Annotated in this window: 37 protein-coding genes, 1 tRNA gene and 1 pseudogene; 14 read left to right on the top strand and 25 right to left on the bottom strand. The window is 49.6% G+C overall.

The genetic code is table 11. The annotated features are described in order from the left end of the window. The 14 genes and pseudogenes from Q0628_RS01395 to Q0628_RS01330 form a co-directional block, all read right to left on the bottom strand. A pseudogene (locus Q0628_RS01395) lies at window positions 1-725 on the bottom strand (type VI secretion system ATPase TssH); the annotation flags it as partial. Window positions 726-1,067: 342 nt separating this feature from the next. Then, on the bottom strand, window positions 1,068-2,450 hold the full coding sequence (locus tag Q0628_RS01390) for a TldD/PmbA family protein (protein ID WP_298767794.1): 1,383 nt from the start codon (window positions 2,448-2,450) through the stop codon (window positions 1,068-1,070). Window positions 2,451-2,486: 36 nt separating this feature from the next. Then, a complete protein-coding gene (gene hisF, locus Q0628_RS01385) occupies window positions 2,487-3,263 on the bottom strand; it encodes an imidazole glycerol phosphate synthase subunit HisF (RefSeq protein ID WP_298767793.1) in 777 nt (258 codons plus the stop codon). A gap of 4 nt (window positions 3,264-3,267) precedes the next feature. Then, window positions 3,268-3,591, bottom strand: a complete 324-nt coding sequence (trxA, locus tag Q0628_RS01380) for a thioredoxin (RefSeq protein ID WP_298767792.1) — start codon at window positions 3,589-3,591, stop codon at window positions 3,268-3,270. A gap of 38 nt (window positions 3,592-3,629) precedes the next feature. Continuing rightward, entirely contained in the window at window positions 3,630-4,271 is a 642-nt protein-coding gene (locus Q0628_RS01375; RefSeq protein WP_298767791.1) for a hypothetical protein, read from the bottom strand. A gap of 53 nt (window positions 4,272-4,324) precedes the next feature. Further along, the gene (locus tag Q0628_RS01370) at window positions 4,325-5,992 is read right to left on the bottom strand and encodes a PCMD domain-containing protein (RefSeq protein ID WP_298767790.1); all 1,668 of its coding nucleotides are present in this window, start codon (window positions 5,990-5,992) and stop codon (window positions 4,325-4,327) included. Window positions 5,993-6,002: 10 nt separating this feature from the next. Beyond that, the gene (locus Q0628_RS01365; protein ID WP_298767789.1) at window positions 6,003-7,295 is read right to left on the bottom strand and encodes a PCMD domain-containing protein; all 1,293 of its coding nucleotides are present in this window, start codon (window positions 7,293-7,295) and stop codon (window positions 6,003-6,005) included. Between the two features lie 12 nt (window positions 7,296-7,307). Next, window positions 7,308-8,072 carry a DUF3575 domain-containing protein gene (locus Q0628_RS01360; protein ID WP_298767788.1) on the bottom strand — a complete coding sequence of 255 codons (765 nt, stop codon included), beginning with the start codon at window positions 8,070-8,072 and terminating at the stop codon, window positions 7,308-7,310. 69 nt (window positions 8,073-8,141) lie between these two features. After that, window positions 8,142-8,735: a DUF1007 family protein gene (locus Q0628_RS01355; RefSeq protein ID WP_298767787.1), complete on the bottom strand. Its 594-nt coding sequence runs from the start codon at window positions 8,733-8,735 to the stop codon at window positions 8,142-8,144. Between the two features lie 21 nt (window positions 8,736-8,756). Further along, window positions 8,757-10,310 carry a hypothetical protein gene (locus Q0628_RS01350; protein ID WP_298767786.1) on the bottom strand — a complete coding sequence of 518 codons (1,554 nt, stop codon included), beginning with the start codon at window positions 10,308-10,310 and terminating at the stop codon, window positions 8,757-8,759. A 45-nt stretch (window positions 10,311-10,355) separates the two neighbouring features. Beyond that, window positions 10,356-11,120, bottom strand: a complete 765-nt coding sequence (locus Q0628_RS01345; RefSeq protein ID WP_298767785.1) for an RNA methyltransferase — start codon at window positions 11,118-11,120, stop codon at window positions 10,356-10,358. 91 nt (window positions 11,121-11,211) lie between these two features. Further along, a tRNA-Gln gene (locus Q0628_RS01340) sits at window positions 11,212-11,282 on the bottom strand. Window positions 11,283-11,326: 44 nt separating this feature from the next. Further along, window positions 11,327-12,724, bottom strand: coding sequence for a carboxypeptidase regulatory-like domain-containing protein (locus Q0628_RS01335; protein ID WP_298767784.1), 1,398 nt, complete (start codon window positions 12,722-12,724; stop codon window positions 11,327-11,329). A gap of 2 nt (window positions 12,725-12,726) precedes the next feature. After that, window positions 12,727-13,578, bottom strand: coding sequence for a TIGR02147 family protein (locus Q0628_RS01330; protein WP_298767783.1), 852 nt, complete (start codon window positions 13,576-13,578; stop codon window positions 12,727-12,729). 225 nt (window positions 13,579-13,803) lie between these two features. Here Q0628_RS01330 and Q0628_RS01325 point away from each other — a divergent pair, with 225 nt between their 5' ends. The 3 genes from Q0628_RS01325 (at window position 13,804) to Q0628_RS01315 (ending at window position 15,933) form a co-directional block, all read left to right on the top strand. Continuing rightward, a complete protein-coding gene (locus Q0628_RS01325; protein WP_298767782.1) occupies window positions 13,804-14,592 on the top strand; it encodes an alpha/beta hydrolase in 789 nt (262 codons plus the stop codon). A 126-nt stretch (window positions 14,593-14,718) separates the two neighbouring features. Further along, complete coding sequence (locus tag Q0628_RS01320; RefSeq protein WP_298767781.1) at window positions 14,719-15,468, top strand: hypothetical protein; 750 nt, start codon at window positions 14,719-14,721, stop codon at window positions 15,466-15,468. Between the two features lie 15 nt (window positions 15,469-15,483). Beyond that, window positions 15,484-15,933 (top strand): hypothetical protein, encoded by a 450-nt coding sequence (locus Q0628_RS01315; RefSeq protein ID WP_298767780.1) that lies wholly within the window; start codon window positions 15,484-15,486, stop codon window positions 15,931-15,933. Window positions 15,934-15,935: 2 nt separating this feature from the next. On the opposite strand, the gene Q0628_RS01310 is transcribed toward Q0628_RS01315, so the two are convergent. Next, a complete protein-coding gene (locus Q0628_RS01310; RefSeq protein ID WP_298767779.1) occupies window positions 15,936-16,658 on the bottom strand; it encodes a UDP-2,3-diacylglucosamine diphosphatase in 723 nt (240 codons plus the stop codon). Window positions 16,659-16,698: 40 nt separating this feature from the next. Between Q0628_RS01310 and Q0628_RS01305 the strand changes: the two genes are divergently transcribed. From Q0628_RS01305 to lnt, 3 genes are read left to right on the top strand one after another with little or no spacing between them, the layout of a single operon-like run. Next, a complete protein-coding gene (locus Q0628_RS01305) occupies window positions 16,699-17,262 on the top strand; it encodes a hypothetical protein (protein WP_298767778.1) in 564 nt (187 codons plus the stop codon). A 39-nt stretch (window positions 17,263-17,301) separates the two neighbouring features. Continuing rightward, window positions 17,302-17,985: a 16S rRNA (cytidine(1402)-2'-O)-methyltransferase gene (rsmI, locus tag Q0628_RS01300; protein ID WP_298767777.1), complete on the top strand. Its 684-nt coding sequence runs from the start codon at window positions 17,302-17,304 to the stop codon at window positions 17,983-17,985. Window positions 17,986-18,018: 33 nt separating this feature from the next. Continuing rightward, window positions 18,019-19,953 carry an apolipoprotein N-acyltransferase gene (lnt, locus tag Q0628_RS01295; RefSeq protein WP_298767776.1) on the top strand — a complete coding sequence of 645 codons (1,935 nt, stop codon included), beginning with the start codon at window positions 18,019-18,021 and terminating at the stop codon, window positions 19,951-19,953. On the opposite strand, the gene Q0628_RS01290 is transcribed toward lnt, so the two are convergent. Next, complete coding sequence (locus Q0628_RS01290) at window positions 19,950-20,591, bottom strand: alpha/beta fold hydrolase (RefSeq protein ID WP_298767775.1); 642 nt, start codon at window positions 20,589-20,591, stop codon at window positions 19,950-19,952. The genes lnt and Q0628_RS01290 overlap by 4 nt on opposite strands. Window positions 20,592-20,723: 132 nt before the next feature. Here Q0628_RS01290 and Q0628_RS01285 point away from each other — a divergent pair, with 132 nt between their 5' ends. The 5 genes from Q0628_RS01285 (at window position 20,724) to Q0628_RS01265 (ending at window position 24,693) form a co-directional block, all read left to right on the top strand. Further along, window positions 20,724-21,680 carry a hypothetical protein gene (locus Q0628_RS01285; protein WP_298767774.1) on the top strand — a complete coding sequence of 319 codons (957 nt, stop codon included), beginning with the start codon at window positions 20,724-20,726 and terminating at the stop codon, window positions 21,678-21,680. Window position 21,681: 1 nt separating this feature from the next. Beyond that, window positions 21,682-22,905 (top strand): hypothetical protein, encoded by a 1,224-nt coding sequence (locus Q0628_RS01280; RefSeq protein WP_298767773.1) that lies wholly within the window; start codon window positions 21,682-21,684, stop codon window positions 22,903-22,905. A 68-nt stretch (window positions 22,906-22,973) separates the two neighbouring features. After that, a complete protein-coding gene (locus Q0628_RS01275) occupies window positions 22,974-23,738 on the top strand; it encodes a YgcG family protein (protein WP_298767772.1) in 765 nt (254 codons plus the stop codon). Continuing rightward, the gene (locus Q0628_RS01270; RefSeq protein WP_298767771.1) at window positions 23,735-24,424 is read left to right on the top strand and encodes a hypothetical protein; all 690 of its coding nucleotides are present in this window, start codon (window positions 23,735-23,737) and stop codon (window positions 24,422-24,424) included. Before Q0628_RS01275 ends, Q0628_RS01270 begins: the two co-directional genes overlap by 4 nt. Beyond that, window positions 24,424-24,693, top strand: coding sequence for a hypothetical protein (locus Q0628_RS01265; RefSeq protein WP_298767770.1), 270 nt, complete (start codon window positions 24,424-24,426; stop codon window positions 24,691-24,693). The genes Q0628_RS01270 and Q0628_RS01265 overlap by 1 nt, the downstream gene beginning before the upstream one ends. A gap of 52 nt (window positions 24,694-24,745) precedes the next feature. Here Q0628_RS01265 and Q0628_RS01260 read toward each other — a convergent pair whose 3' ends face one another. The 9 genes from Q0628_RS01260 to mnmE all read right to left on the bottom strand — a co-directional run bounded on the left by Q0628_RS01260 (window position 24,746) and on the right by mnmE (window position 35,223). Further along, window positions 24,746-25,555 carry a PDZ domain-containing protein gene (locus tag Q0628_RS01260; protein WP_298767769.1) on the bottom strand — a complete coding sequence of 270 codons (810 nt, stop codon included), beginning with the start codon at window positions 25,553-25,555 and terminating at the stop codon, window positions 24,746-24,748. Between the two features lie 213 nt (window positions 25,556-25,768). Next, window positions 25,769-26,854, bottom strand: coding sequence for a hypothetical protein (locus tag Q0628_RS01255; protein ID WP_298767768.1), 1,086 nt, complete (start codon window positions 26,852-26,854; stop codon window positions 25,769-25,771). Window positions 26,855-26,910: 56 nt separating this feature from the next. Then, window positions 26,911-27,879 (bottom strand): fibrobacter succinogenes major paralogous domain-containing protein, encoded by a 969-nt coding sequence (locus Q0628_RS01250; protein ID WP_298767767.1) that lies wholly within the window; start codon window positions 27,877-27,879, stop codon window positions 26,911-26,913. After that, entirely contained in the window at window positions 27,876-28,550 is a 675-nt protein-coding gene (locus Q0628_RS01245) for a pyrimidine 5'-nucleotidase (RefSeq protein WP_298767766.1), read from the bottom strand. The genes Q0628_RS01250 and Q0628_RS01245 overlap by 4 nt, the downstream gene beginning before the upstream one ends. Before the next feature lie 6 nt (window positions 28,551-28,556). Further along, on the bottom strand, window positions 28,557-29,864 hold the full coding sequence (locus tag Q0628_RS01240) for a deoxyguanosinetriphosphate triphosphohydrolase (RefSeq protein ID WP_298767765.1): 1,308 nt from the start codon (window positions 29,862-29,864) through the stop codon (window positions 28,557-28,559). 17 nt (window positions 29,865-29,881) lie between these two features. Then, window positions 29,882-31,957, bottom strand: coding sequence for a cytochrome c biogenesis protein CcsA (gene ccsA, locus Q0628_RS01235; RefSeq protein WP_298767764.1), 2,076 nt, complete (start codon window positions 31,955-31,957; stop codon window positions 29,882-29,884). Beyond that, window positions 31,933-32,934, bottom strand: coding sequence for a metallophosphoesterase (locus tag Q0628_RS01230; protein ID WP_298767762.1), 1,002 nt, complete (start codon window positions 32,932-32,934; stop codon window positions 31,933-31,935). The genes ccsA and Q0628_RS01230 overlap by 25 nt, the downstream gene beginning before the upstream one ends. 62 nt (window positions 32,935-32,996) lie before the next feature. Continuing rightward, window positions 32,997-33,869, bottom strand: coding sequence for a GRP family sugar transporter (locus tag Q0628_RS01225; protein ID WP_298767761.1), 873 nt, complete (start codon window positions 33,867-33,869; stop codon window positions 32,997-32,999). Further along, complete coding sequence (gene mnmE, locus Q0628_RS01220; protein WP_298767760.1) at window positions 33,859-35,223, bottom strand: tRNA uridine-5-carboxymethylaminomethyl(34) synthesis GTPase MnmE; 1,365 nt, start codon at window positions 35,221-35,223, stop codon at window positions 33,859-33,861. The genes Q0628_RS01225 and mnmE overlap by 11 nt, the downstream gene beginning before the upstream one ends. A gap of 79 nt (window positions 35,224-35,302) precedes the next feature. Here mnmE and Q0628_RS01215 point away from each other — a divergent pair, with 79 nt between their 5' ends. From Q0628_RS01215 to Q0628_RS01205, 3 genes are all read left to right on the top strand, one after another. Further along, window positions 35,303-36,328: an aldose 1-epimerase gene (locus Q0628_RS01215; protein ID WP_298767759.1), complete on the top strand. Its 1,026-nt coding sequence runs from the start codon at window positions 35,303-35,305 to the stop codon at window positions 36,326-36,328. Window positions 36,329-36,497: 169 nt separating this feature from the next. After that, on the top strand, window positions 36,498-38,354 hold the full coding sequence (locus tag Q0628_RS01210) for a glycosyl hydrolase (protein ID WP_298767758.1): 1,857 nt from the start codon (window positions 36,498-36,500) through the stop codon (window positions 38,352-38,354). 160 nt (window positions 38,355-38,514) lie between these two features. Next, the gene (locus Q0628_RS01205) at window positions 38,515-40,371 is read left to right on the top strand and encodes a glycosyl hydrolase (protein ID WP_298767757.1); all 1,857 of its coding nucleotides are present in this window, start codon (window positions 38,515-38,517) and stop codon (window positions 40,369-40,371) included. The last annotated feature ends 241 nt before the right edge of the window (window positions 40,372-40,612 follow it).

The raw sequence follows: 40,612 nt of genomic DNA, 5'->3' as shown, positions 1-40,612 counted from the left end.
CCCGCCATTAAAGCCGACAAATCCAACGCAAACAACTTCTTGCCTTTCAAAGCGTCAGGCACGTCGCCGCGATAGATTCGCTCGGCGAGGCCTTCCACAATGGCGGTCTTACCCACGCCGGGTTCACCGACCAGGCACGGGTTGTTTTTCGTCTTACGGCTCAGAATCAAGATGACACGGCGGATTTCCTCTTCACGGCCAATCACCGGCGAAAGCTTTCCGTCAGCGGCCATTTCCACAAGCTCACGTCCGTAGAGTTTCAGCGGAGACTGTTCCTCGGCATTGGCAGCACCCGCAAACGGATCCGAAAGCCAGGTTTCCACCACTTCCACGCTGCCCAGCGCATCTTCGAACACCTTCGCAAGGCCACGGTCGCCCGAGAATTTCATCAAGGCCACGAGCATATCGCCCGGGGTCACCATACGGTTCACCTGACGCGCCGCCTGCACCGAGGCACGCAAAATGCGGTTCAAGTCGTTATCGGGTTCCACGTCGGGGTTCACGCCCTCCATGCGCGGGATCTTCTGCACGAACGGCTCCAGCTTGCCGCGGAGCTCATTCGTCTTCGCGCCCTTCGACTTGTAGAGTTTCTTCAGGGTGGCATCAGGGCCTTCGACAAGCCCCACCGCCAAATGCGCCGCACCCAGGTAGGAATGCGAGCAACGGTCGCGCAGGCTCTGCGCCTTCGCCAACACCTTTTCTGCATCGTTATTGAAATCGGACATAAATGAACCTTCTTTTTATTTTTTCCGCTTCCTAAATGCAAAACCCGTGCCAATTTCCCAAAAAACGAAAAAAATGCATTTTTCGGCAATTTGCCCCAAAAAGAGCCCGCTATTCTCACCGGTCCAAAACAATGTTTAATAAGAAAATGGCGTTTTTTCAAAAAAAAACGCAATCTCGCCTCATTTTGAGACAAAAAGCGTTGTAAAACCGAACAACGCTTTGTTTCCACAAACCCTTTCTCTAGCCCATTTTCAGATTTAAATTATAGACATCTACCATAGATAACCAACATCCCCAAACACCAAAGACTGCATTCCCTTGGGGGGAATGCAGTCATTTTTTTACCTTCCGCCGACCAGGATCTGATCGACCTTAATTGTCGGCTGACCAACGGTCACAGGAACATGGCCAGAACTCGCTCCACACACACCGGCCGCCAATTCCCAATCGCTGCCGACCATGCTGATGCGGGGCATAATCTCGTGCCCCTTGCCAATGAGGGTCGCGCCGCGCACCGGCTCGCAAATCTTACCGTTACGGATAACGTAACCTTCATCGACGGCGAAGTTGAACTCGCCTGTCGCGGGGTTTACGGAACCGCCTGCCATGCGGGCGGCATAAAGCCCGTTATCGACACTCGCGATCATGGAATCGAGCGTATCTTTACCGGGGGCGATAAACGTGTTACGCATGCGGCTCACCGGCGCGTATTTGTAGCTTTCGCGACGAGCCGAACCCGTGCGGGCAACCCCCACTTCGACAGCCCCCACACGGTCACTCATATAGGTCTTCAATACGCCGTTTTCTATCAGCGTCGTACGCTGCGTAGGTGTCCCTTCGTCATCAAACTTAAGACTACCCCACACACCATCCATGGTTCCATCATCAATGGCCGTTAAACAGGATTGACCAATCGCTTCACCGATCTTTCCGCAGAACGGGCTCGCCTTGCGGCGTACAGCCTCCGTCTCGAGCGGATGCCCACAGGCCTCGTGGAAAATCACTCCGCCAAAGCCGTTACCCATCACGACAGGCATCTGACCGCCAGCGATGTACCCCGCATCAAGCATGCGCAGCACGCGCTCCGTCGCCGTAGTCGCCAATTCTTCGGGAGAATAATTCGCAAGCAGTTCATAACCGCCCAAGGCGCCGGGAGCTTCGTGAGTCGTCAAGCGTTCCGTTCCATCTGAAACCGTTACCGTCACATTTACCCGTAAACGCGCACGGTTCATCGTCAGGTTCAACCCCTCGCTATTCATGAGGCTTATCGTTGAACAGGAATCCGTAACTGACGCTCCGACCTGTACGACCTTATTCGAAACCGCACGGGCAGTCTTGTCGGCACGAAACAAAAAATCCTGCTTAACCGCTTGCCCCAGCAAGCGAGGGTCCTTGAAAGCCGCTTCGTTGTAATCGGAAATTCTTTTTTGCGGAGCAAATTCTATCGGCCTAGAGGATTTTCCTGCAATACGTCCAAAGGCAAGAGTCTGCACTAGCTTGACAAGGGAGTCTTCACTTTCGTCGCTGGTAAAACCGTAAAGGACCTCTGTCCCGTATATCAGTCGAATTCCGATTCCATACTCAGTCCCCGCCGTTGCAGTCTCTATCAGACTCGACTTAAGCCCAAGTGACGAACTACGAGTCTCTTCCTCATAAATCTCGACAAAATCCGCGCCGGCACTGCGGCCCGCTTCAAAAATCTTGACAGCAACAGACGGATTCATACAACCTCTCTAGCAGCCAAAGTTTTGGCCGCGAATCTACTTGTTGCGAACCGGCACACCCGCACGCCGCATGGCATCCTTGATGCCCGGCACCGTGTAGTCGCCAAAGTGGACCATTGATGCAACCAGGGCGGCATCGGCAGATGTCTTTGCGAACAAATCCACAATGTGGTCCGGAGTCCCCGCACCACCACTAGCGATAACCGGGACCTGTACCGCACGCGAAACCTGATCCGTAATGTTCAGTTCATAACCATTTCGAACTCCATCCGTATCGATGGCGTTCAAGCATATTTCTCCTACGCCAAGTTCTTCGGCACGGCGCGCCCATTGCACAGCGTCGAGTCCCATAGGCGTACGACCGCCACGGATATACACCTCGTAACCGCTTGGGAACTTTTCAGACACTCCCACAAACTTCGCATCCATACCAAGCACGATACATTGGCGTCCAAAGGCTTTGGCGCCTTCAGCAATAATGTCCGGATGCAGCACAGCAAGACTGTTCACGCTCACCTTTTCCGCTCCCGCAAGGAGAGCCTGGTGCATGTCATCCAAGTTGCGGATTCCACCACCGACTGCGAACGGGATAAAAACGCGTTTCGCAATCTGACGGATCATTTCCATATCGCAAGGCCGATTCTCGGCACTTGCCGTAATATCATAAAAAACAAGTTCATCGACACCGTCATCGCTATACCGCGCACCCATTTCTACGGGATCGCCAATGTCGACATTACCCTTAAACTTGACACCTTTCGTAACCTTGCGGTCACGGACATCAAGACACACTATCAAACGTTTAGTCAGCATGAAATTACAGGTTACGGTCGATAACTGCCTTGACGGTCGCCTTGGGCACAGCCCCAACGACATTACCGACTTCAACGCCATTCTTGAACAGCTTCATGTTGGGAATGTTCGTGATACCGAAACGTCCGCAAATGTCTCCCACGCCCTCGGCGTCCACGTCGATCTTCGCAATGATGGCACGGCCATCATATTCATCGGCGAGTTCGTCAATAATGGGGCCCATCATCATGCAAGGACGGCACCAGGTAGCCCAGAAGTCTACAAAGACCAGCTGCCCCGAAGAGATCACTTTGTCAAAATTTTCTGCAGTAAGGTGAATTGCAGGCATAAATGCTCCGTTTTTTTTATAAAATAGAAAAAGTTACACTAGAAGGCAAAGCCTATCGTGTAATTGAAATCCCAACCAACACCCACAGTAGCAACATCCTCTATATCGTCCTTTTCGTCCTTTGAAGCGGAGTACTTTATGTAATTGAGACCGACATCAAACGACGAGGTAAAGTGGCCCGAGCGGATCTTGTGTCCCAAATACAGTCCACCGCCGAAACCATTCGCATGAGAGGATACGTCCTTTGACGCATTATTTTTATACTCGTAATCCAGTCCGGCACGCTGGTAAATAAAATGAGCTGCAACGAACAAGCCGCGATGGCCATCGGCAAAGTAAAACCGCAAGCCCTCCGAGATGCCAAAAATGAATATATCCAATTCTTGATCGCTACTCGAAAAATCTTTCCAGATAATATTCGGGCGAGTAATCACGGACATGTTACTCCCCAAATTTCCTTCAATAGTCAAATAGATTGACGGAATATCGAAAAGAGAAAGGATTAACATTGAAACCGGGTGAACCGACACAGCAAAAAGAGGTTCGTCATTTTCGACATGATTGATGTTGACAACAGGGGTCTCCGGTTCACTCGCTCCAGAAGTATATAGAGTCGGATCGGCTATTTCTGCCATTGCAAAACTACAGCCCAACACCAGCACGGTCAATATTTTCTTCATTGAACGATTCTCCTTAACTATACGCTAAAGATAGAAAAGATTCACAAAACACTTCAGAACGGTTCATAAATAAGGCGCATTTCGTCGGCCCAGAGGGTCGCCCCCACCGTTCCCAAATAGAGATTCCCCTGCGCACTGGACGCCATGACCACACGGATATGCGTCACGTCAAAATCATCCGGCGAGTCCGTCTTTTCGACATGGTTGTCAATTCCCGCCGTATTCTTGAGCCCTGTCGTAAAGAGACTCGAATTGTAGATTGGCGAAGCCTCGTCCGGGATACCATACTTGAATGCCAGGCGAATGGTCTTGAAACCTTCGCGACCCGCGTCCACAATGGATACGACATCGGGGTCATCTTCGCTATCGACCGTCGTCGCTCGGTACCAGGCACTTGCAACTAGCGTATTTTTGTCATTCGACGTTCTATACTGATTCCGGCCCTCGTAAGTCGTTCGGCTGCGATTTTCAAGAATGACATACAAATCACAGGAATCACCCTTGCCCTCGTACTTCACGTCAAATTCCACATACTTTGGCCGGCCATAAAACGGACGGCCGAAATCAATGAGTTCGTTTCCGTCGTCATACCCCGTCAATTTTAGCGTACCCACCGACTTAGGATTAAAATAAGCCACCAACATGTTACCGCTCGCAAAACGACCGAAGCTTAGAATCGTCGCATTTTTCGACTCCATTTTAACAACCTGCTCATCTTCATTGACAGTCAGAGTCTTTGTCGCCGAAATAGCATCGTTATTACCATTGTCCCAGCCATCAACATCGTTCTTATTCCCAAAATCATCCTCGATCCAGGAATTGAAATCACTTCCAGGGTACTGGTACCCCGCCTGCATCTTGTAAACACGCTCTTTTCCATCTACGATCACGCGAACATCCCTGGGTCTCGAGAAATCGTATGCTTCACCTACGGCAATATCGGCGGAAGCCCCCTCGCTTAGCCTTATCGACTTTACGCCAAGGCTTCGCAAATCCAGGTCCTTTCTGTAATCCATATCGAAAAATACCGTTGCGGATTCTTCGTCAATCATTCCTGCCACTTCGCCCTCGCCAACGACTATTTCTAGCAGTTTAGGAGAATCTCCCGAATCGGAAACATCATCCCTAGACGACGAATTAGTCGAAGATCCATTCTCTGCAGAAGAGCCTTTTGATGACGAAGACTTATCGGTCGAACCTCTTGTAGACGAAGAGGATTCCTCCGTTTTCTTTGCGCTACTGGAAGACTTCGGTTTATCCTGAATATCGAATTGGACCTGCCAAATAGAAGTCTTGCCGCTTTCGGAAACGACCATCAGATAAACGACGCGGCTCTGTGGAATGCGGATTTTGTCTCCTTCGCCCAAGCTCGACTTGACATAGGACACCTTCTTCGCAAGCGAATCAAGAGTCGCGGAGTCCGAAGGAAATTCCTTGAACTTTCCATCAACCAAATGTAATGTCGCTAACGAGCTCATGTCGAGACTCCCAATCGTCACGGAATCCCATTCCGAGCCCTCCGATGCAGGCAGAGAGACCTTGATTACATGTTCCGACGCATAAATTGCACATCCCCCATCCTGTTCTTCAAATATGATTTCGGACAGGGTCCTGTAATCCGATTCATCAAATGTATCATAATCGGCGGTACAGCCGACAAGGCTTACGACTAATATGGCCAGGAGCCTCGCTAGGGAAAGATTCCTTTTCATCATTTTCATTTTCTTTCTCCTAGTAAATCAATTTAAGCTGGTCCAGCGTGAGAGACGATCCTTCCCCGCCACGGTATTTATCAGAAGAGCCCAGAACACCTCCGGCAACAATATGCGCATATGCCGAAGACGCAAACATCACTATAATTTCGGCAACATCTTCCCCACCCGTTCCCAGGACCAAATCATCGGCAACGGGATAATCCCCACTCAAAATCCCAAAGGGGTCCCTTCCATATTCCAGCGTTACGGTCCTGGTTGTCATGGCAACACTCGCACTATCTAGAATGGCCCCTATAGCGACCACCTTATGTTCCTTGCTCACTAGCATCACATAAGCAAGGCCTCTCTGCGGGTAATCCTTGGAATTTCCTTCGACATGGTTGTAAGCATAAGTCAGCTCAAAAGCGATGGGACGCGCCGTAAAAGGCTGTCCAAATTTCATATCTTTCGTAATGTCGGATTCATCCGTCGAAGGGGTTCCACTCGCGTATCCCTGCTCATAAATATCAAGGGCTGTCATTCCTTCATAATCCCCTGTAAAATAGTAGCCCCCCGCCATTTTCCAGCTACCGTCAACAAGCAGGGATCCCGCCACCTCACGAGTCATTATGGTAATGCATTCACCATCTTCCACAAGATTCGCTTCCGAGGAAATTTTTATCATTGAGGCCGTTTTCTCCGTTGCCATCGCATCGCTCGTCGTTGCCCAAAATTTATTTCGGAGCGAGAAATCGGCTCCCGGCAACTGAGGTTCTTCCTGGCTAGAGCTAGATTCTTCACTACTCGAAGAAACTCCGATACTAGAGCTTGATGTAACACTATCCGAAGACACTACGGCGCTCGAACTCAATTTTTCCTTGCTACTGGAAGACACAGCAGCACTGCTCGAGGATTTCGCCTTGGAGGAGCTTGACTGAGCCTCGCTACTCTTCCTAGACGGATTTTCAATCTTCCAAACGGCCACAATACGGCTAGATCCATCCAGTACAACAAGATTCGCCCCCGATTCACCAATAGCAACGGCAGAGCCCGATTTTACCGGAGAATTCCAGTCAATTTCCGGATCAATTGGGTCATCATCCAACGCCAAATAAACTTTTTTCCCTTCAAGAACATCCAAGTCTTCTAGCTTGAGGCTATCAACCCACTTGTTCAAGATAATAGTCCGCTTATCGTAGTCAATATCGGCCTTTTCCGCCCCATCAAACAGCGAAAGGACGTCTTGCCTGGGAGCTACAGCCGAAGATTTTTCATCGGAACACGCCTGCAGGATTACTAGGAAAACAAGAACCATCCCGAATTTAAACATATGTCCCCGCTCCTAGAAAAAATACACCAGAGAAAAATCCAGAGCCAACAGGTTTATAGTAAAATTCACGATATTGTAGACAACCCTGCTATGCCTTTCACCGTTCTCTTCCACTTCCACGACATTGGAACTAAGTCCCAACAGACCAACGGACGTTTCAAAGGCAAAGCGGTTCAGCACCATAATGCAAACACCTGGATTGATACCCGCCTTAATGGTCCATCCCGTACTTCGCGTCTTATCCATATCCTCGCCGTCATCGACCTGCGATATGCCATAAGAATATTCAACCGAAACCGAAGTTTCGTTAAAGAAATAGATATTGCGTGAATCAAAAATTTTAAGATAGTTCTTCAAGAATGGTTGCACAAAAAAGCCGTTGTTTACATACTTCCGGTGTTGCTGAATATCAGCAATGTCCTCAAGAATCGAGAAATCTATGTCAAACCAGGTGCGCGAATACCCCACATGAGTACCGACCGCCATTGCATTCCTTATAAAATATCCACCGAAGAGTTCGGCTGTAAACATGTAGCCTTCTCCCTCATAGACATCTCCTATCAGGACATTAAGGACATCATCATCCGTATTTCCCTGAATTAGCGAAAGCGTCGCTCCCCCCAGAATACGTCCCTTAGCAATGGCCTCATCAGGTGAAACTGGGTAAAGGGCATCCAGCAGTCCCCTTTTTTTTTCTTCGGAAATCGTAGAAGAAGCCTGGGAAACAGAATCAGTTGCAGGGGCAGTCTGAGAAAGAACCACTTGGAAGCAGCTCAAAATTAATATAGCGAGTAGCTTCATCCTCATATTCCCAATAATAGGAATATTTCAAAAAAAGATGACTGCTCATTTTTTCTTGTACCTTAAATAAAGCCCCTCTATATCGGATCTAAACGCCTTGAAAAGCGTTAACCCCTGCAAGGCGTCATTAAAAAATTCTATTTCCAGCGATTCCGGGCCAGAAACATCCGCCTTTTCCATATCCGTCGTAATTTGAATATAATTCGTTGGATCAGCAACTGTCATGACAAGCATCGTATAATCCGATGTCGCCGGCCCCGAAAACACCGCTTCAAAGTTCAAAACGAGTCTGTTATTCCTAAAGGTCGCCTTGAAATTTCTGATATCGCGAACTCTTAAAAAATCCGAGCCCATTTGTACATAATTGTAATAATTGGATTCACGTAACGGTCCGAGAATAGCCTTGCAGAACCACTCATTTTCTTTTTGCGAAATATTTCCATCGCCATCGGCATCCCCAGTAGACATCATGGCGACGCTGTAAAGTTCGTCATAGACCCACTGGTTCCGCACCCCCGCAAAACCCGTTTCATCAAAAAAAACTACTATGGATGCGTCCACAAAGACATGCGGATGTGCACTCGCCAAGGTAATGGCGCACAAACAAAGCAGACACCATTTTTTCAGGGATAGACCCATTGCAGCCCCTGTCAATGCAGACTAGAACGCAAGAATGATGCCGGCAGTCAGGAGACCTAATCCAAGAGCGCCAAGTCCGATTGCAATGCCGCACTTAGTATCACCCCTATCATTTAGATCATGATTGTCCTTGACCATTTGCCGCGTATCATCACTATCGAATGCAGCAAGTTTTTCATAGGCATTTTTCTTGTCGGCGGCATCGCTCCAATCCCGTTCCGCCAAATACCATAGAACGCCCCCCGCAATCAGGGGAACGATAGAACCCCACAGGAGCCCACGACCGATACGGCGCTGGCTACGCTCCTTGTTAAAGGCGTTCTGCTCTTCGATAAATTCGAGATCATCCAGCACGGGTGTCATATCAACATAAACCAGGTTCGGCATAAAAGGCTTGATTTCCATCGTAACGGAAGTATCCCTATACCCCACTTTACGGAAATGAACCACAGCGGACACCTGAGGCTTAACCTCGTCAACAATGACATCCGTCATGTAATCGGGCATGCTGTTGAGAGAGGGTTCTCTATCCAAATAAACTTCCGCCGCTTCGGGATTCGAATTGAGCGTTAGCCTTGTAGAGGGCCGAAGCACCGGTATCGTCACCCGGTTTAAGCTATCCGCATTGATGCGCACCACGGCAGACCCCCACCATTCCACGTCCTTCAAGACCTTCATCACCGAAATCGTGTATTTGCCCGGGCGAATATTCCTAATCGTATCGGGCGCAACCTGCTTCAACGGGATGCCATTTACGAACAGGGAACAGGCTTCCGGTTCGGACAAGACCAAGAGATTCGCTTTTCCCGGAGGATACAGTTCTATAGTCTCTTCCGCTTCGCGAATAACCGGTACAACATAATTGGAAAGGGACAGGTCTATCATGACCTGATCTTCCATATTAAACAGACGCTTCAATTCAAAACGGAATATCTTAATATAGGGATTCTTTTTCGCTGCGGCGATACTGTCCTGAATTTCACGTTCGCGGAACTCCCGCTCCAGCTTTTCGATTTCCTCGTTTTTCAGGCGAGTTTCTTCCTTGGCAAGCGCTGTTTCCAAGTCATCATCGGCACCATCGTCGACAGGAGCCGCTTCGGCCTGATTCTCCGTCCCCGACTGGGCAGCCATGGAATCCCTAACAGCATCCGTCATGATGATTTCTGCGGTATCCTTCCGTATTTCGACATCCTCGTTTTCATCCTCTTCGACCGGCTCCACCAGCTGACCATTGCTCTCCTGCAGCGCCACGGCCTGTTCATCGGCAATCTGCTCGATCTGTTTCTGTTCTTCCTCGCTTGGTTTCTTGAGATAAACCGTATCGTTCTCGATCTTAACAAAAATCGCTTCCAGCTCCATGGAATCGCCATTTACCCAGTAGCGCACCGGTACCTCGCGACTCAGGGGAGCACTCGATGACGAAACCACCACGGGAGAGACAGAAGAAGACGATATTTCCGATGAAGACAGCTGATTTTCCGAAGACGACTGCAGAACAGAATCCGAACCATCCTGCGCATACGAAAAAATAGCCGTCAACAGCATTATTGACGATATGAGAACATGTCTAAACATATCCAAAAGATAAATAAAAAAGAGCCCGCAGGGACTCCTTTTTCGCTAATTTTTGCTTTTTAGTAACTTAGCGCAATAAATGGGGCCACGACCTTCGGAACGATCCGGCAGTGTGTGAACGCCAAACTCAGTCCGTTCCGCTCCAGGCAACAGGTCCGGTATTTCTACCATCCGCATCGCCGGGCGCTTTTTCAGAATTTTCCGCACGACATCGTCATTTTCCATTGGCGAAAGGGCACAGGTCCCATAAACGACCAATCCACCCGGCTTCAGCGCATCCACCGCCGATGCGAGAAGAGCCCCCTGTTCCACCGAAAGACGCTTCACCCGCTTAGACGACCACATGTCCAGATGCGAAGGAGAATTTAATACGTGACGATCCGACGAACACGGAGCATCGAGCAAGACCTTGTCGTAACATTCCTTCCTATGAAGGCCAAACTTTACACCATCGTACCCCGACACCTGGATGTTGGCACGCCATTCCGGCGGCAAGCAATTTTCGATGACATGGGACAGACGCAGGCGACGGTCTGGAGAACGATCATTACTTTGCAGACTACCCGTTCCCTTCAGCATCGACGCCATAATCAGAGTCTTACCACCAGGAGCAGCACACATATCCAGGACATCGTCGCCAGGTTCAACCCTGAGCGCGCGCGCAGCAAACACTGAAGCCTCGTCCAGATAATATGGCTCAAGATTTTCACCAAAACGGAGTTCCACCGCACACCCCTCCCCCTTCAGGGATTCAAGCAAAGCGGGCCAACGGTCTCCAAACAGGTTCTGGTAGTAGTCAAAGAATTCCATGATGACAAATATAGCAGGAAGTAGGCCGTAGCAAATTCCGGTTACTCATAAAAAAAACTCTCTGCTCAGGGGTATGAACAAAGAGTCTTCGTTGAGCTACCAGGATTCGAACCTAGACAAACAGAGTCAGAATCTGTTGTGCTACCATTACACCATAGCTCAATGCGAACGCAAAGGTAGCAAAAGAATTCGTCTTCGGCAAGGGGTTATTTGAAAATATTTTGATTAGGAGGCGTGTAGGTCATCCACTGTTGCCGCTGAATGCTCCCTTCCGGAAGTGAAACTGCAGTCAGTGTCACATAATAGGACATCGGCTTGTCCGATTTCCGCAGGGCATCCACCACCTTCGGAATACCGGAATAGAGAACGATTTTCTGATTTCCTACAGGAAGATCAGTCAGCAGGATTGGATTACAGGTCGCGTCCCGCACAAAATGCGAAGTTCCCTTAATACCCACAACCACACTATTCACCATACAGTTGCTGGACTGGGTCGAATCTTCACGGTCAATCACAAGGCTCACCCCACTTTCAAGCGCAGAGGGCTTTGTAAGAGTCACCTCCTTCACCTTCAGGGTATCCTTCAGACCATCAATCTCCTTCTTAGTCAAGTAGCGGGACACACCCACCTGTGTCACGATATCGTCCTGCATCTTGCGGAACTCGATTCTAAAGGAATCGCCCGGCAAAGAATCGGGAATCGGCAACCACCAGCGGCCCGAACTATCGGTCTTGGTCTGCGCCGTAAATTCAAGAGAATCGCCTTCCACGAATTCAAAACCGTAAATATCCCTAATTGTCATCACCTCGACATCGGCGCAGGGATTTCCATTCTTGCACAGAACCGTCCCCATAAGACGGGCAACATTTTTAGCCTCTTCTATAAGGGTATCGACACGGGTCGTGGTACTCCATACGACAGGTCCCGGGCTCACCGTATCGCCCGACTTGATCTTGCCAAGTTCGAGACTACGGTAAATCAAGCTATCCGGGAAGCCCAACGCCCTCATGCGGGAAACCGTCATGGAATCGCCCGGGAAAATTTCAAGCAGCCAATCGCTACCCGCCGGGACAATCATCGCAAAGGTATCGGCCGCAAAGACATCATTGCAGAACGGCGTACCTGAAATGCAGGTCATAAAGTGACCGCCCACAGAAATGGCGGAGTCCTCGACATCTTCGAAATAAAGCACGCTCTTCACGACAGCGGCCTTGGCAAGCTTGATGGAATCGGTCATGCCCGACCGCAAAGTCGTGCGAGGCAAGAAGAAAACTTCAATCGCCGAAGTGTCGATTACAGCGAGCTGGAATGTATCGGCCAATGCGGAATCAAAGGAGAACACCCCCTCGGAATCTGTCAGGACTTCGACCCGTTCGGGAACATGCAATACTGTATCATCTATGGTCGTGCGGGCCATGCGCACCAAGGCCGCCTTCGCAGGAGAACCATCTACGCGGGAAACAACGCCCGACACCTGGTATTCACTCTGCGCAATCGTGTTTCCGGTATCCGTTACGGTACCGGCAACATCTTCGGAACTATCACTGCAAGCGACCATGGCAAGAGCAGACACAAGCCACAGGAAAATCAACTTCAGGTTCATCCTCATTTTTCCTCCTCGGACTCAGGCGGCAAGTCCACCTTTTCCTTGCTTAACGGGAAAAACTGAATATTCATCTGACACACCATCGTTTCGCCTTCGTCGGAACGGATAATGTCAACGACTTCCTTACGGAAAAGATCGATCTTACTGATAATCCGTTCTAGACCTTCGGCAGAAACACTCATTGTCATACAAGATACATTTCTGCGTTCGGTACTATAGTGGTCCAAGGCATCCTTGCCGAGATCAATCATCTGTTTCTGGAACTGATGGACAAACAGCGGCGCAATTTCGGATCCGCTGAAGATGGCCTTGTTCACGGACCGGTAGAATCCCTTTTCGTCCAGTTCAATCAGCTGCAATGACAACAAGAGCTGAATAGCCTGCTTTGCCTGCGGAAGCGTAATACGCGGATTCAGGAACAGAGCCAATTCCTGAATGTTCTTCGGGCCGACGTTCAAGACGGAAAGAGCTTCGCGGACAGCCACATAATACCACTTACTATAATATTCCTGCTGGCTCTTGGTCAATGACTTTATAGCGCTAGGGAGAAGCGCTGACATCTGTTCGAATACGGCCTGTTTAGAGGCGGGAGTGGTGGCATGAGTAAAATCCACCATCAAGGTAAAATAGCGACCTTCCTTTTCATTCAGGCCAAGGGCAGCTATAAACTTGGGCAACATCTGAGGAGTCAGCGACTTGCGACCGCGGACAAGATCCAGATAGAAGCCGGACGAGGAATACCCCGCCTTCTTGGCAAAGGACCGGTAGGAGAAATAGCGTTGCACGGACTTACGGTAGTCGTAATAGTCCTGCAGGTATTTCCTGTAGTTATAGTAAGCGTATACATTCATCACTTTAAATATAATTTTTTTCATTTTTTTTGGGAACACCCTTTTTCAAACTTTACATGCACGATTGCGTTAATTTTTATAAAAAGAACAATTTGAGAACACTTTTGAAAAAAAAACTAATACGCTTCCCCATTTTTTTAGATATATTCAAGGAACACCCAATCCCATCCTTTGGACCTTCACCTTGAACAAGGTGAAGGTCCTTTTTTTCTAGATTTTCGAATCATGAATTTTACCTCTATCAAGACCACTCTTAAAAAGGCACTGTTCAAGGCCCTACGCATCCTGGGCATCCTACTCGTCATTTACATCAGCATGGTTTTCTACCTTGCCCTAACCGAGCGCAGGAACGCTTTTCCGCGGGCAATCTTCCACAAAGAAGCAAACGAAGCCATTAAGCAAACCGCAAAAGTTCTCTCCTGTACCTTAGACGACGGCACCGTGCTTGAAGGTTTCAGCCTCGGAAACGGGAACGCCCCCCTCCTGCTCTACTACCCAGAAGCCGACGAAGACGCGGCACAATTCCTCGCCCAGACCGGGACCATCCCCAACGTGACGTTAGTCACATTCAATTACCGAGGTAGCGCCAATAACAAGGGCACGCCTTCGGCTAAAAACTTCGAAAGCGACGCTATTCAAATTGCGGAATGCGCAGCCCAGATCAACGGGATGTTCCCGCAGATTCTAGCTGGTCGAGGAACGGGCGCAATTCTTGCCGCGGAACAGTGGAAAAAAGGACAGCAACTCGTCTTTATAGACCCCATTTTCAACATCGCAGACGCCATCGCCGAAAAATACAGACTGCTTTATCCAAAATTTTTAATTCGAACAAACATTTTATTCGATACGAGCAAATTAAAAAGTGATGTAGAACACATTGGAATAATTTACGACCGGAAAATTTTTGAGACTCGCACACGCGAACAAACGCAAAAAATCAAGAACGCAAAGACGATCAATCGCAACGGCGAGAGCCTTCGGAGCGCGATTGAGATGTTGTTAAAAATCAATTAATCCGTTCGAAATAACAGTCGCCGAACCGCTTTGGGGCATTGTGTTTTTTTTCTTAAAATACTTGCTTTTGTATAAAATTTTTATTAGTTTACCAAGAAAACCACAAATAAACAAAAGAGGTGTTTAATGGATAGTATCATCGTCAAAATGGATATTCGCGGTTTTCTGCGGTTTCCTGAACAAGCTATCAAAACAATGAAGCTTGACAAAATGGCAAAACAGGATTCCTCCAAGAAAGGAGTCATCACCGAAATTGGTCCCTACGCAGATATTGAGGTTGACCCCGTCGGCAAGCGCATCGCCATCACACCAATCAAGGAAGCCAAGGCCACGTCGTTCCGTTTTATCGTTGGTATAAACTCCATTAAGTCCAAGTTCCTGTATTTCAAGGGAGCGCTGAACGCCATCGGCGAAAAGATCGTCACGGGCGCCTACACGCTTGAAAAAGAAGGGAACAAGTACATATTCACAAGCAAGAATGGCTCCAAGAAGAAAGGCTCCTGGCAGCCAATCGCCTGCCGCAACGCCGTTGCCAACAAGACGATGCTTTCCATCGACTCCCGAGGAACCATCATTTTCGACCGTAACACTCGCGACGCCATCAACACCCAGGTTAACAGGACCATGGTTGCCGACTACGATCGCACCAAGAAGATTTTCAAGCTCACCTTCAGCAAGGACAAGGGCTTCATTAACGTGCGCACCATCGCAAGCCACGCTAACGCCTCGTTCATGGGAACATTCTCATCCCATGGGCTCGCCCTTCCCAAGAAGAGCTTCCGTACCGAATGCAAGGTCGAGGGCAAAACAGTCACATTCAATGTCGCTTCTTTAGTTGCAGAGCAGAAAGCCTCTGAAAAGAACGCCAAGAAGTAACAAAAAGAGGATAACATGATCGAAGTCCTAAAAATATTCTACACCACCCATTACAATTTCGGCGCAGTGGCAGTCCTATTGTTGCTCCTCTTGATATTTCTTCTAAGCAAGAAGAATTTCAAGTTCGCAATCATCGTCCTCATCGCCCTGATTGCCATGAACGTGGGTATTTATAAAAGGACCGAAGGCAATGCATGGACTATCACCATCGACCCCCCACAGACCGCTAATTCCGGTTACGATAGCTATAGCAAGCCCCAGCCGATCAAGATGACGTTCTCGGTTCACAAGAACTGGACTATTACCGACAACAAGGGCAACACCTATCACTGGTGCTGGGTTGATGAATACTGGGACCGATTCTCCAACACGGATGTAGTCGCCTGGATCTGGGGTGAAAACGCCAGCAAGAAGATGATGAAGTCCACGGAGACCCGTGCAGAAAACGCCGCAAACGGTGATTAGCCCTATTCAAAATTCTTAATTTCAAACTCACCTTCATCCATCTGGATGTAGGTGAGTTTTTTTATCCAATCTCCAGGCGAAGCAACCGTACCGCAATCGGTATTCCAGATACCCGCTATATGGTGATGTCCCAGAACACAATAGTCACACTTATTCTTCTGCATCATGCGGCGTGCCCAGTTCAGATATTCGTCAATCTTAATAACCCGGGATTCGCCCACCTTTCGACTGTTGCGCCCCACAAAACGGGCAAGCGCCATTCCCCAGTCCGGATGAATCTGACGGAAAATGAACCGGTTCAGCGGAAAATCAAGGATACGGCGCATGATCCGGTAACCAAAATCCGACTTCGCCACCCCATCTCCATGCTGAAAGAAGATCCTCTTGCCTTGAATGTCTATGACAAGTTTCTTGCAGACATTGACTCCGAGTGTCTCCGGAAAGAAATCCCCGTAAGCGAAATCATGATTGCCTTGCAGTAGATAAACCTTGCATCCGGATTTTACGAGTTCTCGCATCGCAAAGAACAAATCGAAATGATTGCGATTGATGTAATCGTTGTATTCGTACCAAAATTCAAAAAGATCCCCTACGATAACCAAGTGCGAAGCGGTCCCCTTAATCGTTTCCATAAAGTGAACCAGGGCGCTTTCGCGGTCGGGAATAGCCCCGGGAGGATTTACCCCGAGGTGCGCATCCGAAATAAAGTAGGCTTTCCGTTCCATCGCCCTCAATCTAACAATTTTTTTATCTACTTTTCAAGCGATGAGATTACACGTGTCCAAATCAGCCCTGTTCATCGGCATGCTCGGCTTATTTTTAGCCGGTTGTTCCATGAGCCTCACTAAATACACTCTTGAGGAATTTCCAAAGACGATTCCCTTTTTCGAGCCCATAACGCTCAGCTACGGAGGCGAAACCCTTTACCTGGACACAAACTTGCAGAGGGCCTACTCACTTGCCATCGATACGGCCAGCTACCCCATGGAGAATTGCCGCGGCGTTGCCCATATCGCAGCCTCCGCTGCACCGGATTCCTCGCCTAGCTCATGGAATGTGGGCGCCGCATTCATACCCTTCTGGCCCGCCATGCCCGTCGAAGAATCCTGGACATACAGCATGGAGGTCCGCATTTTTTGCAACGGCACCCTCACCTTCAAGGCATCGCTAGAAGAGCATGAACATGTCAATGCCTTCTGGTACGGAAAGTTGCGCGCCGACCTCGTGAACAGCGCTTCCGAAGAAATGCACCGCAAACTCATCGAGCGCCTCCGTTTCGAGACTCGCCTCAACCGCACTGCCGACCTAAACTTCGCTCAGGACTTCTAGCCGGTTCTCCCCTACGATTTACTATCTTTCTTTCAAGTTATGCACACACTCTATATTGTCGCAACTCCGATCGGGAACATGGAAGACATCACCTACCGTGCGGTGAGAATTCTCAAGGAAGTGCCCCTGGTGCTTGCCGAAGATACGCGCCATACGCGCGTACTGTTCGACAACTATGGCATAGACACACCCATGGAAGCGTATCACGATTTCAACAAGGAAAAGGTCACGCCCAAATACGTCGATTTCCTGAAGAACGAAGGCGATATTGCTCTCGTGAGCGACGCGGGGACACCGGGAGTTGCCGACCCCGCCTTCAATTTGGTAAGAGAGTGTGTACGCGAAGGCATCGACGTGAGGGCCATCCCTGGCGCCTGCGCCATGATTACGGCACTCGTCAGCAGCGGCATGCCCACCGACCATTTCAGTTTCCAATATTTCTCCCCCAAGAAGAGCGCCCAGCGAATCCACCTACTCGAAAAACTCAAGGAGGAAGAGGCAACGCAAATTTTCTACGCGAGCCCACACAATATCGACAAGTTTGTCGAAGAAATCGGACAGGTTTTCGGAGAAATCAAGATTGCCCTGATGCGCGAACTCACCAAGAAGTTCGAAGAGCACCTGATCGGGACACCTGCCGAAATCACGGATCACTTCAAGGCTCACCCGCCCAAGGGAGAATTCGTGCTCATTTTTAACCCTCAGGACAAGAGCGGACTATAATACCACGGGATACGACGAATAACGGTCGAAAACATGATTGAGCGAGTCAAGTTGAAATTTAGTGCACTTCCGAAGATATTCTGGATTTATCTAGCCGCCCTTCTCGTTGTCGAAATCATCGCACTCGCACTCCGTCCCGACTTGCCGGGACTCTACACGCATATTCTGCAGTATCTGGCCCTCCCCATTGCAGCCCTATTCCTTTTATTCAAGCCCATCCGCCACAATATCCGGCGTTGGATCTATACGCTTGCAGGCACCGCATTCGTCTTTCTCGCCTTAGACTACAGCCTAGCTGACTATAACGGCGCCGGCCATGCGGGACTCGCTCAAATCGTCGTGACCGCCTGTCCCGTAAGCTTTTACTGGATCGTCCTCTTTTGCCGCTGGAACTATAGGCACATCAAAAGTTCCGATTCGAGAATCGCGCTCCTGCTATCTTCCTTTGCCTGGGGACTTTACGCATTCGCCTACCCGCCCATGCCACTTGGCCCCGCAGCGCTCCTTCTGCTCGTGCCCTGGTTCATCGTCTTAAACAGGTACTCCCGCGGTCAGGCCATGTTCGCAACCTTCTGGTCGGGCATGCTTTACAATGCGATCAACTACTACTGGATCTATAATGTGATGCATGTGGAAACAGCTCCATCCGGACTCATCCTGTTCGGTTTATTCCTACTGATCGCGTTCTTCAGTGCCTATAACACGCTCGCCGGATTTATTTACACGCTCGCCCGTTCCGCCACATTCAAGGGGTACCGTATTCTACTCCCGTTGTACCCCCTATTCTACGCAGGTCTTGAAATGACTCGCACCAAGGGTGATTTCGCCTTTCCGTGGAGTCACCTAGGCTACGTATTCGGCAATCACCTTGAACTTCTGCAGATGCTCCCCTTTATCGGAATTTTCGGATACACCGCACTAGTGATTGGTTCGAACCAAGCCGTAGCGCACGCCTTCTGCAAGTTCCAGACTATCAGGAAGGCGGTTCCCGTCCTGGCCATTCCCGCAGCCATTTTTGTTTTGCTACTCATCCAAGGTTGCATCGTTCTGTCTAGGCCCGAAGCCGCTCCGTTCAACGGAGCCAACAGCAAGGACAATCCGACCATCGCCCTCGTGCAGCCAAGTATACAGCAGGGGGCCAAGTGGAGCAAGGAGCGCTTCAACGGCATCGTGAACAAAACTCTCGGAATGATTAACGACAGTGTCGCTTCCAAAACGGACCTCATCGTTCTTGCCGAAACAGCCATTCCCGATCATATCCGCAGACAGCCGAGAGTCATCGAAAGGCTGCACCGGACTGCGGATCACAAAAACGCAAGCATTCTCGTCGGCGCATTGGACTACAAGAGAAACGAGCGCGGCAGCATCCGCAAGTTCGACATCTACAACGCCTCCTTCCTGTTCACCCCCCAAGACGACCGTTTTCCCCAACGCTACATCAAGAAGCACCTTGTTCCTTTCAGCGAGCGCATTCCTTTCGACGACCTCTTCCCGATTCTCAATTACGTTGATCTCGGAGAAGGCGATTTCGTGACCGGCAAGGAAACCCCCGTATACCCCCCCTTCAACTGGACTCCCTATATTTGCTACGACGCCATCTTTGGCGACCTGGTTCGCGAAGCAATCCGCGAAGGATCGCGCATGATGGTGAACATCACGAATGACGGATGGTTCGGCAGGAGTACAGCCCCCTATCAGCACCTGAACCTCATCCGATACCGCGCCATTGAAAACGGCATGCCCGTCGCACGACTCGCTAACAGTGGCATATCGGCCTATATAGACCAATATGGCCACTTTGACGGGAATACAGAAATTTTCACGGACCGCGTCATCCAAAGAAAAATGCCCCTCAAGACGAGGGACACGCTCTATAGTCACATAGGGGATGCCGTCGAAAACGCCCTGCTCGTCTTTTTCGCCATCTACCTGCTTTTCGCGCTGATAAGCCTAAGGCAGCGCCACTAGAAGAGCAACATGGGCGGCCAATGACCGGCCTTGGGCCGTTCCCTAAATTCCACTCCCGGCAAGAATTCCTTCAGTTCCAAAGTCATCGCAGGGGGGACGGCCTGATCCAGGCGCCCGTAAAGCACCTGTATGTCGGACGGATCTATAGGAATTTCAGACTCGATACGGTTATCCGCCAGAAAATTCAAGCCGGCGCCGATTGCATCGGGCGGCATCTTGGCCGCAGCAGCCATCCAATCTTCTTGCCAATCGCCGAATTCTTCCTGAACCAACTCTTCGAAAGCATTTAGAACGACCGACAGGGATGTATGGGCCTGTTTCGCCATAAAGTGCAGGTTTTGGGAAGTCCAGTTACTTTCTTCGGAACCGAAATCGGCAAACGGAGCAAGCAGGATCCATTTCTGCCCCTGGGGATGGTGAGATGCCGCATGGAGCAGCGCAAACGCACCAAGGCCCCAACCGACCACATGGGTTGCCTTTGAAAGACCATTTATTTTATACAAGTTGTCTAGACAGGAAGCCATTTCCGCATAGGGAACAAAGGAATGGTTCGCAGCGGGCGAAACGCTGACAAGGTCATCTTCCCAAAGCGACAAATCCGATACAAAATCCGGAAACCAAATCCATTTTTCTGCCATAGGAACCTCTCACTTCATTCTCCGTATCCTCGTTTTAAATATATAGAGTATTTTCTAATAGAGTATACAATTGAAAAAAAAATTTGTCTTTTTTATTGACTTTTGTAATCACTTTAAATATTTTTTTCGTATATGAAAATTTCAAAATGCGTACTCGCATTTCTTTTGTTCTCTATTATATGTGCCTGTTCTGGAAACAGGCAATCTTCCTCTATTGACGAAACTCGCAACAGAGCCAACGACGCCTATCGAGAAATCGACCAAAACGCTCGAAATTCACAAACAAATCACGATGACATCGCTACGGCAAAGGCTGTTCAAGTTCCGGCAAAACCCGTCATCATGGTTCTCCCCACCACAAATGCGAAGGGTATTTCGGGATTACAGCAGGTTTCTTCCGATCCGCTCTCCAAAGCCGCCATGGACGGACTTAACGACTACCTCGCCAAGAAAAATTACGAAGTCAAGTCCCTTGAAGGCAGTACAGAACTCGAACACATCATCCAACTGCAAAACGACATCGCCGGAAATGACGAAGACCTCGCCTACCTAGCGAGCCTCGCCCTAAACGCGGATATTTTCATCAAGTATTCCGGCTCTATGGACGCCAAAGGTTTCGTCACTGTCGAGCTCAAAGCCTACGAAGCCACGACGGCGAGACTACTCGGTTCACAAAGCAGTTCCGTAGACAGCCATGGTCGCACCGAATTAGTCGACCAGCAGGCGAACTTCAAAACAGCAGCCAAAAAGGCTATGCCCTCTATCGAAAAGCAGATTGCCACCTACTGGAACGAAGACCTCAAGTATGGAACACAGTATAAGGTCATCATGAAAATCACCGGATCTTACGAATCTACTCAACTGGAAGACCTCGAGGACCGTATTACTCAAAGCCTTAAAGCCAAATTTTCAAAAGTCAAGGTCAACTCCATGACTGCCAAGACCCTAGACATTGTCGTCTACGCTTCAGCCACCGACTACGAAGATGTCAACGATGTTTACAGAACTATCCGCGAAACTATCCGTTCCGTGGCAGAAACCAAAAAGCAGAACATTACCAAAAAACTGATTGTCATGGAAATTCTGTAACATGAAAAAACTCGCGATATTGCTGTGTCTTGTAGCAGTCTTTCCCGTTTTCGCAGGAAAGGTGATTACTTACACCGCCGTATCGAACGAATCCCAAGAAGACGCCAACAACATGGCCATGGCTGGCATCGCGAAGCAGATTTCCTCGCAAGTCAACGTCAATCAGCAACTTTCACGACAGGAAACGACCGCGAATGGCCAATCTACCATTTCGGAAAAGTTCCTCATTCAAGACCAGGTCAAAGCTTTCATAAAAATCAAGGGCGCAACAATTACCCCAATCAAGGTCGACAAAGGTTTCAAAGCGACCGCCACCCTCGATCTAGATGTGTTTACGGCCGACATTCAATTCAAGTTACAAGCCCAGAAGAAGGAACTAGCGGACCTACAGACAACAATCGCACAAGCGCTCGACAACAGACAATACGCAAGCGCCATCAAGGAAATCGAGCGCGGCAAGGAAATCATCCAATCTTATGGAAAAATGTCTGATCAACTGGGACAAATCTATCCTATTGACAAATCCTACCTCCTCGAGCACAATATTCCGGACTACGAATCCAGGTTGCAAAACGAGCTGTCACAGATTCGCATCGAGGGACCGGCAGAGCCCTTTACACTCAGCAATCCCGAAATGCCCCCCTGGATTGTCACCGTCTATGACAGACATGGCCCCGTAGCCAACTTTCCTCTCGTAGCAAAGCAAAAGGGGCACATACTCCTAGAACGACGAACATCCTCAGACGGCTCGGCAACATTCAAGCTCAGGAACGTCAACATCGAAAATGCCCCCTATGTTATCACCATAGAGCCCAACCTTCCAGGACAGTGGCTTGAAACTGTCGGTTTGCGAAAAGCATTCGAGATTCCCTACAGCGTAAGTCAGGCAAAGTGCAGAATCCGCATCCAATGCTCCGAAGTCGCCAATATCTGCAACGCACTAGAAAAGAAGCTCGCAAAGAAGTCAATTTTTATCGAAGAAAATCCGGATCTGCCCTCACTCGAATTCAAGATGGCACTAAACGAAGTGAAACAGCTCAAGATAAACGCCAACACGACTCGGTATTCATACACTTTTGACTACATGCTCAAGGGCAAGGGCATTTCCTTCATCACAACAGTTAAGGAAAACGGCAAGACACCGACCGATGCCACCATACAGGCGATCGACAAAATAGACTTTACGCCGTTGCAGCAGCAACTTAGGCCGTTCTGCAACCACTAGGCCCTCTATCTTTGAAAAATAAAGTTCATATTTTCCTTTTGTCTTGAAATCTTTGTATTTTCTAGGCAATGCATATTCGTCAATTCATTACCGTTTCGATTTTTCTCCTCTGCGGATTCGCCGCAGCCGTCGAAGAACGGCCCATTCCCGAAAAACCGACCGAAAGTGCAGTCTATGACGACAACCACCTAATGAATGCAAGCGAGATTCAGCTTTTTGACGATCTCGCTTTGGAACTGAAAAAAAAGACGGGCATCAGCCTAGCCTGCGTTCTGGCTAACGACATCGGCAGAACAGACAACAAGTCCTACGCACGAGCGACTGCAGAGCATTGGGACATCGACAACAACGGACTCATGATCTTTGTCGCCCAGAAACAGCACTGGAAGGATATCATCGTCGCTCCTCAATTGCAAGATGTATATTCCGAAAAGGTCTTGGCCAAACTACAGCAGCACACATTGCTGCCGGCTTTCCGTGAATACAACTACAGCCAGGGAATTCTCGCCCTAGCCTATGCACTGGCAGAAGCGGGTGTCAAGAGCAAAGGAATCAAGCTCGACATCGACAAGACTCGTTACGAATTGCAGCAGAACAAAGTCTCTTCGCTGATGATTCTATTTATCATGTTCGTCGTATTCTTCTTGCTGATGGCAAAATTCAGCGGCGGGCGCGGAAACGGCTGTTTCTGGTTCCTGTTCGGCGGAGCCATCAGGAAACGCAAGAAAGAAGAACCCGAAACCGGTTTCGCCGGCAGCTTCGGCAATTCCAGGAGCGGTTTCGGTGGAGGATTCGGCAATAGTTTCGGCGGAGGATTCCGAGGTAAGTTATGAAGAAAATCCTAAGCATCCTAGAACTTCAAAAATCAAAATGGCCCGGAATGCTCCAACAGGCACTGGGCGACAACCTCATTTCGGCTTTTATCCACGGTGACTGCCTAGTCGAGGGTTTCAATGCTCTTGAAAGACCATGGACAGTCAGTTTCATCCTTCGCGAAAACACGACTAGCAGCCTGAAGGCCCTGCAACCGCTACTGCATGAAACGGCCAAGGAGAACATCGAATTTCGCTATTTCTTTACACTCAAGGAAATCCAGACCTCCGAAGACGTGTTTCCGCTTGAATTTTTGCATATTGCCAACAGGAGCGTTAGCCTAGCCGGGGCAAGGCCCTTGCCAGGATACAAGCCGAATGTTGAATGTCTACGTCTCGAATGCGAACGTGAACTTCGCGGCATGCTTATTCACCTACGCGAAGCCTACATGTACCTTAAGCAGGAACGGAACCCGCTAGGCTTTTTCATTCGCGCAAATGCATCCCTGCTTCCAATCATGTATGGGGTCTATTATCTGCTGAACCACACCTATCCCGAAAGCCACAAGCAAATATTTGACCAATTTCCGTCTCTCCAAGTTCCTGCCAGCAGTCGAAACCAGGCTCTTTTTGAGGAAAGCGTAAATAACTATATTGCAACCGTCACTGAAATTGTCAACCAAGTCGACTCCATGGATGTAGTATAATGTTTTGCGACAGGATTATCGGGACCACCCACCACGGGACCTACAAGAAAGTCATTGATGTTCTTTTTGAAAAGCACGAACTGAAGGAACATTCTATCAGGCGGATTGCCCGCGATGGCGTGGAACTGGAAATCGAAGTCAACGAAGACATGCAGGAAGGCGACATACTGGCCGAGACAGACCACTATGTGTATGCCATCAAGATTTACGTTCCGAAGCCACCCAAGGAAAATCTCGATCCCGAAAACAGGGTGAAACATTACCTTTAAAAAAAATCCTGCCAGCTTGAGCGGCAGGATTTTTCACACATTCATGACAGTCTTACTTGAGCACGGCGTTCTTGCCCGAAACGGAACCATTGTGTTCGATGGTCACCATGTAGCGTCCGCTCGGAATGTTTTCGCCATTCCAGTTAATCTTGTTGAAACCGGGCTGCGCATTGTCAAGGCGGAGGGATGCCACCACAGCACCGTCATTGTCCATTACGGTCACCACAGCCGTACCGGCACTGGAAAGATTGAAGGCGATGGCCTTGCGGCTAAAGCCCTTAAGCTTCGAAGAGGCAACCTTGTTCACGCTCTTGCTTGCCTTAGGGCCAAACTCGCTTGCGCGGTCCACATAGACACCGTTCAGGTTCTGTGCATTTACCGATTCACCTGACGGAAGGAGGGATCCGTGCTTGAGGACGGCCACCAGTTGCTTGTTGCCTTCGGTCGCACTTGCATAGGTTTCGAGTTCCTGAGCATTGAATTCAGTCTTGTCGCCATACCAGGCTTCGACCTTTTCACTTTCCAAATCCTTCACGGTAATCTGGGCACGACGAAGAGTCGCGGTCAAGGTATCAGCGCCACTCACGAACGTGAGTTCGAGCGGCTTGTTCACCTGACCACGGAGCATTTCCTTGGAGGCTTCGATATCAAGTCCCTTGAGGCTCGCTCCATCGACAGCGATAATCACGTCACCAGCCTGCAACTTGGTTTCTGCAGCAGGGGTTCCCGGAATCACTTCAGCAACCTTGACTCCGTTACGGAGCTGGTAAATCGTCACGCCAATACCGCCGAACTGTTCGTCAGCCATAAGGGGGGCAGCAAGCATCGCCGCCATCAAGGAAGCCTTTACAAAGTGTTTCATTAAATTCTCCTTATAATCTATACATCCTAAATATATAATAAAAAACAGGACCGGCAACCACTCTTCAAAAAAAAACTCATTGAAGAGACTCATTTTCCCTGCATTTCTTATTCAACACCCAGAATACCGTAAATCAGGAGTCGCTAAGCCACTTTACATAATGGCTTTTTTACTATAACCGGGATGACGAGATATTAAAATAATTTTCGACAGCTATTCGAACATGGTGCCGTCGTTTTCTTCTTCACCCTCGCCATCATCATAGTCATCCATGGTCTTGTCCCCTCCGGGGACGATGATGAGCCCAAGCGTCACGGGCTCTCCCTTCATGTTCAGATAAGCTTCCAGATATAAGTTCGTCGAAAGACGAAGCAGACGAAGGTCAAGCATGGTGCCGCCCTTGTGAATGCTTTTCGGATTCAGGTTGAAGAAGAGGAACTTTTTATTGATGTACTCGAAGCGGTCATTCTCGTAGTTAATCGCCCATTCGGAATTGCCGTCATTTTCCTGGCGGTAGGTGCAGCGGTCATTATCGATGTCACATTCGAAGCTCGCGCTTTCCTGGTAGCGCTTATTCCATTCGCGGCTAAAGGCGCAGCTCTGCACGCGGCCAGCCCCGTTGCGTTGCTTGTTTAGCTGATCGTTGATGACCACATAGTCCATCTTCTGGTTCTTCACCTGTTCATAGACATTCATCAAGATGACATACGCCTCAATATCCTTGGGGCATTTTCCCGTTAGGTTCACATCTTCGTGGGCCTTCAGGAGCGTCTGCTGCAAATCAATGTCAATAGCGTCGGGAATTTCACTTTCCTTAATCTTGTCAAGCACTTTTTTGGGCGGGACAAAGACAACCTTGTCGCCCTTCTTGACAGCATAACCCAGTTCATCGCGAACATAGTCCAAGCACTGCTGCACATGGATATGCACCGTATTGGAACCTCCTGACACAAAGTCCACGCCAATGCGCACATTCCACTCGCCAGCCGTATTGCCAGCATTCTTATCGATTTCGCAGAATGGTTCTTCGCGGATACCATCGATAAATATGACTTTTGCATTTAGCTTGGTCACGAGGGACGCTTCCTTATCGAGTGCGCCACCCAGGCTCCAAAAATTAGGATTCAGGCGAAGCACCTCTGCAAAGGCCTTGTCGCCATCGAGAGCAGGCAAAAGCGAATCGTTGCGGGCATTCTTTTCTTTTAAAAGTTCAGAATACTCCGTCACGACGGTCATGTTGCTAAAGCCGTTTCGGGCTTGCGGAGCAGGGAGCGCAAACGCAAGCGAAGAAAGAGCCATTAAGCAAAAAACGACAAGTAGAAAAATCTTTTTCATACGAGGATAAAATACAAAATTTAATTTTTCAGGCAACGGACAGAAAGAGCATATTCCATGGGATCTACAATCACCGAAACTTTTTCGCTATCATAGCGCATCGTTATATGATATGCATCGGATTCTCCATTTACAGAAGATGTCCAGAAATTTGCGAACTTTTCGATATCAAAATAACGGCCATCACTGTAATCTTCTTTTCTAAATCCTGCCGGCAAAGCAGCAAATCCATACAAGTCCAGCCCATTTACACTAACGGCATCACTCGTCAATTCCATCCATGAATCAGTCGATTTCAGCAATCCTCCCGCAGTTAGCGAATCTCCCACTGTGGCGACCAAGACATTCCATTCTTCCAAACTCGGAAGATGCCAGCCCTCTGGACAGATATCCTTTGCTGTTTTCCAATTGTAGAGTCTGCCATATTTATCACAATAAGTTTCTTCATTCTTATAGCACCAACCTAAATACGATGATGCACCGTCTATTTCTGCGCCATCGTAATTCATATTTTCAGCCATCCAAACCTGCTCGCCAATGGCAACGGACCTGTAGACCCGCTTATCGCGAGAATCCGTCATTGTGAGCCTTGTGACAGACACTTTCGATGAGCTACTCGATTCATTTACAAGACTGCTTGAAGAATTTACAGGGGGCATAGCACTCGAGCTACTGGAAAGCATGGTGCTTGACATTTCTACAGGACTATAGCTACTACTTGATTTTCCAGCTATACCGCTACTAGACTCAATACCGGCATTCATACCGACAATGCGCCATACTCCAGAAACGCAGACAACCGTATCTTCATCTTCTATAACATAGACCACAAAGCCCTCTTTGCTTTCTGTGCATCCAGGAAGTTCTGACATCGTGTCTACGAATAATTTCCTTTCTGCGACATCACTATCGCTGGAAGTCGATGAATCACACGCAGCCAAAACGACTAGTACAGTCAAAACGGCAAACAGTAGAATATTCTTTTTCATAAGAAGGTCCTTGCTAAGTTACATTTTTGAGGCAATTCCAACAGATGCGCTATATGATAATCCACCCAATCGGGGCATTCTTCAGTCGGATTCACGAAAATGGTCGTCCAGCCACGACGATGCGCTGGTTCCAGGTTACGGAGCGAGTCCTCAAGCAGGATTATCTCGCGGGGATTATCTGGATATGGGATTCCCATGCCAGACAGTCTATCCGCAAGCCACTGTTCCATCTTTTCATAGGCACTATCATGCGGTTTTCCAACCCAGCCAAGTTGTTTGAGATCGAACACGCCATCAATCGCGGAACTTATTCCCATGTGCACCATGCCCGCCTCGCTCCAGTCATGACGACCGTTGGTAAAAACGAAACGTGGTCCCTCGAGACTTTTGAGCAACGCCAACTTTTCGGGGGCCTTCTTAGGATAAATCAAATATTCCGGTTCATGGATAAAGTCAAAAAAGTCATCGGGTTTCGTCCCGTTCATCGTCATGAGCCCAGCAAGCGTCGTTCCGAAACGCTCCAGGTAGTCGGTGCGAATCTTGTGCGCCGATTCGAAATCGCCCCCAACGGTTTTCTGCACAAACAGCGAAATACGATGATCCAACGAATTAATGACATACCGTTCCTCGGTACCGTACAGAGTCAGATCGTAATCGAAAAGCCAAACCATCCTAGCCTAGTTTCCCATGGCGAGTCCACCAATCTGACGCGCCAGATAGGTAGCGTAATTGTCCGTCATGCCGCTCACAAAATCAAGCACCTGATGATAAGCCTCGGCCATCGTCACGCTCTGACCAATCTTTGCCTGACCGATGAGACGCACGATGCGGTCGGCACGGTAGGAATTATTGCCATTCAGGCGAAAATCGTAAACACCATTGATAAAGGCGTCAAGCACCGTAGCCAGGGTCGTGTAGCTGCCGACTTCGAGTTCCGTCTTGCGACGGTCAGGATAAATACGTTCAACACCCAGACGCTTTGCGATGCGAATGCCTTCCATCACGTCAGATCGTGAAAGATTTGTCAAGTGCTTAACCCTTTCACCGGACATGATCGCCTCATAGTTATTCACGAAGGTCACGGCAACATCATCAATCAAATTCTGAATGGCCAAGCCGCGGACGCTGCTCAAGAAATCTCGAAAGTTCTGACCATTTTCCTGGAACTCGCGATCGATATCGACCTCGGGGCCGCAAAGATAGCTGAACATGCCGCGAACATCGCCGTAACTCAAGATACCCAGTTCAATAGCGTCTTCGACATCCAGAATGCTGTAGCAGATATCGTCAGCCGCTTCCATCAGGTACACTAGCGGATGGCGCACCCACTTGCCCGTTTCCACTTCAGGGATGCCTAGCGTATAGGCCGTCACGCGATATAGATCAGCCTCGGTCGAGAACAGACTCGTCGGCTGGCCAAACTTTGCCAGCTGCGGATACTTGATCATAGATCCGATCGTCGCATAGGTGAGACGCATTCCGCCATCCAAAAAATGGTATTCAAGTTTACTCAAAATGCGGTGTCCCTGCGCATTGCCGTCAAAATTTTCAAAATCGGCAACTTCGGTATCGCTCAGGCCCCTCATCGGTGCCGAATTGCGGTTTTTGCGGAACCATTCACGAATAGCAGCCTCCCCAGCATGACCAAAAGGCGGATTACCGATATCGTGCGCAAGGCAGGCGGACTGCACGATAGTTCCGAAATGGTACTCGTTGATATACTTCGGGAGGTATTTCTTAATCAGATGGTAAACCGTAATGGCGAGACTACGGCCCACACTCGACACCTCGATACTGTGCGTGAGACGGCTATGCACATGGTCATTCACCGAAAAAGGATGTACCTGGGTTTTGCGACCAAGTCGCCTAAAAGCCGTTGAGAAAACGATACGGTCGTAATCGCGATGAAAATCGGAACGGTTCGGGTCCAGATCGGCCGGATGCCCATAACGCGTCGCAGAAAGCAAGGTGTCCCACTGTAGCATAGGCTAAAAGATAGAAATTAACGAGAACGCAACCTGAAAGCAAGAATCGCTATCGCCATTAAATCAAGTAAGGTGAATGCCGCAAGCCATACCGCAGATCCCGATTGAAATCCGTAACTGTGCAAGCCTACACCAAGCAAGTTCACACCGAACCAACAAAGAAACGTGACAATGACATTGAAGCTATTGATGAGCGCAAACCCATGTTCTTTCACCAAGCGGCCAGCACGCAGGTGAAGCGCTAACATTGCCCAGAGAATCACGAACAACGCTCCGCATTCCTTGGGATCAAAACCCCAGAATCGTCCCCAGGCAAAATCTGCCCAGACGCCTCCTAGAAGGGTACCGACAATCGTAAAAATGGCGCCAAAGACGAGTGTTGCAAACAGGAGTGGCTGCAGGCTTGCCGATTCGCGACGGGCTAGCGCTAGATGCGCGACAATACCCGACAGAATCATTCCCGCATAACCAAGCGCAATCGTGAACACGTGCATTGTCAGAAAAACCGAAGAATTCAACACCGCAGGTATCGGCTGGAAGGAATCGCCCTGTTCCAGCACGAATTTTGCAAAGAACAGAAGGACTGTTGCCATCAGGACAACGGGAATCATCAATGTATAAGTCCTTTTCTTGCAGAAGACGTATACACCCGATTCAAATGCGACCAACAACAGCGCCACCAGCAGCACGATTTCATACAGACTCGAAAGGGGTGGACGGGTTGTAATGTAAGCGCGCGCGGCAAAAATCAAGACCAGAACAGCCGAATCAATTATGCAGAAAGCATTAGCGACCTTGTCCAACATATGCGACTTGAAAATCATGTTCAGCGCAGACAATAGGCACCCAACAAAAGCCATGATAAAGGCCCACAGGACAAAATTTGCGCGGTGGTAAAGCACTTCTATCGAAAGCCGTCCAGAATTCACCACCATTTCATCCTTTTTAACAAATGAAATGGCCAATCCATCCTTGACAGATTCATAGCGCAGAACATTCGAATAAAGTCTTTTCATTTCCAAAGTCGCCGGGTGATCGTCTTCTCGGCTTGCATAAAGCCGAAGGATATCTATCGATGAAACTATCTGCGCATAACTCAAGTAACGCGATTCCGTAGGCAAACGGAGCGCTTCCGCGACATCGCTGCGGAAAATCTTGAATAGCGAAAGATTGCAGGCCTTTTCGGGTTCAAGCGATATCATCCGAATCACCTCAACCGCAGAAACCTTGCCTTGGCACGGCTCCCCCTCCCGGCAACCATATGTCACGCGACCATACAGATCATCAAGAAAACCTCGCGCAAAGGAATCAAAAGGCCGGACAACGCTGTCGACTAGAACAGGAGTATCAGGGCCAAGTCCCTCCCACACAGGAATTGGATTTTCCGAAGCCCGGGAACTGACAGGAATGGAAACTAGGAAAAATGCAATGAGCGGCAGAACTTTCATGGTTCGCCTACAACGAATTTTCACGACATAATGGTATACGGCTCCCAATAGGAACAGCACCATGAATGCATAGGGTACAAAATGGAACGGATCATAGAAGGCCCTATACATTGCCACGGACCTTCCTTGTGGCAACTCGACATATCCCCGGTACTGAACATAATACGGCCAGGAATTTTCAATTATCACGGGAGTCCTACCTAGGCTATCCTCTGCGGCAAAGTAGCGGACATTTTCCGCCATATTCTCCGAAGCCTGCCGAGACGATTCCACATAGCCATAATATTCTCGCTTCAGTTCACAACCAAGTACGCCGCCCACAAGTAGAACGAGCAAAGCCAAATGCATCACCCAAAGACCCGCATTCTTTACACCGCGGGGAATCCGGCACGCCATCGAGCAAATCAAGTGGAAACTCGCTAAAACAGAGAGCCCCTTGAACGCCGGAAGAGGAATAAAGCCCAGAATCAAGATTATGTAACTATCGAAAAAGCGCTCTATCGCTACGGATGCGGGGAGTCCTGCCGATTCAGCATTGGCCTGCGCAAGGACTCCCCAAAAAATCAGCACCAGAAAGGCGGCTAGAAGCGCAACAGTCACCTTCATGGAGGCTAGAAATCTTAATGCGACAATGCATCTACCCATACAAACTTACTTTCATCAAGGTGCTGTTCGCCATCAAAACGATACGCGACGAGACGACCGTTTCCGCGGTACCCCGCTACACTAAAGTCAAGACAGCAGACATTGCTACGAATTAGTTTCGGAAGTCCCGTAAGCCAGTAATGTCCAAAAAATACAGGCCGATTTTCTTCCCCATAAAAACGCCGTGTGCGAACTTCCGGTAAGACATCCGCCTGGACATTCATCAACGCCCCCGGCTGGTAGCTGAGTTCCTGGAATGTCGCATGGCTTGGATCAATCCACCAGGTGATTCTGGTGCGTTTACGCTGAACCCCTTCGGCATCGTTAAAATACAATCCCTCGGGCAAATCCATCTCGGGCCCCTTCAACAGAATACTCAACGGTCTAAAGAGGCTATCATCAAATTCATTAAATTCATCGTTCGCCCTCGCAATCAGTTCGTCAAAATTTCCGTCGGCAAACGACCGAATTCCTTCGCGCCTCAGGATCTCAACCGCGTCGATGTCAAAGCATGCATGCTGGGCCCGGAACGATTCCGTCTCGATATAGAACGGAAGGGTTTTCACAAAGGCGAGCATGTCTTCAAATTCCTGACGTCGGCCGACAAAATCGGCCACGGTACGCGAATGGATCGCAATCTTGTTAAACGAGTGTTCACGAAGATAGGAATCCTTCATTTTTTTCAGGAAATGGCCACCACCAGCACCATTACGCTGCCAGAAGGAAAGCATATTGAATTCATGGTTTCCTAAGAGAGCTATGGCAGAACCCGCTTCGCGCATGGCTCGGACAAGCCTGATAGTTTCACGCACATTTGGACCGCGATCCACATAGTCCCCCAGAAAAACCGCCATGCGGCTTCCTCCGGGGTAGCGAAACGCTCCAGCCGATTCCACATAGCCCAACTTTCCGAGCAATAATTTCAGCTCGTCGGCATGGCCATGGATATCGCCGATAAAGTCCAATGAATCCATCATACTCGCAATATAAATTTTTTAGCCGAGGCAGCCAACAATGCAAGCAGCGACTTTCCGCGAAACTAGCTTCTAGAAAGAGTCAGCAGCACCGCACCGGCAAGGATGATAAATGTCGCAAACAGGAGCTTGATTCGTTCGCGGGTACTCCGGTATTCGCCAAAGACAAGCACACCCCAGCCAAGGTTCACGAGCAAGTTGAGCTGCGTGAGCGGATATCCCACAGCGTAGCCAAGCGCCCCATTGACATCGATGGCCCAGAAGCATCCATGCGTACCGGCCATCCACAAAAAACCCATCAAGATGCTAGCTAGGCTAGGCATGCAAGTGAACTCGAACATTTTTTTGCGACGGATCTGAAGTACAATGACAAGGAGCTGGCTTCCTATGAAAATACCTTCCGAGAATGAGCAGATAAATTCGAGGTCAGACAAAGAGTATCCCGAAAGAGTTGCAAGCTTGTACGGAATGAGGTATGTACCGAAGGCGAGCCCCCCTAGAAGCGATCGCCAGTTCTTAAGAACCGATCCACCATGAGACGGGGATAGGCGCGACAGGCCAATCATAAAACAGGCTATTGCGGGAATGGACAATATGAAGTTCGAGCCCTCGTGAAATAACAGCACTCCCGAAAGAAAGGACGATAGAATGCTTACACCCATGGAACGCACTCCAGCCCCAGCCAAATCGGCTTCGGCCTGCACGGACCAGAAACAGAACGCGCCGCCAATGACCCACCAAAAGCCACAAACCAGACCAATCGGCGAAACATTGAAGGTCCCCGTGGCAAAAGCGACAACAAGGGCCGAAACGAGGATTCCTGATGTCATCATCGAAAGATAAGCCCAGTTAGTATATTTCGGCCACTTCTTGAGAGGCACCATATAGGTCCCGAACATGAAAATGGCAAGCAAGGCGCCTATATAACTATTTTCCAATGCAGAACCCCGCAAAAATAGATTGTAACACATCTTCGGACGAAATTTCGCCCGTAATGCTCTGAAGCGCGCGGCGCACGAGCTGCATTTCAAACGCAAGCAGTTCCACCGCCGGATTTTCAGCAAGTAGCTTCAACACACGATCAATCCCCGCCAAGGCCTCTTCGAGGCAAGACTTTTCGCGTTCGCTCGTAATCCAGAGATCCTCGGGATTTTCATTCTTCCTAAAAAGGTTCGCATTCAGGGCAAAACGCAAGTCGGCGAGCCCTTCGCCCGTCTTGGAAGATAGGTAGATCGTATTGTTGCGATGTTTCCGAACCGATGGGTCCAGCAGATCGCTCTTGGATATGACCGTAAAATCGGGATCGACTGGATTCTGCCCTGCCGTTGGGCAATTTCCATCGACGACTAAAATCTTCATGTCGGCTTCTTCGAGAACTCCGCGACTCTTTTTCTGGCTGAGAGCATCAAGTTCGTCGGTAGCCCGGTCCGCAATTCCCGCCGTATCAATCAATCGAATCTCGCCGCCATCCAGGAACAGCCGAACTTCAACAAAGTCTCTCGTTGTCCCCGGAACATTGCTTACCAGAAGGCGATCTTCTCCGAGAAGAGCATTTACGAGACTTGACTTACCCGCATTAGGCGCACCATAGAGAACGGCAAGCGGAATTTTGCGAAGCGATGCCTTGCCTCGGAAACTCGATAGAATCGATTCGATGGATTCCCGGATCTTTACGAATTTTTCCTGCCAGCCGCTATAGTCCGGGTCGGCTTCTTCTTCAGTAAAATCTACATCCAGTTCAAGCCGCGCCGAAATATCCTTGACCTGAGCCGTCAGGGCATCGACCTTTCTCGAAAGGGCACCGGAAAGAAGTCGGTGAGCATTTTCAAGTTCAGCCCGATTTGCGCTATGGATAACATCGGCGACCGACTCCGCCTGGGAGAGATCCATCTTGCCATTCAGGAAGGCGCGGCGGGTATATTCACCGGGATCAGCCAGGCGAACCCCTTCAATAGAACGGATTGCCTGCAACAGATCTCGCACAATGAGCGGATTGCCATGCGGAAAAAGCTCCAGCACATCTTCACCGGTATAGGAATTCGGAGATTCAAAATAAAGGAACAACAAGCTATCGAGGACCTTGCCGGTCTGCGGATCACGAGCAGTACTGAGCGATGCCTGGCGGGGTTTCAGCGAACTTGCGACCTTTTCGCCAAACAGGCGCCGAGCCACGTCGCGGACGCGGCAACCGCTCACTCGCAGCGCGGCGACAGCACTGACTCCGGCCGGAGTCATCGGTGCCACAATCGTATCGGCACTGCGAGGGGAATCTCCCAAATGAACCTGTTCCATAAAGTAAAAATATAAAAAACTTATTTATATGTGGCAACAAAACTAACAGTTCTGATTTTTATATAGATTTAAAATGTCTATGAGTCAGTTCAAACTTATTTCTCGTCCCCTGGGCACTATCGCCTGCTATGTCCTGCAACGCGATGATGGTGCCGAATTTGAATTTTTAAGTGGTTTTGGTGGCGGGCTGAACGCCTGGCGCGTTCCCGTCGAAAACTTCCGGGACTCCCGCAATTCCACCATGCTCGATCTACTGTACGGTTATCGGGACGAACCGACTCTCCGCAAGATCTATCCGGACACGAATGCTGGTTGTAGACTCGCCCCATTTCCGGGCCGCACCGCCTTTGCGCAGTTCCAGTGGCGTGAAAACACATACAAACTCGTAAACAATGTCAGCTGGGCACCGCACGCTCTACATGGCTTTTTACAGGACAAAGAATGGGCTTTCGAAAGTTTCGAGAGCGATAACGACAGCTGTACAGCCACCTTTTGCTGCGACTGGCCGGGCGCCTTCGCAGGTTTCCCCTTCCCATTCCGAGCTATCAACACGATAAACTTTACCGGTGAAAGCGTCACCATCACTTCGATCGTCAAGAACATCGGCAAATCCGACCTACCCTATTCCGAAGGCTGGCACCCCTATTTCATGCTAGGCGAAAAGATTGACAACCTGACGCTGAAACTACCCCAGAGTACACTCGCCCTTCTAGACAGCAACGACCTCCCGACAGGAAAATTTAAGGAAGACCAACGCTTCACCTGCGCAAGAAAGATTAATGACGAGTTCATCAATGACTGTTTCTGCTTAGAAAAGGAAATGACGAGCTTTCCCTCCGCCGATTCCTACTTCATCAACAATGCGCATGTCCTTTTGGAAAGTAACCGCTATTCGCTCGACATTTGGCAGAAGGCCGGCATCGAGCAGTACAACGCCATCCAGATTTACACTCCACCCGACCGCATGAGCATCGCCATCGAACCCATGACATCCGAACCCGATGCCCTGAATCACCACCGTGGGCTCATCGTGATTCCCCCCGGCGAAGAAAGAACATTCACTTTCGGGTTCCATTTCCATGAAAAACAGGGAATTGAGCTATAAAATCCCCATATTCGTCCCATTTTGTAACATTCTTCTTTCAAAAATCACCATTCTAGGTGACTTTCTTCGTTGAGAAAATCCCAACGAATTGTTCAACGGTGTTGAAATTGTGCTTTGAAAACGCCTTTCAAGAATATATTTTCCTAGTCGATATAAAAGGAGTCTTAAGATGAGCATTAGAAAATCTGTCTTTACCTTGGGCCTTGCTGCCCTTGCGACCACTTTCATCGCCTGCTCTGACGATTCGAGCAGCGGCGATCCGACCGCTCCGACTGATGATCCTCAGGTAGTGCCTGGTGATTCGACTTCTGTAAACGGGAATCCGGCCACGGTGAATGACTCTACGAAAACGACCGATTCGACTAATGTCAACACTCCGATCGACAACCCGCCTGCTGTTCCGGGTTCGTTCAGCTACCTGCCCGTGACTGAAGGGGCAACTGAAGGTGCCCAGAAACTTTACAACTTCCTTGCCGTGAACTACGGTGTAAAGACCGTTTCGGGCGTCATGACAGGCGATGTGAGCTCTGCCTCCCTTAAGGAACTTCCTGATGTGGCCGCCTTCTACGAACATACCGGCAAGTACCCTGCTCTAGTAGGTTTCGACTTCCTTTTTGCAACGGGCAAAAATGCGGGCGACGCCTGGTACCAAAGCTACACCCAGATGGCGCTCGATGCCGCAACGGATCTGTGGAACCAGGGCGGTATTCCGGCCTTCACCTGGCACTGGAAGGACCCGAGCGACCAGATAGATGCCTTCTACACCAAGTCCGGCAATGCCAGCGAATATACCGAGTTCGATTACACCCAGGGATTCGTTGACCCTGCCTGTACAGCCAATTGCGCTTGGAATGTCGAATCCGAAACTTATAAGCAACTCGTGAGCGACATCGACGAAATTGCGGATATGTTCCTTACCCTGCAGGATGCAGGTGTTGCCGCTATCTTCCGTCCGTTGCACGAAGCGAGCGGCAAGTGGTTCTGGTGGGGCACCAAGGGCGGTGCTGCGTTCCAGGCCCTTTACAACTTGGTCTACGACGAAATGGTTGGCGTCAAGGGTGTCAAGAACCTCGTGTGGGTGTGGAACCCCGAATACACCAAGGATACGGACTGGAATCCGGGTGCAAACAAGTATGACGTGATTAGCCTCGACATTTACGAAGCTTGGGATTATACCACCAAGTACACCAGGGCCTATTCTGAACTCAAGACCAACTACGGAACCGGCAAGATGTTCGCCGTTTCTGAAAACGGCCCGATCCCCGATATGTCTACGATGGCTGCAGGCAACACGAAGTGGGCCTGGTGGATGCCGTGGTACCAGACATGGGACGGCAAGTACCTGGACCACACGGTCGCTGGCGTTTGGAAGGCGAACATGGAAAGCCCCTGCACCATTAGTCTCGAAAGCATGCCGGGCTGGGCGAACTACTCCGTTTCGACGACACCGGTTGCCGCTTGTGAAGTCGGCTACGCCCTGGGTTCTATCGATTCCGCTCGCGTCATCGAAGAAATATTCCCCGACGACCTTGCCACGAACGGCTGGCTCAAGGCGAAGCTCACCGCCGCAGGTGAAGAAGATACCGCCAAGGGCAATGTCGTGATTCTCGATGCGAATATTCCCGATCTTTCTGCCGCAACGAAGCTTACCATGAAGGTGTACAACACCAACCAGATGTCCGGCATCTGGTTCACGGTCGCCTTCCTTACGGGCGCTCCGGACTGGGCCTGGGCTCAGCCTGAAGGTTGCTGGGTGAATGCCGGTGAAGAAACGCTCTGCGAAATCGACCTTACCACGACTGCCAAGGACCAGGTCGTGCTGGAAGGGGAAGACTACACATCGTTCATGAGCAATATTTCGAAGGTCTATCTCGAGATCTTTGCGGCAGGCTTTAACGGAACCGTCTACTACGACGACGTGACCGTTGATGGAACGATCGTTATTAACGATTTCAATACCGCTCAGAAGATCAAGGTGGAAGAAGGTAGCTTTATTACGGCAGAAGTTGTCGGAAACGGAAACTAACAAGCGCATTTCTCTTCATGACTCCAAGGTCCCTGCGGGTTTACGCCCGTGGGGACTTTTTTATTGCGGTAAAGACAACGCCTTTTCCGCTTTTTTGCTTTCAAAGTGATTTTTCGGTGGTTTCGAAGGTATATTTAAGGCGTAAATTCAGGAGTGTTGTATGGGATATAAGACATTCGCGGCCATTGCCGCATTTTCTATGGCCGCTTCGGCTTTTGCCGACCCCACAATCTACGAAGCCGAAAATTTGCCGGGCGCAAGCGTTGCCGAAGGTGCCGAATTTTCGGGCGGAAAGTACGCAGAAACAGTAGACCCGAGCGGCATCACGTTCACGGTCAAGGTCGAAGAAACCGCCGTCTACGATATTACCACCAAGGTGTTCATCAAGCAGTATGACTGGACTACCTCTAAAATAGCGGTCAACGGTGTCGATGTGGGTTCCATGCTTACCACCCCGCGCAATTGCGATTCGAGCTACGTGGTTTCGGCATCTGCCAAAATGCGTGTCGGCGAAAACAAGATTACTGTAGGTAACCAGGCTCTCGGCGTGGATTACATTACCGTCGAACGCCACCCCGATCCGGTGTTCAACATTGGGCCTGTCCCTGTCACGCCGAATGCCAGCGCAAGCGCGCAGAAAATTTATAATGTCCTCCGCGATAACTTCGGCAAAAAGACCATCAGCGGCATGATGATCAGCGACCAGAATTTCAACTACGACTATGGCAACATGCGACTCATTCCGCCTGGCGGCTGCACGCCCGCGGATTCCTGCAAGTTCAGTGACGAAGAAGTTTCATGGAAGGGCCAGACCGACATCGCCGAGTTCTACAAGCGCAGCGGACACTACCCCGCTATTGGCGGCTTCGACATGCTGTTTGCCGCAGGCGGCCACCACGAAGAAGGCTGGTTCAAGGGCTACACCGAAAACAACCTGGTGATGACCGAGCAGCTGTGGGAAATGGGTGGAATCCCGACCTTCACATGGCACTGGAAAGTCGGTGAAGACACGATTTTCTACACGCAGCAAGAAGGCTACAGGAATGCGGGTTGCACCGAAGGCGTCACGAAGACGGCCGACAACAACACCTGCTTCAACTACACGAAGGCCTTCAAGGATTCCTCCTGCAAGGAGATTGACGCGACTTCGCAGGTCTACAAGGATATCGTCGCCGACGTGGACATTGTTTCGGGCTACTTCAAAAAGCTCGAAGAAAAGGGTATTGCCGTCGTGTGGCGCCCCCTGCACGAGGCCAGCGGTGGCTGGTTCTGGTGGGGCGTGGGTAGCGCCGAATGCTATGTGCAGCTTTACCGCCTGGTATTCGATCGCATGGTCAAGACAAATAAGCTCACCAATCTGATCTGGGTCTGGAACATCAATACCGACCCCGCTTTGGGCTACGACTATTCTGCCCTGAATGCGGCATGGTACCCGGGCGACGATTACGTGGACATTGTCGCAGTCGATATCTATGACCCGCTGATTGATCACAATTCTGCCGCCAACTACTTCAACAAGATCGTGAGCGACGTGGGCACAAACAAGATGATTGCCCTGAGCGAAAACGGCGCCATTCCCGACATCGACAGCATTGCCGAAGACAAGGCCTATTGGAGCTATTGGATGACCTGGAGTCAGACATGGAGCGGAAACTTCCTGGAAAAGACTCCTACCGACATGTGGAAAAGGAACCTCGACGATGAACGCATCATTGCGCTCGACGACATGCCCGGCTGGGACAAGGTCAGTACCGGCACTGTTCCTAACTTAAACAAAATCACAAGGAAATTTACAATTCATCAGCAAGACAACAACATCGTCATTTTCCTTGCTAATTCGGCACCTGCAAGCATAGCCCTCTTTGATATGTTAGGCCACCAGGTGGCAAGCCTTGCCAAGGGCAACATGTCCGCAGGTTCTCTGCAATTTAGTCTTGACGGCATCGCGAGCGGGAACTACATTGTTCGCGCAAAAATCAACGGAACCAGCTACTCTCAGAAAATTCGCGTGAAGTAAGTGAAACTGACAAAAAGATCTTAACATGGACTCGCGCAAGCGAGTCCTTCGGTCTATCATCTACTATTTTTTTATCTTTACAGCTATGGAAAAGAAGCACCCCCTCTATTTTACGATTCACGGTCACTTTTACCAGCCGCCCCGCGAAAATCCTTGGACGGGCCTCATCGAAAATCAGCCTAGTGCAAGGCCCTTCCACGATTGGAACGCCCGCATCGCAAGTCAATGCTATAGTCCCAAT

Origin of the sequence: uncultured Fibrobacter sp., from assembly GCF_937877005.1 — a bacterium.
Taxonomy (GTDB): Bacteria; Fibrobacterota; Fibrobacteria; order Fibrobacterales; family Fibrobacteraceae; genus Fibrobacter.
The sequence above is the reverse complement of the archived record's forward strand: the minus strand, read 5'-3'. Positions and strand labels throughout refer to the sequence as shown.

What these genes read in the sequence shown, in the direction of transcription:
- Q0628_RS01390 (WP_298767794.1), bottom strand. Translation starts at nt 2,450, where the DNA reads ATGAATCCGTCTGTTGCTGTCAAGATTTTTGAAGCGGGCCGCAGTGCC.
- hisF (WP_298767793.1), bottom strand. Translation starts at nt 3,263, where the DNA reads ATGCTGACTAAACGTTTGATAGTGTGTCTTGATGTCCGTGACCGCAAG.
- trxA (WP_298767792.1), bottom strand. Translation starts at nt 3,591, where the DNA reads ATGCCTGCAATTCACCTTACTGCAGAAAATTTTGACAAAGTGATCTCT.
- Q0628_RS01375 (WP_298767791.1), bottom strand. Translation starts at nt 4,271, where the DNA reads ATGAAGAAAATATTGACCGTGCTGGTGTTGGGCTGTAGTTTTGCAATG.
- Q0628_RS01370 (WP_298767790.1), bottom strand. Translation starts at nt 5,992, where the DNA reads ATGAAAATGATGAAAAGGAATCTTTCCCTAGCGAGGCTCCTGGCCATA.
- Q0628_RS01365 (WP_298767789.1), bottom strand. Translation starts at nt 7,295, where the DNA reads ATGTTTAAATTCGGGATGGTTCTTGTTTTCCTAGTAATCCTGCAGGCG.
- Q0628_RS01355 (WP_298767787.1), bottom strand. Translation starts at nt 8,735, where the DNA reads ATGGGTCTATCCCTGAAAAAATGGTGTCTGCTTTGTTTGTGCGCCATT.
- Q0628_RS01350 (WP_298767786.1), bottom strand. Translation starts at nt 10,310, where the DNA reads ATGTTTAGACATGTTCTCATATCGTCAATAATGCTGTTGACGGCTATT.
- Q0628_RS01345 (WP_298767785.1), bottom strand. Translation starts at nt 11,120, where the DNA reads ATGGAATTCTTTGACTACTACCAGAACCTGTTTGGAGACCGTTGGCCC.
- Q0628_RS01335 (WP_298767784.1), bottom strand. Translation starts at nt 12,724, where the DNA reads ATGAACCTGAAGTTGATTTTCCTGTGGCTTGTGTCTGCTCTTGCCATG.
- Q0628_RS01330 (WP_298767783.1), bottom strand. Translation starts at nt 13,578, where the DNA reads ATGAATGTATACGCTTACTATAACTACAGGAAATACCTGCAGGACTAT.
- Q0628_RS01325 (WP_298767782.1), top strand. Translation starts at nt 13,804, where the DNA reads ATGAATTTTACCTCTATCAAGACCACTCTTAAAAAGGCACTGTTCAAG.
- Q0628_RS01320 (WP_298767781.1), top strand. Translation starts at nt 14,719, where the DNA reads ATGGATAGTATCATCGTCAAAATGGATATTCGCGGTTTTCTGCGGTTT.
- Q0628_RS01315 (WP_298767780.1), top strand. Translation starts at nt 15,484, where the DNA reads ATGATCGAAGTCCTAAAAATATTCTACACCACCCATTACAATTTCGGC.
- Q0628_RS01310 (WP_298767779.1), bottom strand. Translation starts at nt 16,658, where the DNA reads ATGGAACGGAAAGCCTACTTTATTTCGGATGCGCACCTCGGGGTAAAT.
- Q0628_RS01305 (WP_298767778.1), top strand. Translation starts at nt 16,699, where the DNA reads ATGAGATTACACGTGTCCAAATCAGCCCTGTTCATCGGCATGCTCGGC.
- rsmI (WP_298767777.1), top strand. Translation starts at nt 17,302, where the DNA reads ATGCACACACTCTATATTGTCGCAACTCCGATCGGGAACATGGAAGAC.
- lnt (WP_298767776.1), top strand. Translation starts at nt 18,019, where the DNA reads ATGATTGAGCGAGTCAAGTTGAAATTTAGTGCACTTCCGAAGATATTC.
- Q0628_RS01290 (WP_298767775.1), bottom strand. Translation starts at nt 20,591, where the DNA reads ATGGCAGAAAAATGGATTTGGTTTCCGGATTTTGTATCGGATTTGTCG.
- Q0628_RS01285 (WP_298767774.1), top strand. Translation starts at nt 20,724, where the DNA reads ATGAAAATTTCAAAATGCGTACTCGCATTTCTTTTGTTCTCTATTATA.
- Q0628_RS01280 (WP_298767773.1), top strand. Translation starts at nt 21,682, where the DNA reads ATGAAAAAACTCGCGATATTGCTGTGTCTTGTAGCAGTCTTTCCCGTT.
- Q0628_RS01275 (WP_298767772.1), top strand. Translation starts at nt 22,974, where the DNA reads ATGCATATTCGTCAATTCATTACCGTTTCGATTTTTCTCCTCTGCGGA.
- Q0628_RS01270 (WP_298767771.1), top strand. Translation starts at nt 23,735, where the DNA reads ATGAAGAAAATCCTAAGCATCCTAGAACTTCAAAAATCAAAATGGCCC.
- Q0628_RS01265 (WP_298767770.1), top strand. Translation starts at nt 24,424, where the DNA reads ATGTTTTGCGACAGGATTATCGGGACCACCCACCACGGGACCTACAAG.
- Q0628_RS01260 (WP_298767769.1), bottom strand. Translation starts at nt 25,555, where the DNA reads ATGAAACACTTTGTAAAGGCTTCCTTGATGGCGGCGATGCTTGCTGCC.
- Q0628_RS01255 (WP_298767768.1), bottom strand. Translation starts at nt 26,854, where the DNA reads ATGGCTCTTTCTTCGCTTGCGTTTGCGCTCCCTGCTCCGCAAGCCCGA.
- Q0628_RS01250 (WP_298767767.1), bottom strand. Translation starts at nt 27,879, where the DNA reads ATGAAAAAGAATATTCTACTGTTTGCCGTTTTGACTGTACTAGTCGTT.
- Q0628_RS01245 (WP_298767766.1), bottom strand. Translation starts at nt 28,550, where the DNA reads ATGGTTTGGCTTTTCGATTACGATCTGACTCTGTACGGTACCGAGGAA.
- Q0628_RS01240 (WP_298767765.1), bottom strand. Translation starts at nt 29,864, where the DNA reads ATGCTACAGTGGGACACCTTGCTTTCTGCGACGCGTTATGGGCATCCG.
- ccsA (WP_298767764.1), bottom strand. Translation starts at nt 31,957, where the DNA reads ATGGGTAGATGCATTGTCGCATTAAGATTTCTAGCCTCCATGAAGGTG.
- Q0628_RS01230 (WP_298767762.1), bottom strand. Translation starts at nt 32,934, where the DNA reads ATGATGGATTCATTGGACTTTATCGGCGATATCCATGGCCATGCCGAC.
- mnmE (WP_298767760.1), bottom strand. Translation starts at nt 35,223, where the DNA reads ATGGAACAGGTTCATTTGGGAGATTCCCCTCGCAGTGCCGATACGATT.
- Q0628_RS01215 (WP_298767759.1), top strand. Translation starts at nt 35,303, where the DNA reads ATGAGTCAGTTCAAACTTATTTCTCGTCCCCTGGGCACTATCGCCTGC.
- Q0628_RS01210 (WP_298767758.1), top strand. Translation starts at nt 36,498, where the DNA reads ATGAGCATTAGAAAATCTGTCTTTACCTTGGGCCTTGCTGCCCTTGCG.
- Q0628_RS01205 (WP_298767757.1), top strand. Translation starts at nt 38,515, where the DNA reads ATGGGATATAAGACATTCGCGGCCATTGCCGCATTTTCTATGGCCGCT.